We start from the raw sequence: 57,671 nt of genomic DNA on the forward strand, positions 1-57,671 counted from the left end.
TATGGTCTTGGCTGGTGGCCATCGGCAACACGTTTTTGCCGTCAACCATGACAATAAAACTGGCTTCTTCACCCTCTAAGAACTCTTCCACCACGATACGATGGCCAGCATCACCAAATGCATTGCCCGCCAACATGTCATGCACCGCAGTTTCCGCCTCTTCCAGTGTCATGGCGACAATCACGCCTTTACCGGCAGCCAAACCATCGGCCTTAATCACTATTGGCGCGCCAATCTTGCGAACATAGGCTAAAGCCGGTGCTACCTCGGTAAAGTTTTGGTAAAACGCGGTGGGAATATGGTGGCGAGCCAAGAAATCCTTGGTGAAAGCCTTGGACCCCTCTAATTGCGCTGCCGCTTGCGTCGGACCAAAGATGGTCAGGCCAGCCGCGCGAAAAGCATCAACCACACCGATAACCAGCGGTGCTTCTGGGCCAACGATGGTTAAGCCGATATCGTGGCTCTGCGCAAAAGCCAGCAAACCCGCGACATCGGTGGCGGCGATATCCACATTCTCGAGGGTTGGCTCCAGCGCCGTACCAGCATTACCTGGCGCGACATAAATTTTATCCGCTAAAGGTGACTGCGCAGCTTTCCAGCCCAGCGCATGCTCACGCCCGCCATTACCAATAATTAAAATATTCATTTGAATGACTCCGTTAAGCGGTTTAATTAATGACGGAAATGGCGCATGTCGGTGAAGATCATAGCAATACCGTGTTCATCCGCGGCAGCAATAACTTCATCATCACGAATTGAGCCGCCCGGCTGGATGACGCAAGTGATGCCCACGGCTGCCGCAGCATCAATACCATCGCGGAACGGGAAGAAAGCATCAGAGGCCATGGCGGAACCCGCCACCTGCAAACCTTCGTCGGCCGCTTTGATGCCCGCTATTTTAGCGGAATACACGCGGCTCATTTGGCCTGCGCCTATGCCGATAGTCATATTGTCGCGCGCATAAACAATGGCGTTGGATTTAACGAACTTAGCCACTTTCCAGCAGAACAGCGCATCGCGCAGTTCTTGCTCGGTGGGCTGGCGTTTGGATACCACGCGCAGGTCTGCGGCGATCACCATACCCAAATCGCGGTCTTGCACCAACAAACCGCCATTAACGCGCTTGAAGTCCAGACCGGCAGTGCGGGCTTGCCACTGGCCACAAGTCAGCACGCGGACATTCTGTTTGGCGGCTAGCAGCGCCAGGGCTTCAGCACTGACTGAGGGGGCAATAATCACTTCAACAAACTGGCGGCTGATAATGGCACTGGCGGTTGCGGCATCCAGCTCACGGTTAAAGGCGATAATGCCGCCGAAAGCTGATGTTGGGTCCGTTTTATAGGCTTTGTCATAAGCCGCCAGTAGGGAATCAGCAATCGCCACGCCGCATGGGTTGGCATGCTTGACAATCACACACGCGGGTTCGCTAAATTCTTTTACACACTCAAGTGCCGCATCGGTATCGGCAATGTTGTTATAGGACAGTGCCTTGCCCTGCAATTGTTGTGCAGTGGCCACGGAGGCTTCTTTCACATCTTCTTCTATATAGAAGGCGGCATGCTGGTGGCTGTTTTCACCGTAGCGCATATCTTGCTTCTTAATATAGTTAAGATTCAGAGTGCGGGGGAAGCGGCCTGAAGGTTGTTCAGTGTCACCATAATAAGGTGGCACCAGCGCGCCGAAGTAGTTGGCAATCATGCTGTCATAAGCGGCGGTGTGTTCGAAAGCTTTAATCGCCAGGTCGAAACGGGTGGGATAAGTCAGTGAGCCGTCATTCTCATCAAGCTCGGCAATAATGGCCGGATAATCACGGCTCTTAACCACAATGGCAACATCTTTATGGTTCTTGGCGGCGGAGCGCACCATGGTTGGGCCACCGATATCGATATTCTCAACCGCATCTTCCAGTGAACAATCAGGGCGGGCTACCGTCTGAGCGAATGGATATAAGTTCACGACCACAATATCAATTGGCTGAATGTCATGTTGGGCCATGATGCCGTCATCCTGACCGCGGCGGCCTAAAATGCCGCCATGCACTTTGGGATGCAAAGTCTTAACGCGGCCGTCCATCATTTCCGGAAAACCGGTGTAGTCTGAAACTTCCGTGACTGGCAAACCAGCATCAGCCAGCAGACGGGCAGTCCCACCCGTGGAAAGTAACTCGATACCACGTTGTGAAAGTGCAGTGGCGAATTCGATGATCCCGGCTTTATCAGAGACACTGAGTAGGGCGCGGCGGATTGGGCGGCGTTGTTGCATGGTTTTATCCCTTGGCTTTGGAGTCGCAGTTGTTCTTCACAATCAATTAATAGAGCGTTACGTGGATCTCTTCTATCTATATAGCGCTATAAAGAGAAGAACAGATTCAGATAACGTCCCAACTTTGCCAATGAGGTTACGTTTTTCAACGCGGGGAATTGTAGCGAAAACGATTGCGCGATGCTCGTCAATTTTGAGATCAGATTTAATCTGTGGATAAGTTTGTGTACAACCGGGTATAAGGCGGGGTTTTGCTGTGGAATGCAGCAAACAGTCATTTTTATTGAAATTAGCGGTTGCGGGCGGCGGAGAACTCCCTATAATGCGCATCCATCGAGACGGCACACAACGAATCAAGTAGTTAAGTGACCGGCAAAGAGAACAGAGAAATTCAACGAAATTAGTAGTTGACTCTGAATGAGGAAAGCGTAATATGCGCACCTCGCGTTACCAACCACGGGTTGCTAACGCACTGCTCTTTAACAATTTATCAGACAATCTGTGTGGGCACTCGCAAGACGATATCAAAGCCTGTTTCGGCAGGCAGAAATAATCAAAGTCTTGAAGAGTGACCAAAGCAGTACACATTTGAACTTCGGTTCGAATGCATATTTGCAGAAAGTAATCTTTGAGCATCGCCATTTCGATGGCAAATCAAACAAATCTTAAATTGAAGAGTTTGATCATGGCTCAGATTGAACGCTGGCGGCAGGCCTAACACATGCAAGTCGAGCGGCAGCGGGAAGTAGCTTGCTACTTTGCCGGCGAGCGGCGGACGGGTGAGTAATGTCTGGGAAACTGCCTGATGGAGGGGGATAACTACTGGAAACGGTAGCTAATACCGCATGACGTCTTCGGACCAAAGTGGGGGACCTTCGGGCCTCACGCCATCGGATGTGCCCAGATGGGATTAGCTAGTAGGTGGGGTAACGGCTCACCTAGGCGACGATCCCTAGCTGGTCTGAGAGGATGACCAGCCACACTGGAACTGAGACACGGTCCAGACTCCTACGGGAGGCAGCAGTGGGGAATATTGCACAATGGGCGCAAGCCTGATGCAGCCATGCCGCGTGTGTGAAGAAGGCCTTCGGGTTGTAAAGCACTTTCAGCGAGGAGGAAGGCATAAAGGTTAATAACCTTTGTGATTGACGTTACTCGCAGAAGAAGCACCGGCTAACTCCGTGCCAGCAGCCGCGGTAATACGGAGGGTGCAAGCGTTAATCGGAATTACTGGGCGTAAAGCGCACGCAGGCGGTTTGTTAAGTCAGATGTGAAATCCCCGCGCTTAACGTGGGAACTGCATTTGAAACTGGCAAGCTAGAGTCTTGTAGAGGGGGGTAGAATTCCAGGTGTAGCGGTGAAATGCGTAGAGATCTGGAGGAATACCGGTGGCGAAGGCGGCCCCCTGGACAAAGACTGACGCTCAGGTGCGAAAGCGTGGGGAGCAAACAGGATTAGATACCCTGGTAGTCCACGCTGTAAACGATGTCGACTTGGAGGTTGTGCCCTTGAGGCGTGGCTTCCGGAGCTAACGCGTTAAGTCGACCGCCTGGGGAGTACGGCCGCAAGGTTAAAACTCAAATGAATTGACGGGGGCCCGCACAAGCGGTGGAGCATGTGGTTTAATTCGATGCAACGCGAAGAACCTTACCTACTCTTGACATCCACAGAACTTAGCAGAGATGCTTCGGTGCCTTCGGGAACTGTGAGACAGGTGCTGCATGGCTGTCGTCAGCTCGTGTTGTGAAATGTTGGGTTAAGTCCCGCAACGAGCGCAACCCTTATCCTTTGTTGCCAGCACGTAATGGTGGGAACTCAAAGGAGACTGCCGGTGATAAACCGGAGGAAGGTGGGGATGACGTCAAGTCATCATGGCCCTTACGAGTAGGGCTACACACGTGCTACAATGGCAGATACAAAGTGAAGCGAACTCGCGAGAGCAAGCGGACCACATAAAGTCTGTCGTAGTCCGGATTGGAGTCTGCAACTCGACTCCATGAAGTCGGAATCGCTAGTAATCGTAGATCAGAATGCTACGGTGAATACGTTCCCGGGCCTTGTACACACCGCCCGTCACACCATGGGAGTGGGTTGCAAAAGAAGTAGGTAGCTTAACCTTCGGGAGGGCGCTTACCACTTTGTGATTCATGACTGGGGTGAAGTCGTAACAAGGTAACCGTAGGGGAACCTGCGGTTGGATCACCTCCTTACCTAAAGATACGCATTGCGCAGTGTCCACACAGATTGTCTGATAGAAAGTAAACGAGCAAGAGCACCTGTTGATGTTGTGAGTATTGACTCACAATGACACAAGAAACGATTAAGATTTTATCATTTAGTCGGAATTTCCTGTGTCCCCATCGTCTAGAGGCCTAGGACACTGCCCTTTCACGGCTGTAACAGGGGTTCGAATCCCCTTGGGGACGCCACTCCGATAATGTGTGAAAGACATTATCAACCGGTTCTTTATGAACTGAAAATAACTTAAAGATGACTTTAACAAGTCGTGTTTAAGATATTGCTCTTTAACAATCTGGAACAAGCTGAAAATTGAAACATGACAGCTGAAACTTATCTCTCCGTAGAAGTGCTGAGATAAGGATTAACCTGTCATAGAGTCTCTCAAATAATCGCAATGCGACGATGTCGAAAGACACCTTCGGGTTGTGAGGTTAAGCGACTAAGCGTACACGGTGGATGCCTAGGCAGTCAGAGGCGATGAAGGGCGTGCTAATCTGCGAAAAGCGTCGGTAAGGTGATATGAACCGTTACAACCGACGATACCCGAATGGGGAAACCCAGTGCAATTCGTTGCACTATTGCATGGTGAATACATAGCCATGCAAGGCGAACCGGGGGAACTGAAACATCTAAGTACCCCGAGGAAAAGAAATCAACCGAGATTCCCCCAGTAGCGGCGAGCGAACGGGGAGGAGCCCAGAGTCTGAATCAGTTTGTGTGTTAGTGGAAGCGTCTGGAAAGTCGCACGGTACAGGGTGATAGTCCCGTACACAAAAATACACTTGCTGTGAACTCGATGAGTAGGGCGGGACACGTGACATCCTGTCTGAATATGGGGGGACCATCCTCCAAGGCTAAATACTCCTGACTGACCGATAGTGAACCAGTACCGTGAGGGAAAGGCGAAAAGAACCCCGGCGAGGGGAGTGAAATAGAACCTGAAACCGTGTACGTACAAGCAGTGGGAGCACCTTCGTGGTGTGACTGCGTACCTTTTGTATAATGGGTCAGCGACTTATATTTTGTAGCAAGGTTAACCGAATAGGGGAGCCGTAGGGAAACCGAGTCTTAACTGGGCGTCTAGTTGCAAGGTATAGACCCGAAACCCGGTGATCTAGCCATGGGCAGGTTGAAGGTTGGGTAACACTAACTGGAGGACCGAACCGACTAATGTTGAAAAATTAGCGGATGACTTGTGGCTGGGGGTGAAAGGCCAATCAAACCGGGAGATAGCTGGTTCTCCCCGAAAGCTATTTAGGTAGCGCCTCGTGAACTCATCTTCGGGGGTAGAGCACTGTTTCGGCTAGGGGGCCATCCCGGCTTACCAAACCGATGCAAACTCCGAATACCGAAGAATGTTATCACGGGAGACACACGGCGGGTGCTAACGTCCGTCGTGAAGAGGGAAACAACCCAGACCGCCAGCTAAGGTCCCAAAGTCATGGTTAAGTGGGAAACGATGTGGGAAGGCATAGACAGCCAGGATGTTGGCTTAGAAGCAGCCATCATTTAAAGAAAGCGTAATAGCTCACTGGTCGAGTCGGCCTGCGCGGAAGATGTAACGGGGCTAAACCATGCACCGAAGCTGCGGCAGCGACGCTTAGGCGTTGTTGGGTAGGGGAGCGTTCTGTAAGCCGTTGAAGGTGAACTGTGAGGTTTGCTGGAGGTATCAGAAGTGCGAATGCTGACATAAGTAACGATAATGCGGGTGAAAAGCCCGCACGCCGGAAGACCAAGGGTTCCTGTCCAACGTTAATCGGGGCAGGGTGAGTCGACCCCTAAGGCGAGGCTGAAAAGCGTAGTCGATGGGAAACAGGTTAATATTCCTGTACTTGGTGTTACTGCGAAGGGGGGACGGAGAAGGCTAGGCTAGCCGGGCGACGGTTGTCCCGGTTTAAGCATGTAGGCGGAGTGACTTGGTAAATCCGGTTGCTTATCAACGCTGAGGTGTGATGACGAGCCACTACGGTGGTGAAGTAGTTGATGCCAAGCTTCCAGGAAAAGCCTCTAAGCATCAGGTAACATTAAATCGTACCCCAAACCGACACAGGTGGTCAGGTAGAGAATACTCAGGCGCTTGAGAGAACTCGGGTGAAGGAACTAGGCAAAATGGTGCCGTAACTTCGGGAGAAGGCACGCTGGCATTAGGTAAAGAGACTTGCTCTCGGCGCCGAAGCCAGTCGAAGATACCAGCTGGCTGCAACTGTTTAATAAAAACACAGCACTGTGCAAACACGAAAGTGGACGTATACGGTGTGACGCCTGCCCGGTGCTGGAAGGTTAATTGATGGGGTCAGCCGCAAGGCGAAGCTCTTGATCGAAGCCCCAGTAAACGGCGGCCGTAACTATAACGGTCCTAAGGTAGCGAAATTCCTTGTCGGGTAAGTTCCGACCTGCACGAATGGCGTAATGATGGCCAGGCTGTCTCCACCCGAGACTCAGTGAAATTGAACTCGCTGTGAAGATGCAGTGTACCCGCGGCAAGACGGAAAGACCCCGTGAACCTTTACTATAGCTTGACACTGAACATTGAGCCTTGATGTGTAGGATAGGTGGGAGGCATCGAAGCGTGGACGCCAGTCTGCGTGGAGCCAACCTTGAAATACCACCCTTTAATGTTTGATGTTCTAACTCGGCCCCATAATCTGGGGTGAGGACAGTGTCTGGTGGGTAGTTTGACTGGGGCGGTCTCCTCCCAAAGAGTAACGGAGGAGCACGAAGGTTAGCTAATCACGGTCGGACATCGTGAGGTTAGTGCAAAGGCATAAGCTAGCTTGACTGCGAGAGTGACGGCTCGAGCAGGTACGAAAGTAGGTCTTAGTGATCCGGTGGTTCTGAATGGAAGGGCCATCGCTCAACGGATAAAAGGTACTCCGGGGATAACAGGCTGATACCGCCCAAGAGTTCATATCGACGGCGGTGTTTGGCACCTCGATGTCGGCTCATCACATCCTGGGGCTGAAGTAGGTCCCAAGGGTATGGCTGTTCGCCATTTAAAGTGGTACGCGAGCTGGGTTTAGAACGTCGTGAGACAGTTCGGTCCCTATCTGCCGTGGGCGTTGGAAGATTGAGAGGGGCTGCTCCTAGTACGAGAGGACCGGAGTGGACGAATCACTGGTGTTCGGGTTGTCATGCCAATGGCATTGCCCGGTAGCTAAATTCGGAAGAGATAACCGCTGAAAGCATCTAAGCGGGAAACTTGCCTCGAGATGAGTCTTCCCTGGGGCTTTAAGCCCCCTGAAGGAACGTTAAAGACTATGACGTTGATAGGCTGGGTGTGTAAGTGCAGCGATGCATTGAGCTAACCAGTACTAATGATCCGTGAGGCTTAACCTTACAACACCGAAGGTGTTTTAGAGAGAATTTGATTTTCAGCGATGTTTACAGATTGGATTAACTGGCTGCGTGATGATTATCATGGAGCGGGTTGATTAAAACAGAATTTGCCTGGCGGCCATAGCGCGGTGGGACCACCTGAACCCATGCCGAACTCAGAAGTGAAACGCCGTAGCGCCGATGGTAGTGTGGGGTCTCCCCATGCGAGAGTAGGACACTGCCAGGCATCAAATCAAGTAAAGACCCCATGCCAAAAGCGTGGGGTTTTTGCTATGTGCGGGATATGAGAAAGAGAAGCCTTCTGCTGTGCAGAGGGCTTTTTTTATGTCTGCCGCGTTAAGTTTTCTGCCATTTTTATAACCTCGCCCACAGAAAAAAAGCTTTATTCCCTTAGAATCATTGAATCCAAAAAATTGAAACAATGTTTTGATTATTGAGGTTTAAATGAATGCTGGTCTTTTTGCATATACCGCCATATTGGTCGCGGCACTTAGCTGCACAACAGCTCAGTCAAGCCCTGTGACATACCAAAAAGTGGCTATTACTGAAAATAACTTGCCGGTGTTTTATCCTCAGCTTAAACAGCAAATGACCTACCAAAGCTCATGGTTGGCAGGAAAATATACTGACTTTGCTCTGTGGAAAAGTGATACCAAAAAAATCCTCAGACAAGCATTGCTCACTCCCGACTCAACAATCGGATTCTTTGCAGAAAAAATAGATCAGCAAGACCGTGGCAGCTATGTTGCTGAAAAAATTGTATTCAATATCACGGATGAAAGCCGGGTTCAGGGGTTGTTATTAACGCCAAAGAGTAAGGGGCTGCATCCGGCAATTGTCTTACTGCATGACCATGGCTCCAAGTTCGATATTGGCAAAGAGAAAATGATTCGTCCATGGGGGGATAGTGCGCAGCTCGCCTCCGCGCAGGCATGGTCGGATAAATTCTTCAGCGGTAAGTTTATTGGTGATGAATTAGCAAAGCGTGGCTATGTGGTGCTTGCCATTGATGCTATTGGCTGGGGTGATAGAGGCCCCATAAGTTATGAGCAGCAACAAGCTTTAGCCAGTAATTTCTTTAATCTTGGTCGCTCATTAGCGGGAACCATGGCTTATGAGGATATGCGAACTGTTGATTTTCTGGCGACAATGCCGTCGGTTAACCCGCAACGCATTGGTGCTCTTGGTTTTTCGATGGGGGCCTACCGTGCTTGGCAATTGGCGGCATTGTCAGATAAGGTGGCTGCGACGGCTGCTATATCCTGGTTTGGTAACTATCAAGGCCTGATGACACCGGGTAATAATGTGCTGCGTGGGCAATCTGCTTTTTACATGCTGCATCCTGGCATCGCCAATAAGTTAGATTTCCCAGATGTTGCCAGTTTAGCCGCCCCAAAGCCGATGCTACTTTTTAATGGCGGTAAAGATAAGTTATTTCCGCCGGATGCCGTGCAGCAGGCATATAACAAAGTGCATGCTATTTGGCGTTCGCAGCATGCTGAATCGCGATTAGTGACCCGCAATTGGCCCACATTGGGGCATGTCTTTTATCAAGAACAGCAAGATGTGGTTTTCCCATGGCTGGATCGTTGGTTAAAACCGTAAAAAAAGGCCCCTCGGGGCCTTTTATATAGTGAAGGCTATTAGTGCGAACTGCTTTGAGAAATGCCCAAGCCGGTTTGTGAACGTATAAACTGGGCTTTGAAGCGCAAGCGCTCTTGCTGACCTTCTGCTGAGTTATCAGTAATGGAGAAGAACCAGATCCCGACGAAGGCCACTATCATTGAGAATAATGCTGGATATTCATATGGATAGATTGGTTTTGCATGACCCAAAATTGTCACCCAGATAGTGGGGCCTAAAATCATCAGAATGACTGCGGTGAGTAGCCCCAGCCAGCCGCCAATCATTGCGCCGCGAGTGGTCAGTTTTTCCCAATACATCGAGATGAGAATAATGGGGAAGTTACAACTGGCTGCGATGGAGAATGCTAAGCCCACCATGAAGGCAATATTCTGTTTTTCAAACAAAATACCTAAGCCGATGGCAACAAATCCTAAAATGACGACGGTAATTTTTGAGACTCTTAGCTCATCGCGTTCGTGGGCTTTGCCTTTCTTAATCACACTCGCATAAAGGTCATGTGAAACCGCAGAAGCTCCGGCGAGGGTTAGGCCCGCGACCACTGCTAAGATAGTTGCAAAGGCCACCGCGGAGATAAAGCCTAAGAAGAAGCTGCCACCCACCGCATTTGACAGATGAACGGCTGCCATATTGTTGCCGCCGAGTAATGCGCCAGCCGCATCTTTAAAGGCCGGATTTGGCCCGACCAATAGGATTGCGCCAAAACCAATAATGAAGGTCAATATGTAGAAGTAGCCGATAAAGCCAGTTGCATAGAACACACTCTTACGGGCTTCTTTGGCATCACTGACAGTGAAGAAGCGCATCAGAATATGGGGTAAACCGGCGGTACCAAACATTAATGCCAGACCTAGAGACAAGGCGGATATTGGGTCAGATACCAATCCCCCCGGGCTCATGATTGAGAGGCCTTTAGGATGAACTTTGACGGCTTCGCTGAATAATGTGTTGAAGTTAAAATTAACTGACTTCATGACCATGATAGCCATGAAAGATGCACCGGCCAGCAATAAGACCGCTTTGATTATCTGTACCCATGTGGTGGCCAACATGCCACCAAACAGGACATATAGCACCATCAAGATACCGACCAGCACCACCGCCACGTGATAGTTCAAACCAAAGAGCAGTTCAATCAATTTACCTGCGCCGACCATTTGTGCAATCAGATACAAGGCCACAACAACTAATGAGCCACAGGCTGATAAAGTTCGAATAGGTCTTTGTTTTAACCGGTAAGATGCCACATCGGCAAAAGTATAGCGGCCCAAGTTACGCAGACGTTCAGCAATTAAGAATAGAATGATTGGCCAGCCAATTAAAAAGCCGATGGAGTAAATCAAACCATCATAACCAGAGGTATAGACCAATGCGGAAATACCGAGGAATGAGGCGGCAGACATAAAGTCACCGGCAATCGCCAAACCATTTTGAAAGCCAGTTATACGCCCGCCTGCGGTGTAATAATCGCCACGCGAACGGGTACGTTTAGAGGCCCAGTAAGTGATATAAAGTGTTGCGCCGACAAACAGCACGAACATCACAATCGCCTGAATGTTTAGCGGTTGGCGATGAACTTCACCGGTAATTGCTTCTGCCTGTGACAGCGCAGGCAGAGCCAATAAGGAAAGTGCGGACCAATGGCGAGTCTTCATTGCTTCACCTCACGAAGAATTTCTGCCGTCAGACGGTCAAACTCGCCATTAGCACGAATAACATAAATACCTGTAAGAACAAAAGAAATAACAATCAAGCCCACACCAACGGGAATGCCGCGAGTAATGCTGGAGCCTGGGTATAGCGGGGTGCCTAGCCATTGTGGTTCGAAAGCGATAAGGAAAATGAAACTGACATACAGCGCTAAGGTAATCAGCGACAGTAGCCAGGCAAAGCGACCACGCTTTTGCACCAACTCTTTGAAACGCGGGTTATTTTCAATCTCTTGATAAATGCTGTCATTCATCAGAGTCTCTCCTTTGAGGCATTAAATAAGGTGCCGCCGATCGGCGGCATAATTTACGACGGTGCTTGGATTGATTGTTTTTCTTCCAGTAATTTATCGACGACACCTGGATCGGCGAGCGTTGAGGTATCTCCTAAGTTACTGGTATCGCCAGCGGCAATTTTGCGCAGGATCCGGCGCATGATTTTGCCCGAACGCGTTTTGGGCAGTGAATCGGTCCAGTGCAGAATATCCGGTGTTGCGATTGGGCCAATTTCTTTACGCACCCAGTTGCGCACCTCGGTATACAGTTCTGGCGTTGGCTCTTCGCCATGATTTAATGTGATATAGGCATAAATAGCCTGCCCTTTGATATTGTGCGGCACCCCAACAACAGCGGCTTCGGCAATTTTCGGATGTGATACCAGCGCTGATTCTATTTCTGCGGTGCCCAAACGATGGCCTGAAACGTTCAACACATCATCAACTCGGCCAGTTATCCAGTAGTAGCCATCTTCGTCACGGCGTGCGCCATCACCACTGAAATACATGCCTTTAAACGTAGAGAAGTAAGTTTGTTCAAAGCGGTCATGGTCGCCAAACAGGGTTCTGGCCTGACCTGGCCACGAATCAGTGATGACCAGATTCCCCTCAGCAGCCCCTTCTTGCGGGTTACCTAGGTTATCTACCAGTGCGGGTTGCACACCAAAGAATGGGCGAGTCGCAGAACCTGCTTTTAACTCGGTCGCGCCGGGGAGTGGGGTTATCATGAAACCGCCGGTCTCGGTCTGCCACCAAGTATCGACAATCGGGCATTTACTATTACCGATTTTGTTGTAATACCATTCCCATGCTTCTGGGTTGATGGGCTCTCCGACCGATCCCATGATGCGCAGCGAAGTCCGTTTGGTGCCGGCGATGGCTTTATCACCCTCGGCCATTAAGGCTCGGATTGCTGTTGGGGCGGTGTATAAAATATTGACCTGATGTTTATCAATGACCTGGCCTAAACGATTGACTCCCGGATAGTTAGGCACACCTTCAAACATCAGTGTTATTGCACCGCAGGCCAGTGGGCCATACAGCAAATAGCTATGCCCAGTCACCCAGCCCACATCCGCAGTACACCAGTAGATATCACCTGGATGGTAATCAAATACGTATTTAAAGGTCAGTGCGGCATACACCAAATAACCGCCAGTGGTGTGTAACACGCCCTTTGGTTTACCGGTGGAGCCAGAGGTATAAAGGATGAATAGTGGATCTTCAGCATTCATTTCTTCGGGTGGGCAGTCGGCAGACGTATCTTTAACCAGGTCATGCCACCACAAATCTCGCCCGTCTTTCCAGTAACTGGCATTGCCGGTGCGTTGGAATACCACCACATTTTTGATGCTGGTAATGGCCGGATTCTTTAGTGCTTCATCGACATTTTTTTTCAGTGGAATTGCGCGACCAGCACGGATGCCTTCATCGGCAGTAATGACCAGTTTTGAGTTAGAGTCAATAATACGGCCGGCGACGGCATCAGGTGAGAAACCACCAAAAATCACGGAGTGAACAGCACCAATGCGTGCACAAGCCAGCATGGCAACCGCGGCTTCTGGCACCATCGGCATATAAATAGCGACCACATCACCTTTCTTGATGCCCAGCTTTTTCAAGACATTGGCAAACTGACATACATCATGATGAAGCTGTTTGTAGGTCACTTTTTTGGACTGATTAGGGTCATCACCTTCCCAGATAATCGCGGTTTGGTTACCACGCTCTGCCAGATGGCGGTCAAGGCAGTTGGCTGCCAGATTCAGTGTGCCATCCTCAAACCAGCGAATACTGACATGGCCGGGATCGAAAGACGTGTTCTTCACCGTTTTGTACGGCTTCATCCAATCAATAATCTTGCCATGTTCACCCCAGAATTCATCTGGGTTCTGCACCGATTGTTGATAGTATTGCTGGTATTGTTCTGGGTTTATCAGGGCATGTTCTGCAATTGCAGTTGGAATAGGGTGCTTATGTATTTGGCTCATAATCGTTCTCCTTGAGATTGTTAATAATATGTCAATCAAAAGTTAATTATAGTGTGAGAGGATGTTTTGTTTCTTTTTTGGGCGGCAGATCACGCATAAAAGATGTTGATTTATAGACTTACTTAATGGGCTGAGTGGTGAATCGATATCTTAAGGATAGAAGAGGTGCCATTTGACTACGCAATAAAGGAAAGGAAATGTGGTTGTCAGCTCATTTTCAGTATAAAAAGGGGATATTGGTAGCCTGGCGGGGCAGAGATATTAACGTAGCGTGATTAATTTTTTGAAGTATTAATTGTTAACCGAAAAGTAAATTATTAATTTACAACTACGAAGTAAATATTATTTTAATATCTCGCTGCAATTAAAAACTCCTATATATTCGAGCTTGAAATATGCACTTATAAATAAAAACCCTAAAGAATAAATATGCATTATAATATTTTTTATTTTGTCCTGCTCATGCTCTTTTTCAGAGTAAAAATAGTCTGTATATTAAGAATATTCTTGCAGCACGAGAGTTATCCTAAATCAAATTTAACAAAATATAAACATAATACATTAAGGAAGAGAACAAAATTACGGTTTATGCAGTAATTTAATTTAGCTCATTTTTTCTACAGTGTGGCCTAGTTATTATTTGGCATTGGTGAGTTTTACTTTTTTAATAACAAATATTTACAGATTATGCATGATTATTCTGGCTGATATCATGCGCTGCTACAATGTAGGCTTAGTGTAAACAAGGCTTGCAGAGGGGTGCCCAGAAATGATACTGATTTATACCGTGGACGGCTGGCGGGAGGCTGAACCATAAGTTCTATCAACTATAGCCCCGTATTTAATGATTAAGTATTCTATTTGAGATGCTTGGTAGCTTGCATTTTATGGGATGCTCTGAGGGATTTTTAGGGTATGAAAAGTGTAAAAATAAGTTTGGCCTGGCAAATACTCATTGCACTGGTATTGGGTATTTTGGTTGGTGCAATTCTGCATAACCAAATTGAATCAAGAGAGTGGTTGGTTAGTAATATTTTAAGTCCAGCGGGCGATATTTTTATCCGCTTAATTAAAATGATTGTGGTACCCATTGTTATTTCAACCTTGATTGTAGGTATTGCCGGTGTTGGTGATGCGAAAAAACTTGGGCGAATTGGTCTAAAAACCATCATCTATTTCGAAGTTATCACGACCATTGCCATTATTGTCGGGATCACCTTGGCGAATGTATTCCAGCCAGGGCAAGGTATTGATATGTCGGCGTTGACCGTGGTCGATATTTCTCAGTATGAAAAAACCACTGAACAAGTTCAAAGTGGTAGCCACAGTCTGGTCAGCACTATCTTATCGCTGATCCCTGCCAACGTCTTTGCCTCTATGGCAAAAGGCGATATGTTGCCCATTATTTTCTTCTCAGTGTTGTTTGGTTTAGGGCTGTCTTCATTGCCAAAAGAAACCAAAGAACCACTGTTGAATGTATTTAAAGCAGTATCTGAAAGCATGTTCAAAGTCACACACATGATTATGCGCTATGCGCCTATCGGGGTATTTGGCTTAATTTCAGTGACTGTTGCCAACTTTGGTTTCGCTTCACTGATTCCTCTTGCCAAGTTGGTTGTGCTAGTTTACGCCGCTATTTTCTTCTTTGCCTTGGTGATATTAGGTACCGTAGCCAGGTTGTGTAAGCTGCGTATTTGGATATTAATTCGAATTCTGAAGGATGAGTTAATTCTGGCCTATTCCACTGCCAGCTCAGAAACTGTCTTACCACGAATTATCGAAAAAATGGAAGCTTATGGCGCGCCAAAAGCCATTACCAGTTTTGTGGTACCGACCGGTTATTCATTTAACTTGGATGGCTCTACATTATATCAAAGTATTGCGGCTATATTTATTGCCCAACTCTACGGTATTGAACTGTCCATTGGGCAGGAAATCATTCTGGTTCTAACCTTGATGGTCACTTCGAAAGGTATTGCCGGCGTTCCGGGCGTCTCTTTTGTTGTTTTGCTGGCGACATTAGGCAGTGTCGGTATTCCATTAGAAGGGTTGGCCTTTATTGCGGGGGTTGACCGTATTCTGGATATGGCGCGTACCGCACTGAATGTCGTGGGAAATGCATTAGCTGTGCTGGTTATTGCCAAGTGGGAGCACCAGTTTGACCATAAGAAAGCCAAGGCTTATGAGAAAACGTTGTTTGCCCCGAAACAGACCCCGGTTCAAAGCTAGCCAGTAAGCTATTTATTAGTCAAAATAACCCTTGTTAACGTGATGCTAACAAGGGTTTTTTATTGTCCATTCAACAAAAATAAGCATACAGACCACTTGCTGGCATTAATCATTTAAACCTAAGCGATATGACCAACGAATCAGTTCTGCGACTTTGTGTACATCCAGCTTTTTCATCATATTGAGCCGGTGGGTCTCAACAGTTTTTTGGCTGATAGAGAGCTGAGTCGCGATAATGCGATTGCAGGAACCCTCGGTGATCAGTTTTAATATTTGCCGCTCGCGTGGTGTCAGCACGGGTTGATGAATCTCATTGCCTTGAGCCGGCTTACTCAATAAGGCGCTATTAAGCGCGGGATCAATATAGCGCTTACCTGCTGATACAGTTTGAATTGCGGCCATTAAAATCTGTTGTGGGCTTTTCTTCAGAACATACCCTAGCGCACCATTATTTAATGTCCTATTGGCGTAATGCTCCTCATGACGAGCTGTTAATGCCAATATCTTCATGGTTGGCCAGCGGCGAAGCAGTTGAATAATGACATCAAGGCCATCCATACCGGGTAATCCTAAATCAATAATGACGATGTCGGGCTCGGTTTGGCGACATAAGTTATACACTTCTAACCCATTCTCTGCTTGACCGACTATTTGATAGCGAGGGTAAGCCACAAGCATATTTTTAATACCGTTAATAATCAGCTCATGGTCGTCAACAATTAATAATTTTGTATTCATATAGTTATTTTCTTTACCTGATGATTTAAATGGCGTTGCGTGGGCTCCATGGCTGAAATAGCCAGTGGATCATCTCGTCGAGGCGAGTGATATCTTGTTGTGTGATGATTTTCTTAGCTTCTATGGCTATTTCCAGTTGGATAACAGCATCTTGTAATTCGATTAGCCCTGCCTGGCCAGCACAACCCTTTAGTGTATGAAGATGGTCTGATAATGTGGGGATGTGAGTCAGAGAGTCTCTTGCTTGTTGCAGTAGTTCTTGTAGTGATCTTGATAATGTCAGACGAAGTGAACTGTCGGTCAGGTTCAATAATGGTCTGGATGTGGTTATTTGAGGGATGAGATTAATCCCACGTTCGATCTGAAATTGAGCCGTTAAATCAAGCACGATGGCCAGTTGACTAAACGTTACAGGTTTAGAAATATAATGATTCATCCCTGCCTGATAAGCTCTTATTTTTTCGTCAGGGTTAGTATTCGCGCTAAGTGCCGTTATCATGCAGCGGTTATCTAAATTCATTACATCATTGCGCCAATATTGCGTTGTGGTAAGGCCATCCATGCCAGGCATGCGGATATCCATCAGCACCAGATCAAAACATTGGCTCTGCCCGATACGCAGCGCCATTTCTCCACTCTCTGCCAGCGTAACCTCATGCCCCAGTTGTTTAAGCATCATGCCAGTAATATCACGATTAGTTTCTGCATCGTCGACCAGCAATATACTCATATACCAAGGTTGTAGCGGAAGATTATGTTGTCTCTCCGAATAATCTGAGGCGGCGTACTCCTTATTGCCCAAATACTGTTTGACCTTGGTATATAAACGTCCCGGTAAATAGCATAATTCTTTATCAGCTAAGAATTCCTGTGGCGGATTTACCGATTTATTATTTATTGGTTGGCAGGTTATACCCCAAGCAGATAATTGTGCCTGTAATGATGGAGGTGATGAACAAAACTCACCCTTAAAAGGTATAACAGGAGTGACTCCATTAAACGGCAGAATTAATGAAAAACGGCTCCCCGAGTTTGGTTTACTGTAAAGTGTTATGTGTCCCCCCATCATCTTTGCCAGATTATCTGCAATAGTTAGCCCGAGCCCCGTTCCTTGCCCGTGGTCATAAGTCTGAATAAAGGGACGAAATATTTTCTGTTGGTGCTGTAAATCAATGCCACAGCCAGTATCCTCAACGGCAAAACAGAGTTGCTGACCTTTGCGTTCAACGGTCAGACTAATGTGACCTTGCTGCGTAAATTTAACCGCGTTACCCAATAAATTAACCAGAATTTGCTTTATGCGTTGGCTATCCAATTCAAGTTCTAGCGGCACGTCTGAACTAACGTAAGTAGAAAGAACAATTGATTTACTCAAAACCTGACTATGAATAGTTAACATCGCCTGATCGAGCAAAGGCAAAAGTGCAATTTTTTCTTGAGAGAGAGTTAATTGGCCGGATTCAATACGTGAGAAGTCCAAAAGATTGTTGATGATTGCCAGTAATGAATATGAGCATTGGCGAGCGGTCTCCGCTAACCGGTATTGCTCCGTTGTTAGGGGCGTATTTTGTAATAACTCCACCGCACCTAAAGCCCCATTTAAAGGGGTGCGGATTTCATGACTTATTGTGGTCAGATGGGTGCTTTTACGCTGGTTGGCTTGTTCTGCTGTTAATTTTGATTTCGCCAATGCCATCGTACGTTCTTGTACTTTCATTTCTAATGTATCGTATTGCTTATTCAAGGTATCCAGCAAACTATTGTAAGCACGAGCAATATGGCCTAATTCATCCATACGTTTAATCGGTAATCTTGGCTCCATTGCTTGTGGCCCGGTGGCCCCAATAATATTGACAAAATTCCATAAAGGGATAGCCAGGTAATATCGCAGTAATAAAGAAAGCGCCAGGGTAAGCAATAATAAAATAGCCAGTGCAAAGGGGAGTTGATGTAATGCGGGTTTTGCTGCCTCCCAGGCAAAACCTATTCGCGGGTAAATAACTAATTGTTGCCAACCTGGGCCTTTGAGTTGAGTTCTTAGTACTAAATAATCAGGAGTTTGCTGCCAACCATCGTGCAAGTGGATACCTTTTAGTTGGCGAATAATGTCATGTAACTGATTTGACGGTATATTCTGTTGAAAAAGAGGTAATAACTTACCATCCTTATCCAGCCATAAATTAATATCTCTCTTCTCAACCGATTGATTGTCATTCACTAATTCATTTAGTTTTAATGAAAATCCCGCTAATGACCCCATTTGGTCACAGGCGGCAACGGAGATATGCCAACCATTTTTTGCCGTATACGTCGGCATACCCCAAAAAATATTATCATGAGTGGGGAACACGGGAAGTAAAAGTAGCTCTTTGCGCCGCTGCTTCAAGTAATTGTTGGAGACTGCCTGCGGTTTGAATATGGTAATTCCATTGCTTCGTTTAATTGTAAAACTATCAAGATAATAGGTTTGGCCTGAAGAACTATAAGCCTGATTTACCTGAAAATCATGTTTAGATTGGGGCGAATTACATGTTATCGAGTTAACGAGAGTATTATTTTTTGCATCTTCATTTTTGAGCAGTATGGGAAGTTCCCAGTTCATTTGATAATGAGATTGGCGGTCTATCAGTGCAAGAGCATCCCGTTCTGCACCCTCGAATTGGTAATTGCTTAAGTCTGAACGTAATGATGCTATGTGCGTGAGTTCATTCACTAATCGTTGACGTGTATCTTCATATGAAAAGAATGCCGTCATGACAATTGAAATTAGCCAAATAGCCGTTAAGGTCATACCAAGTAATAGTGTCAATCGAGTGACGAGAGATGATGATTTTTTCATAAAGTCACCTGACTGTTTTTTTTAGTACGCCACAATAAAAATTTGATATCAAGAATTACACTGATTTCATTACGGCTCGTTATAGATTCATTTAATTATGAATAATGAGTAAATCAGGTTTTTACCTTATAACAAGAATTTAAGTTTTGGGGATAATTAAACCGGGGTATTGTTGGAGTGATAGTTAATGTTAGAAATATTGAAAATGCAGCCTTTAATCAAAGATATTCATTTATCAGATACTAATGTTATGTGCTTTACGTTAAGCCAGATTCCCGCTCAAGCGATTGATTATGGCCACTCTCTTTGTATTAGTGTTGTTTTTACTGACAAAAAAATGATATCTCACTCACTGATTCACTATATTTCTCTCATGCTGGTGGCTCTTGAGGATATGCAGGATTTTGCATTACAGCTTAGAGGAGACTATTGGTGGCTTTGGCATCAATATACTCTCGATGAAAGAAAGAACACCGATAATGAGTGGCAAGAATTATCCATAATATTTGAGAGGATTTATGCTGTTATCCAAATATTCAACTCATTGGTAGCCACGATGAATACATCTAAAACACACCTTTTAAGCCAGCATAAAATAGATGTCAGCAGGATTGTTCCATGAAAGAAATGGCTGGTTTAATATTATTGCTATTCGTATCCCAGGCGACGGGTAAAGCTATTCCTTGGCAAGGCGAACCTTTCTTCATTTATAGTCGCGGGATGACAGTCGCTAATTTATTGAATGATATTGGCGTGAACTATGGTATTCCCGTGACTGTTAGTCCAGAAATAAATGAAAAATTCAGTGGTAAGATCCAAGATAAAACACCAGATCAAATACTGTCTGAACTGGCGGGGCTATACAATATTACCTGGTACTATGACGGGGATATCCTTTATTTCTATAAAAATCAATCAATCAAAAGAGAGTTTATATCCCCTGAAGGACTGTCGACAGGAACCTTAATAAAATATCTAAAACAAAGTGGGGTGCCTGAGGGGAAAAATTGTGCAGTACAGGCGATTGCTCGCCTTAATGCAATTGAAGTGACGGGTGTGCCTATTTGTATTGAACGAGTGACTTCACTGACTAGAATGCTTGCTTCGCAGGCGCGTAAACAAAGCCAAAATAAAGAAATAGTGAAAGTTTTCCAGTTAAAGTATGCTTCTGCCGCCGACTCGACTTACCAGTATCGAGATCAAGAAGTTAAATTACCGGGCCTGGTCAGTGTTCTGCGTGAAATGAGTGCAGGTAACCATTTACCTTTGGCGGGAGAAAAAGATCAAGGGGATGCTCCTGCCAGTATGCCACTTTTTTCAGCAGACCCACGGCAAAATGCGGTTATTATCCGTGACCGCCAAGCTAATATGCCAATGTATCGTAGTTTGATTACCCAACTGGATTTGCGACCTGTTCAAATAGAAATTTCGGTGACGATTATTGATGTTGATGCTGGGGATATCAGTCAGCTTGGCATTGATTGGTCAGCATCTACATCCATTGGTGGCGCGGGGATTTCATTTAATAGTGGGACAACGCCAAATAATACCAGTGGATTATCTACAGTGATTGGTGATACCGGGAACTTTATGGTTCGCCTCAACGCGCTACAGAAGAACTCACGCGCTAGAGTTTTATCTCGCCCTTCCGTGGTTACCTTAAATAATATTCAAGCAGTATTGGATAAGAATGTGACATTTTATACTAAGTTACAAGGTGATAAGGTGGCGAAACTTGAATCAATAACATCAGGCTCATTATTGCGCGTAACACCAAGAATGATTGATTCTGATGGCACAAAAGAAGTTCTCCTGAACTTGAATATTCAAGATGGTCAGCAGCAGGCACCTATCAGTAGCAGTGAACCTTTGCCTGAAATACAGAATTCAGATATTTCTACCCAGGCGACATTACGAGTTGGGCAAAGCTTACTTTTGGGCGGATTCATTCAAGACAAACAAATTGAATCACAAAATAAAATCCCCTTATTGGGGGATATCCCCTTACTCGGTGGATTATTCCGCAGCACTAATAAGCAATCTCACAGTGTTGTCAGGCTATTTCTAATCAAAGCCGTGCCAGTTAATACGGGGGCATGACATGACAGTAAAATTCAAGCTTCGCCTATTAAGCGGTGAACTGAATGGCCGCGAACTGACTTTACCTGAGGGAAAGTTTACCCTGGGAGAGTTGGGGTGTGATGTGTTGTTGCCATTACCTCGGGGGCAAATATTGACCTTGGTCATCAGCAAAACACAAATAATGCTACAGACACCAGATGCTGTTTGGGTAAATGGATTGCGGCATGATGCACAGCACCCGGTTCCTTTACGGCAATTAATTGAAACCACAGGTTTAGTATTAGTCCTTGGCGAAGAAATTGATGTTTTAAGTGGGATGCAAATGATCCGCCGATCAGGACCACGTTTATTACTATGGCTCTCTGTGGTGACATTTATATTATTAGCGCTGCTATTGGGATTTATATTCTGGTTTACACAACAATCTAATCGATTATTTTCTAGCCTCCCGCCGACGGTTCCAATGCAATTATCAAAACAGCTGGACAGTCCCCCTTTAGAGGGAATAAATGCAGATTGGTTAGCGGATGGCAGTGTCGCATTGAGTGGTTACTGTGAATCATCTTCTGCAGTTATTCGGTTGCAAAATTTTTTGGTTTCGCACCATGTTGTATTCCGTAATCAACTCGTTTGCAATGACCGGCTCATTGCCAGTGTAAATGAGGTATTACATCAATATGGCTATCAAGATATTGAGGTTTATGCCGGTAAAGAAAAAGGAAATGTCATACTCCATGGTGCTATTGAGATGGGGGATAAATGGCGAAATGTTCAGGAAGTATTAGCAACCGTCGCGGGATTAAGAAGTTGGACGGTTATTAATTCCCATGATGGGCAAATTTCACACTTAGTGGAGAGTTTAAAAAAACTGGGGTTATTAGGTTATCTGAGCATGACACAAAGTCATAAAGAGATTGTTATTAGCGGTGTATTATCGCCCGAGCAACAACAACATCTTAGACAAATGCTGGCAATACGCGGCGAACAGCCTGATGCATTTCCAGTGAGATACCAGAATATCCCAGCCGCCGATCAAAGCACTCAACTTCTCCCCGCTGCGATTGTCAGCTATGGCGGAAATAATTATTCAAGGTTTGTGCAATTGGCTAATGGGGTTCGTTTACAGCAAGGGGCGGTGTTGGATAATGGGTATAAAGTTATTTTGATTGGGGAGCAGGGTATCTCCTTATTAAAGTCGAATAACTTAGTACAAATACCGCTGGACTTTTAAGTATAGGAAATAAATTAATGCGACATATCACTGAGTTAGAGGATCATATTAAATCCAACTCATCATTAGTTCAGCAAGGAAAAGCCTTACTGACAAAAGAAAAATCATTGGTTGCCCATCAATTGTCTCTCCAGCAAACACCTGAGAATTATAAATATCTGCATGACATAATGTTAGCATTTGACAGTGCTGAAAATATTATAGAAACACTGATTCTTCGCTATAAGAAATAATTTTGTTTGTGATGCTATTTTTTAAAAGCAATGATTAGAATGTAAAAGATCAACGGAAGTAAATAATACAAAATCAAATGAAGAGCTAATGAATAGATAAGGACTGTTATATGAGTGAAAATGATCCTATTCAATATATGCTAGGTGATCTTCAGGGTAGATATAGTCAGTTAAACTCTGGCCTTAATAAACTTAAGGATTATCAACAGTATATTGAGCTGCTGCAACAACGTGCAGTTCACGATAGTAAAGCCAGAGAAGCATTATCCCGTTTGGATGCGGCTTTTCCTAATGGTTTTCAACAAGAAAAAACCAAAATGTTGGATTGTATTTCACAGATGAATATACAGTTTAAACAGTTAGAGACACAACTTAAGAATATTAATGCCACTGAGAGCAAACTCCCGTAGTGACAATCTTCTTTAAATATTATTTCAACTGAAAGGTAGGAGTGTTTATATGTTAACGAATACGTATATCAGTATGCCAGAATACTCTTCAGCACCAGCGGCGAAACCCTTTGTAGGTGATGTTAAAAAAAATATCGCCCCTTATGCTGCCAATAATTCAGATGATATTTTTAGTATAGGATTAGAAGTCTTATATTCATTTCTTGATGTGCTTTCTAATATTGCCAGCACCAATTTTAAATCTATGCAGGCGCGCTCAAAATATGCCAGTGATACACAGGATATGTCTAATCAAGTCGATGAGGTTATTGCCAAAGCCGCAAAAGGTGATGATAAAACAAAAGAGCGCCTACCTGACTCAGTCATTGATTTTATGCGGAAAAATGGCATTACCGTTGATGGAATGAGTATTGATAAATATTTAAGCGAACATGGCCCTGAGTTGGATAAAGGACAACTTCAGGCGGTGAAAGCAGCATTGGATAATGAGAAAAATCGTGCCACAGACACGATGAGCCAAGATCAATTACAGCTACAGAAAATTATGCAGAGTTATAACGTTTGCGCCAATAACATCAGCACATTGCAAACAGGTTTAAAAGATTTACTGATGACGATTGCCCGCAGTTTTTGTTAATAATATTGCGTGCTGAGGATGGTGTGACATGAGTATTCAACCCAGTGACGAGATTATTAACTTTATGCGGCGAGGCGGCTCTCTGCACATGTTAGCCAAAATGAACCCACAAGATTTGGCATTGGTATATGAATACACTGTGCAATTGTGCCAAGGCGCGGAATATGACAGCGCCAAGCGATTATTAAATTTATTAGTGCGACTGGATCATTGGAATTTCTCTTATTGGCTGACCTTAGGTTTGTGTTATCAGCAAACGGCTGATTTTCATCAGGCCATTTACAGTTTTAGCCGTGCAGGACAGATTCAAGTCGATGACCCTAGGCCCTCCTATTTTGCTGCGCAATGTTATAGGGCTTGCGGTAACAGGGATTACGCTGAAAAAGCTTTCCGAATGTCATTAAATTGGTGCCATTCGCACCCTGAATGGGCTCAAGTGAAACAACAAGTCGAACACGGGTTAGCGGCTTTGCTACTGGAGGTGTGACATGTCTGATGCCATAGGTTTTAAAGCATCCGTTTTGAGTGATTTACCGGTGATGATGGTGGCTAACAGCCCCGCGTTATCGCCAATTAAAATGCCCGACTGGCGCGGTATTGCTGGGCTGCCCTCCCCACTGGATGCCAATACCCGCTCCCTCCGAGTGACACAACAAAATGCGCAAAGTGCGCTCGATCGTTTGCTGGGATCTTTGCCGCGCGCGGGCTTAGCTGAAGCGGGCGGAAACCGATTTTTGCTTGATCGCCCCGACAGTATGGATATGCAACTTATCATGTCGATGGCCGGTAATCTGAATATTGGGCTGTTCTCTGACTTGTGCAAATCAATAGGTAAGCAAATGGAGCGCGCCACGGATGTTCAGGCTTTTTTACGTGATAAGCGCGTATCTGAATATCAAAAACAGATTGATAAAGCTGTTGAGCAAGCCGATAAAGCCAAAAAAGCGGGGATTTTCAATGCGGTATTTGATTGGATTATTGGGGCTGCCGAGGTGGTTTATGGCGCGCTTAAGATTGCTGAGGGTGTTTTAACCGGTGATCCGGTCGCGATGACATCGGGGGTTGCCTATTTAGCCGCGGGCACGGCGGGATTGGTCAAAGCCGCTGCGGAAACCGCGATGTTATGTGGGGCACCAAAGGAGAAATGCCAGGAAGTTATTGATGTTGCAGGTAAAGTTCAACTGGGATTTGAGTGTTTTGCCATGGCAATTGATTTGTTTCAGGCGGGCCGCGCAATCAATGCTGCCCGTGCCGTGACCCAAGGAGCGGGTGATGTACTGGCAAAAGGAGGGGGGGAAGCATTGACGGATGCTATCAAACGCGGCGCAACTGAAGAAATTGAGCAACTCGCAGGGCAGTTTGGTAAGGATGTTTGTCAGCAGGTGAGTTGCGATATCTCTATGAAAGCAATGGAAATAGAGATGGTCGAGGCCACTGAGATGGCATCAACCGCAGCTAAACAGGCGGTAAAGGCGGAAATGACTTTGGTACGCAATATCACCAAATCATTTACTCACCAAGGGATCGAAAAACTGGTGAGTGGCGTCACCAAAAAGCTGGCTCAGGACGCAATAAAAAAAGGGGTCATTCTTACCACCGAGGAATTGAGCCAGCAGTGTACTCGAGCCATTATGAAAAAGTCAGTGACAACAATTTTAAAAGATATTGCCACTTCACCTTTACTGATTATTCAAAAATGCAGTAGTGCGGCAGTACAAATTAATAATGGCCAACTATCTGTTCAAAACGCCGGGTTACAAAAAGAGATTCAAAAGTTAATTCTTGACCAAGATTTTACTCAATTTATGGATGAATGGGTGGAGCGAAATAAACAGCATCAGCTGAAACAACTCAAGGAAACTTCTCAGAATGCACAAGATTCATTAACAAAATTAAATGACAATATCCGTCAGAACGGCATGTTACAGGTCGGCATTGCAAACTCATTGATATAGCGAGGTTATTATGAATATGTCAGTTAATCATCAAATAACACTACCTGAGCAAAGTAAAATCGCCACTGAAAAGGAGAGTGAAAGTGCGGGAAACTATACTGAGAATTTTATCTCCGACCTGTCAAATATTATTTTTAAAATGAATTTATTATTTAAAAAAATACGTGATTTGCTTAATAACTATAATCAGAAACAACAAAAACTCGGTTGGGATATTCAAGTCAGCTCAATGAGTAATAAACGTGAAGCCATCGATAAAACAGCATCTGGCGCTATTGCAAGTGGTGTCTGCTCTATTCTTTCAGGCCTTGTCAGCGGCGCGGGGGCGGCAGCTAGCTTTAAATTCGGTGATATTGCAACACATGGCGGCTCAGCACTCGGGCAGCTCGGGGCAGGCAGTGGTAAGTTGGTTGAAGGGGATATGGCGCGTAATGCAGATTTGCTACGTATGACCAGTGATCTGCAAAGCAGCAGCGCACAATCTTATAATAAGAATATAAGTGAATTACTGGATAAACTGAATGAATCGCGACAAAATATGAAGGATTTGGGTAATAGCATAAATAATATGATGGGCCAAATTTCCATGGCGGTGAAGTTATAAACCATGAAATATAGTTCACTCAATGCCGAACAATATTTAAGCCGTAAAGGTTGTCCAGTTAAAATAGCTTACTTTGAAGAAAGTGCACTGCAAATAGGTTATGAGTTTCAGCTTTATGATTACCGTGTTATTTACCGGGTGGAGAGTGGTGAGTTTATTGTTTGTTACTTGGAAAAAACGGATGACAATGTCTTGCCCGGTAATTTTTTTAAATTATTTAATTTATTACATCATTTAGGAAAAAGTATTAGTGAGTTGTCGATTATCAGAATGATGATTGTAGATAATGTGTCCAGTCCAACTCTACAATCAATGCGCCATCGGCTTATTAAAATACTTATCGCTAAAGGGGCATTGAATAAAAGTATTAATGGTGATGACTGGTTGTTATTTGATGTTAGCTAAGGGGTAACATGAGTGAGGATGGTTTTGATGAATTACAGGCGATTTGCGCTAACATAAATAGCGCATTAGCGGGCAAGGGTATTATTAACTTACCAGTTGTAAGTGATAATCAGGATATTCATTCTCAGGAGGTGCAAGAAAGATATTCACGGGGTTATCAGGCGTGGTTAGAAAGTAATTATAGTGCGGCTGTAGCCGATTTTTCTTGGCTAACATTACACTGCCCATTAGAGCCGCACTTTCATTTGGCCCTGGCGGGTGCTTTGCAAATGCAGCAAGAGTTTACACTGGCGATGAGTGCTTATGCTTGCGCACTACTGTTGGAAGCAAAAGACCCGCAACCCGTTTATCAGATGGCCGTTTGTTTACATGCTCTAGGAAAGGGAGTGGATGCTAGAGAGGCATTACAAACAGTGATAGAGATGAGTGACATGTGCCCCGAATATGCTCCGGTAGTAGCGAAAGCCAATCTATTATTGGGCAAGGTGTAAAGCAGAGATAGATATTAATAGGAAGTATTTAATGAGCTTAAATATATCAGAAGCCTTTTCTGTTAAAATCTCTCCAAAACATGAAGCTTACGTAGCGCATATTAATGACGGCCATGATATTGAAAAGCCCGAGTTACCTTATGTAACTATATTTAAAGAAAAGGCTAAAGATACTGAATTAGATGTCAATAAATTACTGGATACTCAGGAGGATATAAGTAGCACTTTGATGGATGTTCGCGTGAAATTAGCCAGGAAGCAATTTTTTATCAATGTGATTGAATTGGCAGTTTCTTTAGCATCCTTCGGCGTAAGTGTCGGGATTAGCATCTGTAGTGGTGGCCTGGCAACGCCTATTAGCGTAATAACAGGGTTAAATCTGATGTTATCAATATCAAACCTGGCCTGTGCTTACCATAACTGGGATTGCGCCAGTAAAAATAAAGATGAGCTGACCATGGGGAGTGATGCAATGCAGCAGGCTGTTTTTATGTTAGCCAAATATTGCGATGCCTCTCCTCATAGTGCGAAAAAAATTGCTCGTTTTACTTCCTATTTTGTCCGCGTGGGAATAGTGGTTTCATTAGGCGCAATAGGCGCGTTAATCCATCCGGTAGTGAGTAGTAGTTTATGTTTACTGGCCAAAAATTATATCCCAATATTCACTTCAATGTTGAGTGTTATTACTGCCGGTGCATTAGGTCTTTGGATGAATCATGACAGTGATAAAAGAGATGCAGTGACAGAAGCCTTAACGACAAATGAAAAAGAAGTCATTGAAAAACTATCCAAATTTGACGGGTATCTACAGATGTTAAATGAGATAGACAAAGCCACATTCCCTGCGGGAAAAATGGCATAGATACTTTAATTAAATCTAAGGTCTATACCGGATATCGATTTGCCAGGTTATTTGTCAATATTTTACAAGGACAATGGCACTCGAAGGGATATTATGAAATCAATAAAATTTATTCTATTTCGCCAAGAGGGAATATTACGAAGTGAAGGGGGTTGTTATACTGTTCCAGCTGGGAAGCTAGTTATTACCGATGAGCAGGCAAGTGTATCCTCTTTTTCACAAAGCACGTTTATCTCAATATTGTGTCATTCCATAGACCTGTTACCGTTATACCAGGATTTAGCCAGTAAAATGGTGCAATCGAATAAATTCCGATTACCTCAAAACGTATCTGAACGCTACAAAGTATTGCCTGCAAATAACGATATTATTGGTGCTGCGGAACAGTTGGTTGATATTGAGCGAAGTGCATCACTCCGGTTTCTTTATCTATATTGTTTGGGGTTGGAACCGATTTACTTCTCTCAATTATTAGAATCAATCGTGGGCACCAACAATGAATTACTGGAGTTCTTCGACAAGAATCGTCTCAACCCATGGACAGTTTCACGCTATGCCGATGAATTAGGTATTTCGACACGTAAATTGAATTTCTTGTTTTACGAAAAATTTGGCATGTCTGCCAAGCAATGGTTACTTGATCAACGTTTGAAAAAAGGTTGTGAGTTGCTGTTATCCACCAGATTACGCGTGGCAGATATTGCCATGGAGTGTGGATTTAGCAATCACGCTCATTTCTCTGATAGTTTTCGTCGCCGTTTTCAGCAGTGTCCGTCACATATGCGGTCACTTATGGAATAGGGGGTCTCATGGATATAAACGTATTAGTTGATGGGTTGGCGCAGAGCATTAATAAGATTGGACAGGATTTTCAAAGCCAGATGACATCCGGTAATCCCTCTGATCCTGAACACATGCTAAAAATGCAATTCGCTATGCAGCAATATTCATCTTATATCAATTTCAGCAGTGCTTTGATGAAAGGGATTAAGGATATGGTCAGTGGGATTATTGCCAAAATATGATCTTACTTTCAGCACCTTGCCGCCAGCTATTGGTAGAGGCCGCGCTAGCGGGAGTGAATCACAGTTTATTGGCAGAGGCTCGCGATATTCTTAATGTCTTACCTCAGTTAATTCCCGATCCTCAAGTGCGTTTAGTTTGTGAGGCCATGTTGTTATTTGGGCTTCACCGCCAGAATGAGGCATTGGCGCTATTGGCGTCCTCTACCTCAAAAGAGGCGCGTGGTATGTCGGTTTTGCTGCAACAAGGAATTTCTTGTTCCGCCAAAATATAATTCTGCGCGCTATCACACGATTTATTCTCCCGAGGTTATCTGATGGAAATTGATGCTATCAAAGCGGCTACCAGACCGAGTACGGCATTTCAGCAGCCAGCTGATGCGCAGCATATCGCCAAATTTGCGCAGTTAATGCAGCCGGTTGAGCCATCCACTCCCATGATGTCTCCGGATAATTTGCTACCTATCCAGTCTGAATGGATGCATGCCACATTGGCCGTTGATTTAACTGCAAAAGTTGTCGGTGTTGTCGGGCAGAACATCAACAAACTGGTCAATATGCAATGAGAAGGGGGGGGCGCGCGCTAGCACTATTCCTGATGGTGATGTCACTTTCCGGTTGCGGTATGGAGCTGTATAGCGGGCTGGCGGAAGGGGAAGCCAACCAGATGCTGGCGTTATTGATGTTGCATCAGATCAAAGCGGAAAAACAGCCCGAAAAAGGGGGCACCGTCGGGCTGAATGTCGATAAAAGTCAGTTTATTGATGCCGTGGAACTGCTACGCCAAAATGGTTTTCCACGCCAAAAATTTGCCACGGTAGATGAGTTGTTTCCATCGAATCAGTTGGTGACGTCTCCGGGGCAAGAGCAGGCCAAGATGGTTTATCTAAAAGAGCAGCAATTGGAAAGCATGCTGAGCCATATGGATGGGGTGATTCAAGCGGATGTGACCATTGCCATGCCTGCGCCAACAGATGGTAAAAGCAGTGTTCCGCATGCGGCCTCGGTGCTTATTAAGTATTCACCGGAAGTTAATTTATTGAGTTATCAACCGCAAATTAAGAACCTGATCCGCGATGCTATTCCGGGAATCGATCTTTCACAGATTAGTGTGGTGATGCAGCCGACTAATTATCGGTTCAGTGCTCCAGCCATAGCGCAGCAAAGTCATTCCGAAGCGGCGCTGCAATGGCTATTACGCCATGCTGCTACCTTGCAGATAGCCGTGGGTTTGCTGCTGGTGTTGCTGGTCGGGCTGTCAACGGCTTGCTTGTTGCGGTATCTGCGCCGCTAGGGGAGGGAGGAGTGATATTGCCATTAACCGCCGATATTCGGTATTTACATCAATTAGCTTGGCGGCCGGCACAATTTGCCCATCCATTATGGTTAGCGGCGGCGGGGCTTAAAACAGGAAATTACTGCTATGGCCGCAGCCATGAATTAGATGCCGCGCTGAATGTCGTACTAAATAGTTTGCGAAACTTTCCGCAGCAATCACTGCCCGCCCTATTGACCCAACAGCAGCAATATCAAATAGTGGAACCGCCGCGTTTATTGGCCCGCTGCCTGGCATTGGGATTGGTTTATTTGCAATGTGATGATTATCTACGCCTACGCCAGTATCGGCAGGCACTTGCGCCGTTATTTGACGAAAGTGACATCCAGCAGTTAATGGGAATGGGATATCGCGGCTATCTTCCTGCCCGATTAAGCCCGCAGCAATTGCCCATTGTTGCTTCGCGACTGGGGCAGAGCCTGGCTCATCATGTTCGTCGTGATTGCATTGTGTGGCGAGCAATGTGTATTTCATTACCCCCGTTACCGCGGTCACTATTTATATCGCGGTCGTTATCCCTTGCTGTTGATCATTGGCTAACCCGATTAGAGCGTTTGTTGTGAATCCCTTTCAGCTCCGCGTGGAGAAATTTGATTTTTCATTGCCTGTTGGCGCGGTTATCCCTGCGGCTCAGTTACACCAAATGGTACAACGCCGCGATATTTTGTCTGATGCCCAAGCGCAGGCCGCTGACATTATGCAAGCCGCGCAAGCGGAGTGCGAGTTACTACTGGCTCAAGCACAACAGCAGGCGGAGACGCTGATTGAGCAAACTCGGCACCAAATGGAATCTGATGTGTTAGCCCAGCATGTTGCTTGGTTAGTGGCGGGCGAACATGTGCAGTCATCACTGATTACGCAGTCCCGAGCAGCTATTTTGGCCGCGCTTACCGCGGTGATTACCGCTTGGGCGGGAGAGCAGGCGGCGAGCCAAATTCTGATTCATCGTCTGGCGGCACAGGTGGCAAAAATGGCCCAGCATAATCAGCTAGAGTTACGGGTTCACCCACAGCATTTTTCTGCCGTGGCCTCGGCACTAGGCGCGCGAGTGCAGTGTGTGGCAGATGACAATATGGCAGAGGATCAGGCGCAATTTGGCTCTCCGGTGCTCCAGCTCACTCTTTCTCTCCAGCGCCATTTATCGCAACTTCTTCTGTGGCTACAGGAATCACCGGAACCATTGATTCATCAGGATTTTATCTCATCAGGACCTGCGCATGATAACGGCCAATAATAATGTGTCAGATGCCGATGCCATTCACGGACTCTCGCGCCATAGTGGCGAGTTAGAGGGGGAAATAACGCCCGCGCGATCCGTGATGGAGTTAGCTGGCATTGAATTGTCTGAGGTCAGGCAAACGGCATTGGAAGAAACCATGGAGGAGATCGGGCTAAGTTTAGGCTCCCGATTAAAAGATCAAAAATCCGTTGAGGCGGAGGAGCGCAACCAGCGCCGCCAGCAATTACTGGTGACCTTAATCACCCAGTTATCCGCGGGCACGGATTCTTTGCTGCCCAAGCATATTCCGCTGGAGATGGATATTGCTGTGCTTACCAGTCAACTTCGCCAAGGGGGGCTGTCAGTCGGGCAGCAAATCTTGCTGCTGGCCGCGATGATGGCGTACAGCAAAAATAATCCATTACGTCGCCGCAGTTTAACGCAATTGCTAGAGCCATTACTGGAAAACAGCGGCTGGGAAATTGAGTTATTTGGTTTGCTTGAGTTGGGCGGCAAAGAAAATCGTGAACTGGGGGCGATTAAGCAACTGTTTGCACAAAGTATTGAACACAGTGAATTATCCGTCGCGGAATGGTTTACCCAAGTGAGCCGCTGGCCACAGCGCCAGCAACGGGTTCGAGTATTAATGCGCGCCGTTGCGTTTGACTTGGCTTCTCAGCCTGCGCCTAAACATGGCGAGCGGCTGGCCGCTACCCTGAATCAACTTCGCCGCTTGCTGATGTTTCTGGGGTTGGAAGACCATTGCCATCGCATGGGGAGAACCTGCGCTCTCGAGGGGGATACTATCCTGAGCGAAGTGCTGGCCGTGGTGGGCCAACCTTGGCTATTTAGTGGCTGGTTACAACCGCGGATTGAGCTGATGGCGGGTCAGGACATAAATACCCGCAGTCGATTTATTCGTCGATTCTATGAATTATTTAATCTTATGCCGCTTGATTGCTTCAATGATCAAGAACAGCAACAGCAAATTCTCGCGGTGTTACTGGAGATATAAACCGCCGAATCAGGCCAATACCTGATAGAGCTGAGGCCACGGGCTCCGTATTCTTGCTATGGATTGTTAATTCAGGCAATTATTTTGATGGGGTGTGGTTATGGAAATGGATTTAGTCGTGACCCGTAACCTCCAGTTGTTTACCCAGATGGCGGAGTTACCCTGCTCGGTATTGACCTCGCGTATGGAATGGCAGATAGAACAGCGGCTGGTTTTTCTTGAGTGGCGTAATGCGCGGTTATTACTGACCTGTGGCGTGCAACATCGGCATTATCACCATGATGACTTATTGCTGCTGCAGGAATGTTGGCAACTGGAACGTTTTAATGGTGTGCCTCAGCGTATCTACTTATTGAAAATGGGCCTGATGGTCAGTTGCTCGCCCCCTGCGCTATCTGGGGCGGAGTGTTGGTATCAGCTCTATCAGCAACAGCGCGCTTTACTCCGCCGGCTGCCGGGAGAATATCAATGAGGCAATCGGCATTTATGCGCGGTTTGATGCTGATAGTCGCGCGCCAGGATGTTTTTCTGGCGATCATGTTGTTGGTGGCGATCTTTATGATGATCTTGCCGCTGCCCACCGTGATGGTCGATGTACTGATTGCCGTCAACCTCGCATTTTCCGTCATCCTGCTGATGATCTCGATTTACCTGCGCGATCCACTTGAATTCTCGGTCTTCCCGTCGCTGTTACTCATCACCACACTTTATCGGTTGGCATTAACTATAAGTACCACACGGTTGGTGCTGCTACAGCACGATGCTGGCGATATTGTCGAAGCCTTCGGCCAGTTTGTCGTCGGGGGAAATTTGGCGGTAGGGCTTATCATTTTTACGATAATCACCGTGGTGCAGTTTATCGTGATCACCAAAGGTTCGGAGCGCGTTGCTGAAGTCAGCGCCCGCTTTTCACTGGATGGCATGCCTGGCAAGCAAATGAGTATTGATGGCGATATGCGTGCGGGCGTGATTGATTCTGTCGAAGCTGGGCGCTTGCGCGAGCGGGTGCAAAAAGAGAGTCGGCTGTTTGGTGCGATGGACGGGGCCATGAAGTTTGTTAAAGGGGATGCCATCGCGGGGATTATTGTCATTCTGGTGAATATTATTGGCGGCATCACTATCGGAGTGCTGCAACATAATATGTCTGCCGAGGAGGCGATGACCACCTATGCCGTGCTGTCGGTGGGTGATGGTTTATGCGCTCAAATCCCGTCATTACTTATCTCAATCACTGCTGGGATTATTGTGACCCGGGTTCCCGGCAATAATAAACAAAGCTTGGCGAAAGATCTGGCCGTGCAAGTAGGGCGTCAACCGGATGCCTTGTTGCTGGCGGCAGCTATTCTGGCTATTTTTGCGCTATTACCGGGTTTTCCTTTTGTGGTTTTTATCATTCTGGCCGCACTGGTCGCCACCCCTGCCCTTTTACTGTATCGGAAAAAAAAGTTCAGCGCCGGGGCGCGCGACAGTGGCGAAAACCAACCTTCGCCAGCCAATACGATGGATCCAGGAGCGGTGCCGCTGATGCTGTATTGTGCGCCCAACTTACGTTACCCCCATTTGGCGCGAGACCTCGATGGCTTGCGTTGGCGCTGGTTTGAACATCTTGGCGTGCCCTTGCCCGAAGTGATTGTCCGCAGTGATGCCAGCTTGGCGGAGAATGAATTATCGATTCGGGTCTATCAGGAGCAAGTGTTGACACTGACATTGCCCGCCGATGATTTGTTACTGCTGCAACCCAGTAGCTTGCTCGCGACTCGCCATCAAGCCCTTGGCATAAAAATGGGCACTTTTGAGTGGTTGGCAGCAGAACAAGGGAGCCAGGCCAGCACCCTTGGGATCCCCTATGCGCAAGGGCATCAGCGCATTATTCATTGCCTGACCCGGGTACTCGAACGGCATACCGCTGAGTTTATTGGTGTGCAGGAAACTCGCTATCTGATGGATGCCATGGAGGGGCGCTACGGCGAGTTAGTGAAAGAACTACAGCGCCAGATGCCCGTTGGGAAAGTGGCGGAAATATTGCAACGGCTGGTGGAAGAGGATGTTTCTATCCGCGATTTGCGCACTATTTTCGGGGCGCTGGTGGCATGGGCGCCCAAAGAGAAAGATATCGTCATGTTGACCGAATATGTGCGTATTGCATTACGCCGCCATGTGTGTGGCCGGTTTAGCAAAAATAAAGCTTGGTTGCCGGTACTGCGGCTGGGCGAAGGGGCTGAAAATCTGATCCGCGAATCAATTCGTCAGACATCGGCGGGAACCTATTCTGCGCTGGGAGATAAACATTCACGGCTGCTGCTCGACAAAATAAAAAATGCGGCGGCTGAAAATACCGATGCCGTGTTGCTGACCACCATCGATGTGCGCCGTTTTCTGCGCAAAATTGTTGAGCGGGATATTTTTGTGCTGCCGGTGCTCTCCTGGCAGGAGCTGGGTGATGAAATGAATATTAAGGTGGCCGGTACCATTGAGCTTATCGGAGATGAATTGGATGAAGTTGCCTGATATCGCGGCATTAAGCTCTCAATTACCGCAACCATTGCGCTGCTCGTCCCCGCCACCCAATGGCTGGATATTTTGTGGGCCGATTTTAGATGTCGGCCCGACACTGCTACGCGCCCATTTACCCGGCGTGGCACTGGGGGAGTTATGCCAAATTGCGGCACCGGATATGTTGGCTGAAGTGGTCGGCATTGAGCAGCAAACGGCCTGGTTGTCTCCATTTGCCTCCCCTGCTGGCTTACGCAGTGGTCAATGGGTTTCTCCACTTGGCCATGCGCACCGCATTAGAGTCGGTGCTGATTTGCTCGGGCGGGTATTGGATGGTCTGGGTATGCCAATTGATGATGGCCCGCCGCTGACGGGGCATTGGCATGAGCTGGATTATCCGCCCCCAGACTCCTTAACCCGCCAGCCAGTCCAGCAAGTATTGCCCACCGGAATTCGTGCCATTGATGGGGTATTGACCTGTGGTGAAGGGCAGCGAATCGGGTTTTTTGCGGCCGCCGGAGTGGGTAAAAGTAGCTTGCTGAGCATGCTATGTCGCGGTTGTTCTGCGGATATCACGGTGTTGGCGCTGATTGGTGAACGTGGGCGTGAAGTGCGGGAATTCCTTGAGCAAGTGCTCACTCCCGACACCCGCCGCCGTACGGTGGTGGTGGTGGCGACGTCCGACCGCCCGGCACTGGAACGGCTGAAAGGTATTTATACCGCCACCACGGTGGCTGAATATTTCCGTGAACGCGGGCTAAAAGTGTTGCTAATGGCCGACTCACTGACCCGCTATGCCCGAGCCGCTCGTGAAATTGGCTTGGCGGCCGGTGAGCGGCCGGTGATGGGCAGCTTTCCGGCCAGTGTTTTCGCCGCGTTACCCCGTTTACTTGAGCGGGCAGGGAACAGTGAGCGCGGCAGCATCACCGCTTTTTACACGGTGCTGGTTGAGGGGGATGACATGAACGAGCCGGTGGCCGACGAAGTGCGCTCTCTCTTGGATGGGCACATTGTTTTGTCTCGGCAACTGGCAGGTGCTGGGCACTATCCGGCCATTGATATTGCGGCCAGTGTTAGCCGGATCATGCCGCACATTGTCAGTGCTGAGCATCAAGCTCTGGCCCAGAAACTGCGCCATATACAGGCCTGCTATCAGGAGATAGAACTGCTGGTGCGAGTGGGTGAATATCAGAAAGGGCAAGATTTACAAGCTGACGAAGCGCTACAGCGATACCCGGCAATCTGCGCGTTCTTGCAACAGGAGAGTTTATTATCACCAGGCAAAACCGACACTCACGAGCTGGCTCACACCTTGGCGCAACTCGCACAGGTGCTGGGTTAGTCAATCCCGCCGTGGGTATTTTCCAGCGCTTATTGGCACTGCGCCAGCGCAAAGAGCGCCGGTTACGTCAGCAATTAATGTGTTTGCAGCAAGAGCAGCAACAACAAGCACAGCAATTGGCCAGTATCCATCAAGAACGCCAAGAATTATGCCAGAAATTACATGTATTTACCCAATGGCGCGGCCAACTGAGCCCGACGAAAGCACAGCAGCAAAAAGTGTTGCAGCACCAGCTGTATCAGGCGGAACGGCGGCTGCAAAAATCGCTCTGTGAGTTGGCGGCTCATAGACAGCAACAACAGGCCGCCATTGCATTACAGCAGGCGCAGTTGCGGGCGAATCAGTGTGAACAGGAAAAATTACGGATGCTAATAAAAGATGAGTCGAATTGATATTGAGGGGGCATTACCGCCACTGAGTGAGCAGTACCTCGGCGCGCGGCGGGCGCAAAGTTTAGCCAATGAGCGGCAAAAACAGCAATTTGCCCGCTATCTTCCCCCGCGGGCATCGCCAATGCAGGATATTGCCCAGTCAATGACGCCCTCAGAGGGCGCTAATCTGATGCAGACTGACTACCACATTATGAGTGGCCCATTGTCGGGCGTCCGGGTTCATGTCTGTCTGGCCGCGGATGGTTTGCATATTGTACTCAGCCATGCCAACGGTGAATGGGTTGAGCGCCTACAGCGGTTACAAACACGTTGGCAGCGGCAACTGCATCAATGGGGTTTTCCTTGCTTGTTGGAGGTGACCCATGCTGGGGATATTGTCGGCTGAATTACGCCATCTCAGCGGCGTGATTGGCCGGGGACGGCATGCCGCGGGGGTCTGCGCCATATTATCACCTACTGATGGTGTGGGTATTTATCTGCCGCTCCAATATGCGGGTAAGCCGTGCGGTTGCTGGCTATCTCAGTCTTGCTGGAATAGCTGGCTGCTATCGGCGCTGGCCACTGACAACCCCCAGTTGCTGGCGACAGAGTTGGTCAGTGCCATGGCCCAGTGGGCCATGAGTCCACTGGCGACGGTGCTGCCCGAGTTGGCTATCCACAGCGCGGTGCCGGTGGCCATGACACTGCTGCCCCAATGGGCCGTGGTGCTGACTTTCGAGCTGGAAGGCCAGCAACTGAGTGGCGTGTTGCTCGATTGGCCTTTGGCGGCACTAACCGCAATCTTGTCTGAATGGCAGTGTGAGCAGGTCACCGAGCCTGAGGTGCCCTGGCAAACGGGGTTAGTGTTGGGGTGGAGCCGATTATCACTGTATCAATTGCAGCACATCAAGCCGGGGGATGGGGTGCGAATCCACTGTGCCGCGGAATGGGAGCAAGGAAACTGTTGGTTATGGCCACTGGCGTCAGCACAGATTTATATCAAACTGGAAGATGGAAACAGAATGACTATTCAACAAATTAATGACGACATTGACCCGTCGCGTGATATCGCCGCACTACCGACTGCACCACAGGCGCTACAACTGGATCAACTGCCGCAAACACTGGTCATGGAAATTGGCCGTCTCACCTTGCCATTGGGCGACATCAAACAGTTGGATGTCGGGCAAACACTGCCATGCCAAACTCAGCTCTACGGAGAGGTGAATATTCGTCTGCACGGGCAATCTGTCGGAAGTGGCAGTTTATTGTGTTGTGAGGGGCAGTTTGTGGTGCTTATTAATCAGTGGCTTACCTTGCATCCTTGCGGCAGCGGCAATGGTGTTGGGTAACCGGCGGTGTGCTTGCAACTTTGAGTAAAAATAGGGCGATATGGGGTTATTCAGGTGATGACCCGATGTTGAGAAAAGCGGTCTGCGCAAATACTGTGGGTATTGTTTTTACCCAATAGGCTAGTTTTTGTGGAATAAACTATGGAGTTGTTGAATTCGTCCTCTCAATTGATTGTCCTGCTTTTTATCCTGTCATTGCTCCCCCTATTGATGGTCATGGGGACATCATTTCTCAAACTATCGATTGTGTTTTCATTGTTACGTAATGCGCTGGGGGTACAGCAGGTGCCACCCAATATTGCTATTTACGGTCTGGCGCTGGTGTTAACCATTTTCATCATGGCACCGGTGGGGTTGGATGTGCATGCCCGCCTGCAAGATGAGCCGCTGCCCAATGATATGGGGGATTTACTGCACCATATTGATGAACATGCGCTGGGGCCATACCGCGATTTTTTACAACGAAATACTGATACGGAACAGATCCATTTTTTCAACGACATCATCCAGACCAAGTGGCCAGAACGTTATCGCAACACCATCAAATCCAATTCACTACTGATATTAATGCCCGCCTTTACCCTCAGCCAACTGACGGAGGCATTTAAAATCGGATTGCTGCTCTACTTGCCCTTTGTGGCCATTGATTTGATTGTCTCCAATATTTTGTTGGCCATGGGCATGATGATGGTCTCCCCAATCACCATTTCACTACCATTCAAGTTATTGATTTTCATCTTAATTGATGGTTGGGACATGCTGCTGGGGCAGTTGGTGGGTTCTTACTTATGAATAGTCATCGAGGGAAGCGGCAATGAGTAATGCCATTGTGATTCATCTGGCGACCCAATTGTTATGGCTGGTTTTACTATTATCAATGCCGGTGGTGGTGGTGGCGTCCGTGGTCGGGTTAGTGGTGAGTTTATTGCAGGCACTGACCCAAATACAGGACCAAACATTACAGTTTTTGATTAAATTGCTCGCCGTCTCGGCCACGCTATTGATGACTTATCATTGGATGGGGGCGACATTGTTGAACTACACCCAGCAGACCTTTTTGCAGATTACCAGTATGCGGTCTTAATATGCAGGACTCTTTGTATTGGCTCGGGGCGTTGGGGCTGGCGATGGTGCGTCCTTATGGCATGTTATTGATATTGCCTCTGTTTACTGCTCGCAGTTTGGGCAGTAGCTTGCTGCGCAATGGGGTGATTCTTGCCATCGCCTTGCCGGTCACTCCGCTATTTTTCACCGCCTCATTCATGTATCACGATAGCCTCACCGGGTGGTTCTGGGTGTTATGCCTCGAGCTTGTTATCGGGGTGATGATTGGTTTTGTCGCGGCATTGCCTTTTTGGGCAATTGATATGGCGGGCTTTCTGATTGACACCTTGCGAGGTGCCACTATGTCGACACTGTTCAACCCGAGTATGGGCATGGAATCGTCCATTTTTGGTGTGCTGTTCACACAAATATTAACGGTCTTGTTTCTGACGTCAGGCGGCTTCAATTTGGTGCTGTCGGCACTTTATGGCTCTTATAATATCTTACCTGTGGGCAGTGGCATCCAGCCCACATCGGCAATGCTGCACTTTCTGCAAAGTGAGTGGCATTTGATGTATGAACTCTGTCTGAGTTTTGCTTTACCCGCGATCTTGGTGATGGTTTTAGCAGATTTATCTTTAGGGCTAATCAATCGCTCCTCTCAACAACTGAATGTGTTCTTTCTGGCGATGCCTATCAAAAGTGCATTAGCCTTGTTTCTGTTACTCATTAGTCTGCCTTATGCATTACATCACTATTTGGTGGGTATTAATCATACTGAGCAGAAAATAAGCACACTGATCCCTCTGATAAAAGGTGGTGATATTGAGCGGTGAGAGTAGCGAAAAAAATGAAAAACCCACAGCTAAACGGCTGAGAGAAGCCCGAGAGAAAGGGCAGGTGATTAAGAGTGTCGAGATAACCTCTGGGGTACAGTTGGTGGTGCTGGTGGCCTATTTTTTCCTGACGGGCACCACTTTGATGGCACAGATTAGCGCGCTGATAGGCAATTCAATCAATCAAGTGCAGCAACCTTTCACCTTGGCACTGGCGCATATCGGGTCAGAGTGCATGGCAGTGCTGGTTCATATTGTCGGAATATTGGGTGGCGCACTGATTTTAATGACGATTATCGCCGGTATTGCGCAGGTCGGGCCGCTATTGGCGAGCAAAGCTGTGGCGTTTAAAGGCGAACACATCAATCCCATCAATAATGCCAAACAACTTTTTTCATTACGCAGCCTGTTCGAGTTAAGCAAATCATTACTCAAAGTGGCCGTATTAACTCTGATCTTCGGCTATTTATTGGCGCGATACACCGCTTCTTTTGGTTATTTGGCTTATTGTGGTAGCCACTGTGCTCTCCCCGTATTTAGCACATTAATGGGTTGGTTGCTGGGCGCATTAATTATCTGTTACGTGGTTTTTTCCCTGCTGGATTATACTTTTCAGCGCTATAACACCATGAAACAACTCAAAATGTCTCATGAAGAGGTCAAGCGAGAATACAAAGACAGTGACGGAGACCCACATATTAAGCAAAAGCGGCGACAGTTACAGCAAGAGGTGCAAAGCGGCAGTTTTGCTAAAAATGTGCAGCGCTCCACCGCGGTCGTGCGCAACCCGACCCATTTTGCCGTGTGCTTGCTTTATCATCCCGATGATGCCCCACTGCCGGTGGTGATTGAAAAGGGCCAAGGTGAACAGGCCGCTTTGATTATCAAATTAGCCGAACAGCAGGGAATTCCTGTGGTCGAAAATAGGGCGCTGGCGCGGGCATTACATCGCGATGTAGTTTGTGGCGAGACCATCCCTGAGGCCTTATTTGAGCCGGTTGCTGCTATTTTGCGTCTGGCTTTATCACTGGATTATCAATCCGCTGATGACGATTACCCGCCTTGAACCCTACCGATACCCACCGGGCACTGATGCCTTTGATTGAGTTTGCTTGTAATTAACATCTAATTTTCACTACATCTCGCCGCCATTAACAAAATAATTAGCTTATTATATATAGGTCTATTTCTCCGTCGCGACCCATCACACTGACTTGGTCTGTGACAACACGTATTTTGGAGGTGTCAGTGTGAGCTGGCAGATGTTTAAATCTCAATATTTGGTGCGTTTTTGGGCACCACTGCCGGCGGTGATTGCGGCGGGTATTCTAGCGACTTATTACTTTGGTTTGACTGGCACTTTTTGGGCGGTGACCGGGGAGTTCACCCGTTGGGGGGGCCACCTGATGCAGCTATTGGGCGCCCATCCGCAGGAGTGGGGCTACTTTAAAGTTATCGGGCTAGAGGGGACACCGCTGGACCGTATCGACGGCATGATGATTATCGGGATGTTTGCCGGATGTATTGCTGCAGCGCTGTGGGCCAACAATGTGAAACTGCGTAAACCGCAGCATGGTATCCGCATTGCCCAAGCGCTGGTCGGTGGCATTATCGCCGGTTTTGGGGCGCGCCTGGCGATGGGCTGCAATCTGGCGGCGTTCTTTACCGGTATTCCACAGTTTTCACTGCATGCTTGGTTCTTTGCACTCGCGACAGCCGCGGGGTCATATTTTGGTGCTAAATTTACCTTATTGCCGCTGTTTCGCATCCCGGTGAAATTACAAAAAGTCACCGCCGCCTCGCCGCTGACCCAGCATCCGGCCAGAGCGGCACGCCGTTTTCGCCTGGGCATGGTCGTGTTTATTCTGGCATTAGGTTGGTCGTTAATTGAGTTGTTCCGCCACCCAAAGCTGGGCATTGCCATGTTATGTGGAATTGGCTTTGGGTTGCTGATTGAACGGGCGCAGATTTGCTTTACTTCCGCGTTTCGCGATTTGTGGATAACCGGCCGTACCCATATGGCGAAAGCGATTATTCTGGGGATGGCGGTCAGTGCGATTGGTATTTTCAGCTATGTGCAGCTGGGGGTAGCGCCCAAGATTTTGTGGGCCGGGCCAAATGCGGTGATCGGTGGTTTACTGTTCGGTTTTGGTATTGTATTGGCCGGCGGTTGTGAAACCGGCTGGATGTATCGCGCGGTAGAGGGGCAAATTCACTATTGGTGGGTGGGGCTGGGAAATATTATTGGCGCGACTATTCTGGCCTATTATTGGGATGATTTTGCTCCCGTTTTGGCCACCGATTATGACAAAGTCAACCTATTGGAAACCTTCGGGCCGATCGGCGGGTTACTGGTGACCTACCTGATGTTGGCCGCCGCCTTTGCCGCCATGCTGTGGTGGGAAAAGCGCTTCTTTCGCAAGCAGAACGCGGCCACATCCACTCTGATTAAGGAGCCATCATGAGCCATTCTTCGTCAGTTGATAAGCGAGCAACCCATCCTGCTATTGTGCCCGATTATCGTTTGGATATGGTGGGCGAACCTTGCCCGTATCCCGCCGTCGCCACACTCGAAGCTATGCCGCAACTGCAACCGGGCGAAATCCTGGAAGTTATCAGTGACTGCCCGCAATCTATTAATAATATTCCGTTAGATGCCCGAAATTACGGCTATACCGTGTTGGATATTCAGCAAGATGGCCCGACCATTCGCTACCTGATTCAGCGCTAACCTCGGGCAACAAGATGAGTGATTGGTGCAATCAATGCCCATCACTCCAGTGCGCAGCAGTTTGGCGAAATAAGTGATTGAGCGGCCATTAGCGCCATCATGCTGATGGCCGCCTCAACATCAGTTTGCCGCCGGTGTGGTTTTGGCCGGTACTGCGGTGGCCAGTGACACACCCGCCGCCCGCAGCCGTTTTAATATGCTGTATAACAAAGCACTTTTGGTGTTACTGACCATGCGCGGGCTGGGCACCAAGCCGGTGACACTGAGCACAATACCATCCGGGCTTAACTGACTGAATTTCACTGACGGCTCTGGCATTTCCAGTATTGATTCATGCTCTTTATAAGCCGCTATCAGCAGCGATTGTGCCAGTTCAATATCTAAATCCAGCGGGAAGGTCAGGGCAATGGTGACCACCCCTTGGGCATTGGCCATTGTGGCGTTGCGCACATTTTGTGAAATCAATTGAGAGTTTGGCACGATGACGGTAGAGCGGTCACTGAGTTGAATTTCAGTGGCGCGGACATTTATACGGCGAATATCCCCCTCCACCCCACTAATACTGATTAAATCCCCGACCTTGACGGGCCGCTCGGTGAGCAAAATAATGCCGGAAATAAAGTTTTTCACAATTTCCTGCAAGCCAAAGCCAATACCAACTGACAGCGCGCTGACAATCCAGGCCAATTTATTCCACTGAATCCCCAGCACTGATAGGGTCAACAAAATAACCAGCACATAGCCGATATTACTAAACAGTGTGACCGCCGAGGTTTTTATCCCGGAATCCATCTGGGTTTTGGGCAGGAATTCATGACTCAGCCACCGGCGCGCCGCTTTGAGCACATACAACCCGACCAGCAGACAAATCACTGAGTTCAGTAAATTAGCTGGGACAATATTTAAATCTTCCAGCCCCTCACCACTTAATAGCTCAACGGCCTTTTGTAGCAGTGAAATTGGCGTGGTCGAGCCAAAAGTACCGTCGAGTAGAGCAAGAGCGGCCAGCAATATCAGCAACACTTTGCTGGTGGCGGATAATAATGTAGCGGCTTGTGACAAATGGCGATCGTCAATATTCAGTGATTGCTTAATCGCCTTCCCGGCACGGCTAGTGGGTGAAAAAATACTCTCGGCTAAATCAACACAGAGGTGGGTCAGTAAATATAGACAGGCGAGGACTAAACAGCTCCAGACCAGTTTATAACTCAAAAATTTCGCCAGTGCGATATAGCCCACTAACAGTGACAGTAATATGGCCAATGCAGTTATGCCGATAGCGACATGAATTAACCCCGCCAGTGTGGAATAAGCCTCGGGTTTCTCACCATTGGCCACCAAATTACGCCGTATTCGGTTGGCTCGTAAGGGAATAATCGCTGCGGTGAGAGCCATTAACAGGGCTGATATACCGTTACCAAAAATTGTCCCCGACACGCTGATATTGATCATATTGTTCATCTGATCAATCGCACCAAAAATCATAATGCAGATGGCTAATAGCGGCGGAAATAACGTCAGTGAGGCGGCGACTTCATCCGCAATGGCGGGCAATCGCCATGAGGGGCGCTGATTAGATAAGAATGCTCGCCCAAGACCGGCCACCAGTGCGGAGAAAAACATTAGCTGAACAAAAACTTGCGAAAAATTCATCACAACCAATGATACATCTGGCGTGCGAGTGAATGTCTGGATGATGCATTGTGCCACCGTGACGGTAATCAACACGGTATAAAGTGTGGTGGCGGATGCCATAAAACTGCGGCGCAATGGGCCTTGTGGCAGGCATTTGGTACAGAACCAGGCGGTCAAATTGTCGAGGAATTTAAACCCAAAAACACTAATAGACAGCGCCAGCAGCAGGTATATCGTGGTGCCAACCCGCCATTCTGGCTCCCAAGCTGCACTCCAGGCATCCGCCAGTTCTTGGATAAAATCTTTCAGCCGTTGATCGTCATCTGCATTGGGATTAATGATAGGCGCCCAGAAATGCGCACCCAGAATACTGCCGGAGTTGAGGGCGATTTGGGTCTTCAATGCTGAATGCCGTAAGGCGATAATTTGCGTCGCCAGATTTTCTGCATTGGTCTTGATGGCTTGGGCCTGATCATTCTGGCCATCCAACTGGACTTTCCGGGTATTGAGAACCCGGCGCTGTTGGGCCACTACCGGGGTTTCAGCCAGTGCTCCAGCCGACGGCGGCGGGCCTAAAACATCCAATTGTGTTTGCAGTTGCTCTAGTTTGGGCTTCAGGTCTTCCAGCAGTATGTTGGCATCTCGCACCAGCGCGAGCGATGTTTCTTTTAGCGCATTCAACTCGCTATCAGATGTACTGACAGAAACATTCTGCTTTATTTTATCTAATTGTTTTTGCAGGCTAATTAACTGTACGGATATCGCGGGTTTGGCCGGCTCTTCACTGCTTGCGGCGGTGTTATCTGCGGTTGTTGCCGCCAAAACCGTGCCGGTTGTTGCCGTAAAAATAAGCGCAATCAGTAGAAATGTTAGCCGCAGATATGTTCGTACTGGGCATGTTCGTAGCAGAAATTGCAGGGAATCGCGCCGCGGTGAAACTAAATACCCATTCTTTTCCATAAAGCCTGTCAGCCCCAAAGTGAGTGCCACAATAAACCCGTTAATATGTAGAGCTATGCCGTTAAGCCTAGCAGAAAGCTATTGTGGCATAGACGACGGCTGACTGAATAATCTTACTCTGATAATTACTTTCACAATATTAAATAATAAAGATAATAATTATCATTGTAATTAACGCTCTCATTTAATAAATTGTGCGCTGCACTTATGGACCCACGATATGTGGCGCGCAGGTAAGAGAGTTTGCCCTGCGGAAATAGCATGGATGCTGATTAATCACCCTCTATTTTATATGCCTATACCCTTGTGACTTGCCGTCAACCAATAACGCCAAGTTTTTTGGGGATAATTATCTGGGGAAGATAACTATGTTCTCGGCTTTTTTAATAAAGCGTTCTGCCGCGTTGTGCTCACTGGCTATTTTTATGCCATGCACTGCCATGGCTGATGACACAATAGAAGTGACTGCTAAAGCAGGCCACGCAGCAGATTTACCCACCTTGGGTTACACCGCCAAAACCACCAAAGGGGCAACAAAAACTGACCAGCCGTTAATTCTGACTGCGCAGTCAGTGTCGGTCATTACCCGCCAGCAAATGGATGATCAAAATGTGGCGACGGTTAACCAGGCGCTGAATTACACGCCCGGTGTCTTCACCGGTTTTTCCGGCGGCGCGACTCGTTATGACACTATTGCTTTGCGCGGTTTTCATGGCGGTGATGTGAACAACACTTTCCTGGATGGGCTGCGGCTGCTCAGCGATGGCGGCAGTTATAATGTGTTGCAGGTCGATCCGTGGTTCCTCGAACGTATTGATGTTATCAAAGGCCCGTCCTCGGCATTGTATGGTCAAAGTATCCCCGGTGGCTTGGTGATGATGACGTCCAAACGCCCACAATTTACCTCTGAGGGCCATTTTCGCCTGACTGCCGGTAATCACAATACGCAAAATGTCGCCTTTGATTATACCGATGCGATTGCCGAACATTGGGCCTTTCGCTTAACGGGGATCACCCGTAATAGCAACACCATGTATGACCATCAACGCGAAGAGCGCTATGCAATTGCGCCGTCATTATTGTGGCAACCGGATGAAAACACGTCACTGTTATTGCGCGCTAATTTGCAAAAAGACCCCTCTGGCGGCTACCACAGTGCGGTTCCTGCCGATGGCAGTATTTATGGGCAGAAGTTAAGTCGCGGTTTCTTTGATGGTGAAACCAATCACAACGTATTTAAACGTTGGCAGCAAATCTACAGTTATGAATTTGCACATAAATTTGATGATGTTTGGTCTTTCCGACAAAATGCCAGCTATACCCATGCTAATAGTCAGTTAGAGCAGGTTTATCAGGGGGGCTGGAATAGCGACCGCACTCTCATGAATCGCTATTATTCTGGCGAAGACGCCTCTCTCAATGCATTTGCTGTTGATAATCAACTGGCTGCTGATTTCGCTACGGCGACGGTTGCACACAAAGTGTTACTCGGTTTTGATTTTCAAAAATTCAGCAACAATCTACGTAGCGACAGTGCGTTTGCTACCACATTGAATCCTTACACCGGTATTTCTGGTGGCAGCACACTGTACCGCGATTATTTGCTGACGACTCCTGGCATCAATTCATCCTATTTAAATCGCCGCTATGAGCAGAGTGGCATTTATCTGCAAGATGAAATAAAGCTGGATAATTGGCATCTGAATTTGTCTGGCCGTTATGATCGGATGAAAACGGAAAATATCAATAAGACCGCCAACAGTACGGATGAGCGCACCGATAAACACGCCAGTGGGCGCGCTTCATTGCTGTATGGTTTTGATAGTGGCATTTCACCGTATGTGAGTTATAGCCAAGCTATCACTCCAAGTTTATTCCCGGATGCTCAGCAAAAACTGCTCAAGCCGATGACCAGCGAGCAGTATGAAGTGGGGATTAAATATCAACCGCCGGGCAGTTCTTCACTCTATTCCGCCGCGTTATATGACCTGACCCAAAATGATGTGGCAAACCGTGCCGTGCCCGCCACTTATTATGTGCCAGCAGGTAAGGTGAATTCACAGGGGCTGGAGCTTGAAGCTCGAAGCCAGATTAATGAGCGGCTGAGTGTGATTGCGGGCTACACCTATAACCGTGTGAAATTCAAAGATGCTATTGATGGGAATGATGGCAACACACCGGTATTAGCACCATCCAATATGGCTTCGCTGTGGGCGCAATATGAAGCGGGTTATGGCATCAATGTTGGTGCCGGTATCCGCTACATTGGCAAGCAGTGGGCTGATGATGCCAATACCTTGCGAGTGCCTTCTTACACACTGGGTGATGCTTCTGTTCGCGCCGATTTGGGCACTTGGGCTGCTTCGCTGAAAGGCGCGTTTGTGCAATTGAATGTGAATAATATCGCCGACAAGAAGTACGTCGCGGCCTGCTACAACACCTCCTATTGCTACTGGGGGGCAGAGCGCTCTGTGCAAGCGACAGTAGGTTACGACTTCTGATTTACTGGTCAAGTATTCAATGTGTTGATCATGCGGTAGAATCACTCTTTTTGAAGTGTGCATCTGATGGCTAAAGTTGACGTAAAATGCCCGTTTTGTGAGCAAATCGAATCTGTTAAAAAGCATGGCCTGGGTAAGGCCATGCTTCAGCGCTATCGGTGCCAGTCGTGCTGCCGTACTTTCCAGCTCGATTATGCTTATCGCGCCTGCCAACCCGGCATGAAATCACAAATTGTCGACCTTGCAATGAACAATGCCGGTATTCGAGACACTGCCCGAGCTTTACATATCAGCATTAATGCCGTTGTGCGCACACTAAAAAACTCTCGCCGAGAGTTGTAACCACGCTTCCTCTGGATAACCTGCAAATTCAGCTTATCTGTGAAGTTGATGAAATGTGGTCGTTTGTTGGCAATAAAAAGCGTCAGCGTTGGCTGTGGTATGCATGGGAGCCTCGTCTCAAACGTATTGTTGCTCATGCTTTTGGGCGCAGGAGCAAAATGACGCAGTGCAAATTACTGGGTTTACTGTCGGGCTTCAGAGTCGCCTTCTGGTGTACAGACAACTTCAGTGCTTATGAGATGTTACCGGCTACAAAAGACATCACAGGTAAGCTTTACACCCAGCGGATTGAACGCAAAAACCTGAATCTTCGTAACCGGTTAAAACGACTGAATCGCAAAACGCTTGGGTACTCAAAATCGGCAGAAATGCATGACAAGATAATCGGCACGTTCATTGAGCGTGAGCATTACCTGCAATGACCCTATCTACACATTGAATACGTGACCCATTTTTCTACCTCGTTGGATAATCCATTAAGAGACCCTAACTGGTCTCAAATACTGGAAGAAATGCCTATGGTGTGTGGCAGTTCCGCAGTATCAGATCAATTTATTATGAGCCTTGAGGAGTTTAATGATCTTATTCATGCCTATACGGTTATCCATCTGATTGATGTTCGCGAATCACATGAGCGTGAGCAGGTCTCTATCGGCGGGGAACATATTCCACTTGCTGAGATAGAAAGTATCGATAATGAATGTCGCAATGATGTGCCTATTATTTTGTATTGTCAGTCCGGCGTTCGTAGCCAAAGGGCTGCCAGTCTGTTGGCAAATAAACTGCCGCACTCGCAAATATTCAGTTTGAAAGGCGGAATATCTGCATTTTTGGCTTCGGATTTATATCCTGAAATGATGGTTAATTTAGCGCAGTGTCAGTGTGGCGGAGTGAGAGAGTGTCATTAAGTGGTCAGGCTAAAATAACTCGTGGCCCACCTCTCGACGGGCCACTGCTCTAGATTTAACGCCAAAATGGGCGGCTATAATCGCGTTTAATATCCTCTCGGCTTAGGCCAATATCTTTCAATTGATCCGTGTTTAAGCGCTCCAGTGTATTGGCTGTTTTGCGCTGTTCATTCCATTGACATCCATATCTGTATGTTTTTAGCCACAAGCGAATAAAAATATTAGGGCGATTTTTTGTAGCTCGAGTAATTGACGAGCAGCATTCATCTATTTGATCTTCAATTATATTATTCATTATTGACTCCCCGTCAGTAGGTGAGCCATTAGCATGAAGCTTGGACGTAAAACATTACAGATGCAAATTAGGACTATTATTTCCATACAGATATGAGATATATCAACTGAATGGTGCAATTTCGTGCTGTCTGTACTGGTTCTGTTCGCCATACTTTATGTTGCATAGGTACTGCAACTGGAGTTAATGAGAAAAATTATTTATTTATCAGGTGAAATCAATGACTCGTTACCAACAACTGGCTGATATTTTGAGTCAGCGGATTAAAGAAGGGCTTTATATTGCAGGTGAGCGGCTGCCCTCGGTCAGAGTATTGAGTGACGAGCATGGGGTGAGCATTAGTACCGTACAACAAGCTTATCGGCAGTTGGAAGAGTGTCTGTTGATTGAGGCGCGTGCAAAGTCGGGTTATTTCGTGCGGTGTAGTTCAAATTTGCCCTCTTTGCCCGCCACGTGTACCCATGCACAGCGGCCGGTCGAGATATCGCAGTGGGAAAATACGCTGGCATTTCTGCAAAGAGGCAATCAGGAGAATGTTATTCATTTGGGCGTGGGTTCGCCGGATCTTTCTGGCCCTGGGCTGAAAATTCTCAGTCGTTTATTGAGCCGTATTAGCCTTCATCAGAGTGAAGAAGTGCTGGAGTATGACAATATTTATGGCACGCTGGTATTACGTGAGCAAATTGCTCGTCTGATGCTGGATAGCGGCAATCATCAATCGGCTGACAATATTATTATTACATCCGGCTGCCATGGCGCACTGGCGATTGCGTTAGGTGCGGTTTGCCAGCCCGGTGACATTGTGGCGGTGGATTCCCCCAGTTTCCACGGTGCGATGCAAACCCTGAAAGGGATGGGCATGAAAGTGATTGAAATCCCAACCGATCCTGTGGTGGGAATCAGTCTGGAGGCGCTTGAAATGGCGCTAGATCAATGGCCGATTAAAGCTATTCAACTCACACCAACGTGCAATAATCCACTGGGCTACAATATGCCCGATGAACGCAAAAAAGCGCTGCTGACACTCGCTCAGCGTTATGATGTCGCCATAATTGAAGATGATGTGTATGGTGCGCTGGCCTATCAATATCCCCGCCCACCAACGATTGCTTCATTTGATGATGACGGGCGAGTATTGCTGTGCAGTTCTTTCTCAAAAACGGTGGCCCCGGGGTTGCGTATCGGCTGGATTGCACCGGGGCGCTATTTAGATAAAGCGCTGCATATGAAATATATTTCTGCCGGGCGAGCTGCTTCATTACCCCAATTGGCGATGGCTGAATTTATCAAGCAGGGCCATTACATGCAGCATTTGCGCCGAATGCGCCGCCAATATCAACGCAATCGCGACATTATGACCGCTTGGGTGATGAAATATTTCCCGCCCAATACCTGCTTAAGTCGGCCACAGGGCAGTTTTATGTTATGGGTCGAATTGCCGCACGGGTTTGATAGTCTGCGTCTTAATCGCTGCTTATTACCATTGGGGATACAGGTGGCGGCTGGGTTTATTAGCTCCGCCTCAGGGAAATACCGCAATTGTCTGCGCTTGAGTTACAGCAAGCCGATGACGGCTGAAATTGAACGTGCAGTGCAAAAAGTGGGTAAGACAATTTACGAGTTGTTGGCTGATGCTGAGCCGAAAGTCGCTTTAGCACAGCAAAACCAGCCATAAGTGAGTTTTGAGTTTCTTACTGACGCAAATAAATCTGTGGCAGGGCGCTTTCCGGGTGACGCGAAACTCCCAAATCAGCCTGATACCAGCGGGTCAGCGTTTCAGCATTGAGCACTTGCTCTGGTGTGCCACTGGCCACCAGCTCACCTTGCGCTAACAGTAAAATACGATCGGCATACAGTGCCGCCAGATTCAAATCATGCAGAACACAGCATACAGCCAAGGGTTCTTGGTTAGTGAGTTGACGCAGTAACCGCAGGGTATGTTGTTGATGATACAAATCTAATGCCGAAGTCGGCTCGTCAAGGAACAGCCAGCGCGGGGCCGGTTCCGGTTGCCACAATTGCGCTAATACCCGCGCGAGTTGCACCCGCTGTTGCTCGCCGCCCGAGAGTGCACGGTAATCGCGTTGTGCCAAAGCTAGGCAGTCTGTTTGCGCCATAACTTCTTGCAATGCTTGATGATTTTGTGCCGCACCATAAGGTGCCCGGCCCATTTGAATCACTTCACTAACACTGAATGGAAAGGCCAAGTCACTGTATTGGCGCATCACTGCTCGGGTGCGCGCCAATGCTTGGGGCTGCCAGCTATTGAGATCTTTGCCCAGCAACTGGCACTGGCCTTCAGAGGGAGAAAGGTAGCCCGTTAATAAACGCAGTAGGGTGGATTTGCCCGCGCCGTTTGGCCCGATAATCGCCACCATTTCCCCGCTGGCGATGTGTAATGAAACATGATTAATCAGCCTTTGCCCCTGAACATGGTAAGAAAGCTGATTCGCTGTTAATAACGCGCTATTAACCACTGCGTTGCTCCCGCTGACGTAAAATCAGCCACAGAAAATAAGGGCCGCCCAGTAAACTGGTTATCAACCCGACGGGCATTTCAGCCGGTGCTACCAAGGTTCGGGCCAGCGTGTCGGCGGTCAGTAATAAGCAAGCCCCGCCCAGCGCAGCACCAGGCAGTAACCAGCGGTGGTCGGCTCCAATACGCATACGGATCAGATGCGGTACGACCAACCCAATAAAACCAATCACTCCACTGACCGCAACGGCGGCACCAATTAAAATCGCGCTGAGCAGCAGCAGGCGCAATTTGGCTTGCCGTACATTGACCCCGAGGTAATGCGCTTCTTCATCCCCCAGTTGCAACAGGTTTAATTGACGAGCTTGCAACAAACCGAGTACACACGCGGGCAAAATCAATGAGGTGGCTACCATAAGTGTTGACCACTGTGCCTGACCTAAGCTGCCCATGCTCCATAAGGAAAATTGGCGTAACTGTTGGTCATCACTGATATAGGTCAATACCCCAACTGCGGCACCACACAGCGCATTAATGGCGATACCGGCCAGCAGCAAGCGCGATAAGTTGCCATGCCCCCAGCGGCTGAGGGTGAAAATGACGACTGAAATCGCCAGACTGCCAATAAACGCGCCAACCATATGACTGTAAAGTGCCAACAGGGGCGGCAGGCTGAACGGCATAACAATAATCAGGCCGACACACAGAGCCGCACCGCTGCTGATACCCAGCAAACCGGGGTCTGCCAGCGGGTTGCGGAATAACCCTTGCATGATAGCGCCGGAAACGGCCAGTGCGCAGCCAACCACCACCGCCAACAGCACGCGAGGCAGGCGGATATTGAGCCAAATATGCCACATAGCATCATCTAGTGAGGCGTGCCACAACGTGCGGAACGAGAGCGTCAATGCACCCATATTGGCTGAGCCGAGCGCTAAGATGATCAGAATCATCAACAAGATACTCAGCATCAGGCGCGGGTGGATACGGCAATTCATTGCGCTTGTTCCATACTTTTGCGCAGCTGCGCCAGCACGTGTGGGGTTTCCAGACCAAAGCCCAGCAGCGCCATGTCATCCACGACTAATAGGCGCTTATTTTTACCCGCGGGTGTTAATGCCATCCCGGGTAATTTCCAGATGCCCTCACTGCCCCCTAGCGCTCTTACGCCGTCACTGCTAATCAGTAATAAATCCGGGGCGCTGGCAATCACACCCTCCTGTGACAGGGGACGATAGCGGCTGAACCCCTGCATCGCGTTGCTACCCCCAGCGGCGCGGATCATGGCGTCCGCGGCGGTGTTTTGACCTGCGGCCATCGGCGTTAACCCGCCGTGGCTCATGACAAACAGCACTTTGACCGGCAGCGGCGTGTTATTCACGCCACTCAAACGCTGCTGATAGTCTTTGATAAGTTCTTGCCCTTTCTCCTGCTGATGCAGTGCTGTGGCGACCGCGCTTATTTTTACTGCCACACTTTCCGGTGTGGTTTGGCCGGGGATGGTGACGACATTCACACCGCTGTCAGCGACCTGTTTAAGCACCAGTGAAGGTTGCGCCAGCTCACTGACCAGCAGCATGGTCGGCTTCATCGCCAAAATCCCTTCAGCATTGAGCATGCGCATGTAACCAACATCAGGCAGCTTCTGCACTGCCTGAGGCTGTAGACTGGTACTGTCACGGGCCACAATCTCGCCCCCCGCACCCAGTGCGTAGGCAATTTCTGTGACATCACCACCAATGGTGACGATACGTTCTGCGGCTAAAGCATTTAGCGGCAGAATGCAGGCGCTCAGTAACAGAATGAAAGGGAGTGACAGTAACCTTAGTCTCATGCGGCGATATCCTTATTATTTAGGCGAGCAATCTGCTCACGCCATTGAGTTTGTTCTGGTTGCCCTTCAGTGCGCTGGCCGTAAAGTTGAGCCAACTGAGTACCATCCGCAGCAAACAGTTCCAAGCTAGTGACAAACCCGTCTTTAGTGGGTTTGCGGGTAATCCAGCTTTCCGCAATAGCGGTTTCAATCAGATGCAGAGTGAAGCGCTTGTTGAAAACATTAATCCAATCTTGATGCGGTGTGACCTTTTCAATCATGCCGGTAAAGATTTGCACACAACCGCGGTTACCGACGAAAATCATAATTTCGTTCTGTTCTTGCTGGGCAATATGCAAAAGTTGGGTCAGTGAACTGTTATCAACCTGATAAGCTAGGTCATTACCCACTGCGCGGAATGCTTGCTGGCGCGTCAGATTATTGCGCTTGAGCAACTGGAAAAACTGGTGTACGTCAGTCATGGCGCGCCATTCGGTATCGACTGTTTCATCCGTGGCGGTCGGTTTTGCTACTTCAGGTGCGCTTAGTGGCTCTAGCTGCAATTGTGGGTTTTCTGTGGTGATGAACTGCGCCAGCAGTGCTTCCCAGGCGGGCATGTCAGTTTGTTCAGTGACATACACTTTATGCAAAGCATCGCCCTGATGGTCGAAGAACTGGATGCTATGACGCACACCGTGGCGAGTTTCTTCTGTCAATGTGAATGCGCTGGCCCATTGATTGAGAAACAGACGCAAATCTAAATCGCGCGGATTGAGGATTAAACCCGCATGGCCGTTCAGATGTTGATTCTCATAGCGCCCCATTTGCTCATGCACCGCATAAGTATTGCGGGTGATAGCTTTGACTTCACCGACCGCCTCTAATGCGGCCAACAATGTGCGGGCATCAGCTTTCAGGCGTTTGGCATCATGACCGACGCGGCTGTGGGTCAGTTCCGCTTCTGATATGCCCATCAGTGTGGCTAAATCGCGAGCATATTTGCCTGGGTTATCGGCTTTTGCTTGCTGATACTGTTCATATATTGACTTGCTCATAATAACTTCCTCATTCTATTGATTTTTTATATGCAGGTGACAGGTAGACATGATAATCCGGTCATTCGAGGATTGAATTACCGGATGTGTTATTTCAGACTAACTTTTTCGATCAATTACCACTGATAGCTCACGAAGAATTTCGCATTACGGCCATCTTGCGGCACACCTTGTGGCGCGTAATATTCTTTGTCGAATGCGTTACCCAACACCACGGTGGTGGTCACACCTTTAAATTGCTCCTGACCTTTATAGCTGACATAGAAGTCATTGAGGCCATAACCGGCCTGGCGTTTGCCGGTGCTTAATGGCTGAGAGCGGTCAGCAAAGGTGGCAATCCAGCCGACGGCAAAACCACTGTTGGCGACGGGCACATCCAAGGTGCTGGTCACGGTATCTGGGTTAATGGATTCGAGCCAAGTATTGGTATTCTGGTTTTTACCCCGGGTGCGGTTATAGGCCAGATCCCAGTTAAACAGGGCGGTTTTGTAACTCATGGTGGCATCCCAGCCCCAAATTTTGGCGCGATCGATATTCACCGACGTGGTGGTCATGGCGGTCATGTTGACCTTGGTTTCGATATAGTCTTTCGCGTTGGTATCGAAGTAACTGGCTTTGAATTGCAGGTCATCTTCGGCCATCAGCAAGTCACTAAAGCGCAGACCAAAACCGTATTCCTGAGTTTCGTTGGTTTCCGGTTTTAGGTTTGGATTCGGCACCCAGTTGTTTGTGATGAATCTGCCGCCACCAATAGGAATGGAGAAGTGTTTGGAATCGTTGTACATCTCACCCATGGTCGGTGCGCGGAAAGCCTGCGCATAGGAACCGAACAGCATCAGCCAGTCTGTGGGGGTGACTGTCAGCGCGCCGCGTGATGACCATTTATCGGCATCGACGTCGGCATAACCTTCACTGCTACCGCGATAATTGTCATAGCGGGTACCGGCTAAAATGGAAACCGGCAGGTCGCGCAAGGTGATTTCGTCTTGCAGCCAACCCGAGCCAAAACGAATATCGGCTTGGGGGAAACTTTCGGTGGCGCCGCCCGGCGTTTGCTCTTGTTTATATGCTTCAGTGCCGTAAGTCAGCAGGTGTGAGGCAATGCTATCTGTCCACAGGCGGGTGCGGTTTTCCAGCTTGCCCCCTTCGGTGGTTTGCTTGCGCCCCTCTTCTGGTGTGCCCTGCGGCCGCGCATTGATTTCTACTTCGGAGTAGTAAACCTGGGCGGTGGCATTCAACCATTCTTGATCCAGCGGTTTAATGTGGTATTTAAGCTGAGCATCACGTTGAATTGTCGAGCGATTGGTCATGATATTGCTGCTGGATGCTGCGCTGGTTTGCGGGTTCTTTGGCTCTATCGCGTTATTATTGTAATAACGCAAATTGGCACTCAAAGATTGGATTTGGTCAATACGCCAAGTCCCTTTTGCCATGACGTTACTGATGGTTTCATCATTCGGTGCCTTAAATCCATCACTCTGACGGATATTGCCGATATCGCGGGTGCCGAAGGAGAGAATGCCATCGACATCATCAGTGCGGCCATAAGCTGTGGCCCCTAGGCCGAAGCTGTTATCACCGGTTGCGGCGGAGCTGTAAACCCGGTAGCCGGTGTTTTGGCCCGGTAACAACAGGTCAGCGGCATTGACTGTTTCGTAAGAAATCACCCCACCCAATGCGCCGCTACCATACAGCAGTGCTGAGGGGCCGCGCACCACTTCAACCCGTTTGACCAGTGCTGGGTCGAGGAAAGTGGCATTCAGGTGGCCGGTATCGGTGCCTTGACGAATACCATCAACCAAGGTGAGTACGCCAGTTTTGCCGTAGCCCCGCAATGTGACATCTTGCCCGTTAACTCGCCCGCTGCCTGTGACTGTCAGCCCCGGAATTTTGCGCAACATATCTGCAGCAGAGGTCGCGGTTTCACTGGTGGGGGTGTTGGCTTCAATCACTGTCACCATCATCGGCGCTTCAAAGCTACTGCGCTCATTACCGGTTGCCGTGACCACCATGGTGTCGGTGGTGTGTTTTTTGCTGCTTGTGGCGGTGGTGGATGTGGTATCAGCAGCTTGAGCCGCCAGAGGCAGGCTACAAACGATGGCCAAACTGAGAGGGGACCAGCGGAAACGGTCGGGAGTGAAACGAGGCATGTCGGCAATTCTCCATATTTTCTATGCAAAAAAAATCATATGCAAAACAAATAAATAGGTTGCTGGCTGCCTTGATTATTCAATCTGGGTGGCTTGCATTAATATCTTTCACACTCAGAGTGACAACCGTGAGGGCTTTAGATTTTTCGGTATATTATTTAGTCAGTATTAATTTCCCAGCTTTGGTTTGGCGCAATTGATAGCATTCGCCCTGATGGACGATAAAAGCGACACCATACTCTCCCAGCAGTTGTTCGCTGGTGATAGACAGGGGCTTACTGTCCGCCGGATACTCAGTAGCAGACTCATCGTTCATTATTGGTGCTTTGTTCAACTGTTTATCCATATAGCCAGCAAGGTAATGATAACGACTATCAATGTGATAAGCATTATCAATCATAGTCCAATGTTACATCAAGACATATTTATTGTTAATTAGCTTTTAATTAGCGTGCTAATCCAGGATTGACCAGTGCATAAATTTGGTGATAACTGGCGGGATCTTCGACCATCTGGCTCAGGTGCAATGCAACATCCGCGCGGCTGACCAAGCCGTGCGCCTCAGTTTGTAAACGGACGGCTTTTCCTGTCGCGGGTGTAT

Annotated in this window: 54 protein-coding genes, 1 tRNA gene and 3 rRNA genes (2 of these 58 cut by a window edge); 42 read left to right on the forward strand and 16 right to left on the reverse strand. The window is 47.7% G+C overall.

Annotated elements, in window-relative coordinates:
* On the reverse strand, window positions 1–646 hold the 5' portion of the coding sequence (purD, locus tag D5F51_RS01625) for a phosphoribosylamine--glycine ligase (RefSeq protein WP_129195419.1). The gene continues 641 nt to the left of window position 1, outside the view; only the first 646 of its 1,287 coding nucleotides appear in the window; the start codon lies at window positions 644–646; the stop codon falls past the left edge of the window.
* A gap of 26 nt (window positions 647–672) precedes the next feature.
* Window positions 673–2,262 (reverse strand): bifunctional phosphoribosylaminoimidazolecarboxamide formyltransferase/IMP cyclohydrolase, encoded by a 1,590-nt coding sequence (purH, locus tag D5F51_RS01630; RefSeq protein ID WP_129195420.1) that lies wholly within the window; start codon window positions 2,260–2,262, stop codon window positions 673–675.
* Window positions 2,263–2,929: 667 nt separating this feature from the next.
* On the opposite strand from purH, the gene D5F51_RS01645 reads away from it, so the two are divergent.
* From D5F51_RS01645 to D5F51_RS01665, 5 genes are all read left to right on the forward strand, one after another.
* Window positions 2,930–4,472 (forward strand): 16S ribosomal RNA (locus D5F51_RS01645).
* A 143-nt stretch (window positions 4,473–4,615) separates the two neighbouring features.
* Window positions 4,616–4,691 (forward strand) — tRNA-Glu (locus D5F51_RS01650).
* Window positions 4,692–4,932: 241 nt separating this feature from the next.
* Window positions 4,933–7,839 (forward strand): 23S ribosomal RNA (locus D5F51_RS01655).
* Between the two features lie 110 nt (window positions 7,840–7,949).
* Window positions 7,950–8,065: ribosomal RNA gene (rrf, locus tag D5F51_RS01660) — 5S ribosomal RNA — on the forward strand.
* Together the 16S, 23S and 5S rRNA genes with 1 tRNA gene alongside form the textbook arrangement of a ribosomal RNA operon.
* A 218-nt stretch (window positions 8,066–8,283) precedes the next feature.
* Window positions 8,284–9,444, forward strand: coding sequence for a dienelactone hydrolase family protein (locus D5F51_RS01665; RefSeq protein WP_087769218.1), 1,161 nt, complete (start codon window positions 8,284–8,286; stop codon window positions 9,442–9,444).
* 38 nt (window positions 9,445–9,482) lie between these two features.
* Here the strand turns inward: D5F51_RS01665 and actP are convergent, their stop codons facing one another.
* Genes actP through acs form a run of 3 tightly spaced genes read right to left on the reverse strand, consistent with a single transcriptional unit; the run spans window position 9,483 to window position 13,458 of the window.
* Entirely contained in the window at window positions 9,483–11,138 is a 1,656-nt protein-coding gene (gene actP, locus D5F51_RS01670) for a cation/acetate symporter ActP (RefSeq protein WP_129195421.1), read from the reverse strand.
* Entirely contained in the window at window positions 11,135–11,446 is a 312-nt protein-coding gene (locus tag D5F51_RS01675) for a DUF485 domain-containing protein (protein ID WP_129195422.1), read from the reverse strand. Before D5F51_RS01675 ends, actP begins: the two co-directional genes overlap by 4 nt.
* A gap of 53 nt (window positions 11,447–11,499) precedes the next feature.
* Complete coding sequence (gene acs, locus D5F51_RS01680) at window positions 11,500–13,458, reverse strand: acetate--CoA ligase (protein WP_129195423.1); 1,959 nt, start codon at window positions 13,456–13,458, stop codon at window positions 11,500–11,502.
* 915 nt (window positions 13,459–14,373) lie between these two features.
* Here acs and gltP point away from each other — a divergent pair.
* A complete protein-coding gene (gltP, locus tag D5F51_RS01685) occupies window positions 14,374–15,687 on the forward strand; it encodes a glutamate/aspartate:proton symporter GltP (protein WP_025379810.1) in 1,314 nt (437 codons plus the stop codon).
* Between the two features lie 105 nt (window positions 15,688–15,792).
* On the opposite strand, the gene D5F51_RS01690 is transcribed toward gltP, so the two are convergent.
* Together D5F51_RS01690 and D5F51_RS01695 are read right to left on the reverse strand one after the other, a co-directional pair.
* Window positions 15,793–16,425: a two component system response regulator gene (locus tag D5F51_RS01690; protein ID WP_129195424.1), complete on the reverse strand. Its 633-nt coding sequence runs from the start codon at window positions 16,423–16,425 to the stop codon at window positions 15,793–15,795.
* A 25-nt stretch (window positions 16,426–16,450) separates the two neighbouring features.
* A complete protein-coding gene (locus tag D5F51_RS01695; RefSeq protein ID WP_129195425.1) occupies window positions 16,451–19,264 on the reverse strand; it encodes a two component system sensor kinase in 2,814 nt (937 codons plus the stop codon).
* A gap of 187 nt (window positions 19,265–19,451) precedes the next feature.
* Here D5F51_RS01695 and D5F51_RS01700 point away from each other — a divergent pair, with 187 nt between their 5' ends.
* The 32 genes from D5F51_RS01700 (at window position 19,452) to yedF (ending at window position 42,935) form a co-directional block, all read left to right on the forward strand.
* Window positions 19,452–19,886, forward strand: coding sequence for a hypothetical protein (locus D5F51_RS01700; protein ID WP_129195426.1), 435 nt, complete (start codon window positions 19,452–19,454; stop codon window positions 19,884–19,886).
* Window positions 19,883–21,364, forward strand: coding sequence for an EscC/YscC/HrcC family type III secretion system outer membrane ring protein (locus D5F51_RS01705; RefSeq protein WP_129195427.1), 1,482 nt, complete (start codon window positions 19,883–19,885; stop codon window positions 21,362–21,364). Before D5F51_RS01700 ends, D5F51_RS01705 begins: the two co-directional genes overlap by 4 nt.
* A 1-nt stretch (window position 21,365) precedes the next feature.
* Window positions 21,366–22,577: a type III secretion system inner membrane ring subunit SctD gene (gene sctD, locus D5F51_RS01710; RefSeq protein WP_129195428.1), complete on the forward strand. Its 1,212-nt coding sequence runs from the start codon at window positions 21,366–21,368 to the stop codon at window positions 22,575–22,577.
* 17 nt (window positions 22,578–22,594) lie between these two features.
* Window positions 22,595–22,810, forward strand: coding sequence for an EscE/YscE/SsaE family type III secretion system needle protein co-chaperone (locus tag D5F51_RS01715; protein WP_129195429.1), 216 nt, complete (start codon window positions 22,595–22,597; stop codon window positions 22,808–22,810).
* A gap of 110 nt (window positions 22,811–22,920) precedes the next feature.
* Window positions 22,921–23,220, forward strand: coding sequence for a chromosome partitioning protein ParA (locus D5F51_RS01720; RefSeq protein WP_129195430.1), 300 nt, complete (start codon window positions 22,921–22,923; stop codon window positions 23,218–23,220).
* Between the two features lie 49 nt (window positions 23,221–23,269).
* Window positions 23,270–23,857: a type III secretion system translocon protein SseB gene (sseB, locus tag D5F51_RS01725; RefSeq protein WP_129195431.1), complete on the forward strand. Its 588-nt coding sequence runs from the start codon at window positions 23,270–23,272 to the stop codon at window positions 23,855–23,857.
* Between the two features lie 28 nt (window positions 23,858–23,885).
* The gene (locus D5F51_RS01730) at window positions 23,886–24,344 is read left to right on the forward strand and encodes a SycD/LcrH family type III secretion system chaperone (protein ID WP_129195432.1); all 459 of its coding nucleotides are present in this window, start codon (window positions 23,886–23,888) and stop codon (window positions 24,342–24,344) included.
* A 1-nt stretch (window position 24,345) separates the two neighbouring features.
* Window positions 24,346–25,812 (forward strand): type III secretion system translocon subunit SseC family protein, encoded by a 1,467-nt coding sequence (gene sctE, locus D5F51_RS01735; RefSeq protein WP_129195433.1) that lies wholly within the window; start codon window positions 24,346–24,348, stop codon window positions 25,810–25,812.
* Window positions 25,813–25,822: 10 nt separating this feature from the next.
* Window positions 25,823–26,416: a type III secretion system translocon protein SseD gene (gene sseD / locus D5F51_RS01740; RefSeq protein ID WP_129195434.1), complete on the forward strand. Its 594-nt coding sequence runs from the start codon at window positions 25,823–25,825 to the stop codon at window positions 26,414–26,416.
* A 3-nt stretch (window positions 26,417–26,419) separates the two neighbouring features.
* Window positions 26,420–26,821: a type III secretion system effector protein SseE gene (sseE, locus tag D5F51_RS01745; RefSeq protein WP_129195435.1), complete on the forward strand. Its 402-nt coding sequence runs from the start codon at window positions 26,420–26,422 to the stop codon at window positions 26,819–26,821.
* Window positions 26,822–26,829: 8 nt separating this feature from the next.
* Entirely contained in the window at window positions 26,830–27,312 is a 483-nt protein-coding gene (locus D5F51_RS01750) for a tetratricopeptide repeat protein (RefSeq protein WP_129195436.1), read from the forward strand.
* 31 nt (window positions 27,313–27,343) lie between these two features.
* A complete protein-coding gene (locus D5F51_RS01755; RefSeq protein WP_245994865.1) occupies window positions 27,344–28,174 on the forward strand; it encodes a hypothetical protein in 831 nt (276 codons plus the stop codon).
* Window positions 28,175–28,267: 93 nt separating this feature from the next.
* On the forward strand, window positions 28,268–28,975 hold the full coding sequence (locus tag D5F51_RS01760; RefSeq protein WP_025379797.1) for a helix-turn-helix transcriptional regulator: 708 nt from the start codon (window positions 28,268–28,270) through the stop codon (window positions 28,973–28,975).
* An 8-nt stretch (window positions 28,976–28,983) separates the two neighbouring features.
* On the forward strand, window positions 28,984–29,199 hold the full coding sequence (gene sctF / locus D5F51_RS01765; RefSeq protein ID WP_025379796.1) for a type III secretion system needle filament subunit SctF: 216 nt from the start codon (window positions 28,984–28,986) through the stop codon (window positions 29,197–29,199).
* Window positions 29,196–29,471 (forward strand): EscG/YscG/SsaH family type III secretion system needle protein co-chaperone, encoded by a 276-nt coding sequence (locus tag D5F51_RS01770; RefSeq protein WP_025379795.1) that lies wholly within the window; start codon window positions 29,196–29,198, stop codon window positions 29,469–29,471. The genes sctF and D5F51_RS01770 overlap by 4 nt, the downstream gene beginning before the upstream one ends.
* Window positions 29,472–29,513: 42 nt before the next feature.
* Window positions 29,514–29,762: a type III secretion system inner rod subunit SctI gene (sctI, locus tag D5F51_RS01775; protein ID WP_025379794.1), complete on the forward strand. Its 249-nt coding sequence runs from the start codon at window positions 29,514–29,516 to the stop codon at window positions 29,760–29,762.
* Window positions 29,759–30,490, forward strand: a complete 732-nt coding sequence (gene sctJ / locus D5F51_RS01780) for a type III secretion system inner membrane ring lipoprotein SctJ (RefSeq protein WP_129195437.1) — start codon at window positions 29,759–29,761, stop codon at window positions 30,488–30,490. Before sctI ends, sctJ begins: the two co-directional genes overlap by 4 nt.
* 11 nt (window positions 30,491–30,501) lie before the next feature.
* The gene (locus tag D5F51_RS01785) at window positions 30,502–31,095 is read left to right on the forward strand and encodes a type III secretion system domain-containing protein (RefSeq protein WP_129195438.1); all 594 of its coding nucleotides are present in this window, start codon (window positions 30,502–30,504) and stop codon (window positions 31,093–31,095) included.
* Window positions 31,092–31,766 (forward strand): type III secretion system stator protein SctL, encoded by a 675-nt coding sequence (sctL, locus tag D5F51_RS01790; RefSeq protein ID WP_129195439.1) that lies wholly within the window; start codon window positions 31,092–31,094, stop codon window positions 31,764–31,766. The genes D5F51_RS01785 and sctL overlap by 4 nt, the downstream gene beginning before the upstream one ends.
* Window positions 31,750–32,766 (forward strand): TyeA family type III secretion system gatekeeper subunit, encoded by a 1,017-nt coding sequence (locus D5F51_RS01795; protein ID WP_129195440.1) that lies wholly within the window; start codon window positions 31,750–31,752, stop codon window positions 32,764–32,766. Before sctL ends, D5F51_RS01795 begins: the two co-directional genes overlap by 17 nt.
* A gap of 100 nt (window positions 32,767–32,866) precedes the next feature.
* The gene (locus tag D5F51_RS01800) at window positions 32,867–33,238 is read left to right on the forward strand and encodes a type III secretion system protein (RefSeq protein WP_025379789.1); all 372 of its coding nucleotides are present in this window, start codon (window positions 32,867–32,869) and stop codon (window positions 33,236–33,238) included.
* The gene (locus D5F51_RS01805) at window positions 33,235–35,274 is read left to right on the forward strand and encodes an EscV/YscV/HrcV family type III secretion system export apparatus protein (RefSeq protein ID WP_129195441.1); all 2,040 of its coding nucleotides are present in this window, start codon (window positions 33,235–33,237) and stop codon (window positions 35,272–35,274) included. Before D5F51_RS01800 ends, D5F51_RS01805 begins: the two co-directional genes overlap by 4 nt.
* Entirely contained in the window at window positions 35,261–36,601 is a 1,341-nt protein-coding gene (locus D5F51_RS01810; protein WP_129195442.1) for an EscN/YscN/HrcN family type III secretion system ATPase, read from the forward strand. The genes D5F51_RS01805 and D5F51_RS01810 overlap by 14 nt, the downstream gene beginning before the upstream one ends.
* Before the next feature lie 77 nt (window positions 36,602–36,678).
* Complete coding sequence (locus D5F51_RS01815) at window positions 36,679–36,993, forward strand: type III secretion protein (RefSeq protein ID WP_129199127.1); 315 nt, start codon at window positions 36,679–36,681, stop codon at window positions 36,991–36,993.
* Entirely contained in the window at window positions 36,980–37,378 is a 399-nt protein-coding gene (locus D5F51_RS01820) for a hypothetical protein (RefSeq protein ID WP_129195443.1), read from the forward strand. Before D5F51_RS01815 ends, D5F51_RS01820 begins: the two co-directional genes overlap by 14 nt.
* Window positions 37,356–38,324, forward strand: a complete 969-nt coding sequence (locus D5F51_RS01825) for a YscQ/HrcQ family type III secretion apparatus protein (RefSeq protein WP_129195444.1) — start codon at window positions 37,356–37,358, stop codon at window positions 38,322–38,324. The genes D5F51_RS01820 and D5F51_RS01825 overlap by 23 nt, the downstream gene beginning before the upstream one ends.
* A gap of 141 nt (window positions 38,325–38,465) precedes the next feature.
* The gene (gene sctR, locus D5F51_RS01830) at window positions 38,466–39,116 is read left to right on the forward strand and encodes a type III secretion system export apparatus subunit SctR (RefSeq protein WP_129195445.1); all 651 of its coding nucleotides are present in this window, start codon (window positions 38,466–38,468) and stop codon (window positions 39,114–39,116) included.
* 22 nt (window positions 39,117–39,138) lie between these two features.
* Window positions 39,139–39,408, forward strand: a complete 270-nt coding sequence (locus D5F51_RS01835; RefSeq protein ID WP_025379784.1) for an EscS/YscS/HrcS family type III secretion system export apparatus protein — start codon at window positions 39,139–39,141, stop codon at window positions 39,406–39,408.
* 1 nt (window position 39,409) lies between these two features.
* Window positions 39,410–40,204, forward strand: a complete 795-nt coding sequence (sctT, locus tag D5F51_RS01840; protein ID WP_025379783.1) for a type III secretion system export apparatus subunit SctT — start codon at window positions 39,410–39,412, stop codon at window positions 40,202–40,204.
* On the forward strand, window positions 40,194–41,270 hold the full coding sequence (locus D5F51_RS01845; protein WP_129195446.1) for an EscU/YscU/HrcU family type III secretion system export apparatus switch protein: 1,077 nt from the start codon (window positions 40,194–40,196) through the stop codon (window positions 41,268–41,270). Before sctT ends, D5F51_RS01845 begins: the two co-directional genes overlap by 11 nt.
* Window positions 41,271–41,454: 184 nt before the next feature.
* Entirely contained in the window at window positions 41,455–42,669 is a 1,215-nt protein-coding gene (gene yedE / locus D5F51_RS01850) for a selenium metabolism membrane protein YedE/FdhT (protein ID WP_087769225.1), read from the forward strand.
* The gene (gene yedF / locus D5F51_RS01855; RefSeq protein ID WP_025379781.1) at window positions 42,666–42,935 is read left to right on the forward strand and encodes a sulfurtransferase-like selenium metabolism protein YedF; all 270 of its coding nucleotides are present in this window, start codon (window positions 42,666–42,668) and stop codon (window positions 42,933–42,935) included. Before yedE ends, yedF begins: the two co-directional genes overlap by 4 nt.
* Before the next feature lie 120 nt (window positions 42,936–43,055).
* On the opposite strand, the gene D5F51_RS01860 is transcribed toward yedF, so the two are convergent.
* Entirely contained in the window at window positions 43,056–45,530 is a 2,475-nt protein-coding gene (locus D5F51_RS01860; RefSeq protein ID WP_425471846.1) for a DUF3772 domain-containing protein, read from the reverse strand.
* 368 nt (window positions 45,531–45,898) lie between these two features.
* Between D5F51_RS01860 and D5F51_RS01865 the strand changes: the two genes are divergently transcribed.
* From D5F51_RS01865 to D5F51_RS01875, 3 genes are all read left to right on the forward strand, one after another.
* Window positions 45,899–48,031, forward strand: coding sequence for a TonB-dependent siderophore receptor (locus D5F51_RS01865; RefSeq protein ID WP_129195448.1), 2,133 nt, complete (start codon window positions 45,899–45,901; stop codon window positions 48,029–48,031).
* Window positions 48,032–48,097: 66 nt separating this feature from the next.
* Window positions 48,098–48,795, forward strand: a protein-coding gene (locus D5F51_RS01870) for an IS1 family transposase (protein ID WP_129195449.1) whose coding sequence is annotated in 2 segments (ribosomal slippage) — window positions 48,098–48,347 and window positions 48,347–48,795 — 699 coding nt in all. Because the reading frame shifts where the segments join, the coding sequence is not laid out codon by codon here.
* Between the two features lie 90 nt (window positions 48,796–48,885).
* Entirely contained in the window at window positions 48,886–49,281 is a 396-nt protein-coding gene (locus D5F51_RS01875) for a rhodanese-like domain-containing protein (protein WP_129195450.1), read from the forward strand.
* Window positions 49,282–49,336: 55 nt separating this feature from the next.
* On the opposite strand, the gene D5F51_RS01880 is transcribed toward D5F51_RS01875, so the two are convergent.
* A complete protein-coding gene (locus D5F51_RS01880; protein ID WP_025379775.1) occupies window positions 49,337–49,576 on the reverse strand; it encodes a DUF1127 domain-containing protein in 240 nt (79 codons plus the stop codon).
* Window positions 49,577–49,796: 220 nt separating this feature from the next.
* On the opposite strand from D5F51_RS01880, the gene D5F51_RS01885 reads away from it, so the two are divergent.
* Complete coding sequence (locus D5F51_RS01885; RefSeq protein WP_129195451.1) at window positions 49,797–51,251, forward strand: aminotransferase-like domain-containing protein; 1,455 nt, start codon at window positions 49,797–49,799, stop codon at window positions 51,249–51,251.
* Between the two features lie 16 nt (window positions 51,252–51,267).
* Here D5F51_RS01885 and D5F51_RS01890 read toward each other — a convergent pair whose 3' ends face one another.
* The 7 genes from D5F51_RS01890 to D5F51_RS01920 all read right to left on the reverse strand — a co-directional run.
* Window positions 51,268–52,053 carry a heme ABC transporter ATP-binding protein gene (locus D5F51_RS01890; RefSeq protein WP_129195452.1) on the reverse strand — a complete coding sequence of 262 codons (786 nt, stop codon included), beginning with the start codon at window positions 52,051–52,053 and terminating at the stop codon, window positions 51,268–51,270.
* Window positions 52,046–53,050, reverse strand: coding sequence for a FecCD family ABC transporter permease (locus tag D5F51_RS01895; protein ID WP_025379772.1), 1,005 nt, complete (start codon window positions 53,048–53,050; stop codon window positions 52,046–52,048). The genes D5F51_RS01890 and D5F51_RS01895 overlap by 8 nt, the downstream gene beginning before the upstream one ends.
* Window positions 53,047–53,886: a heme/hemin ABC transporter substrate-binding protein gene (locus tag D5F51_RS01900; protein WP_129195453.1), complete on the reverse strand. Its 840-nt coding sequence runs from the start codon at window positions 53,884–53,886 to the stop codon at window positions 53,047–53,049. The genes D5F51_RS01895 and D5F51_RS01900 overlap by 4 nt, the downstream gene beginning before the upstream one ends.
* Entirely contained in the window at window positions 53,883–54,920 is a 1,038-nt protein-coding gene (locus D5F51_RS01905) for a hemin-degrading factor (protein ID WP_129195454.1), read from the reverse strand. Before D5F51_RS01905 ends, D5F51_RS01900 begins: the two co-directional genes overlap by 4 nt.
* A 116-nt stretch (window positions 54,921–55,036) precedes the next feature.
* Window positions 55,037–57,070, reverse strand: coding sequence for a TonB-dependent hemoglobin/transferrin/lactoferrin family receptor (locus tag D5F51_RS01910; protein WP_129195455.1), 2,034 nt, complete (start codon window positions 57,068–57,070; stop codon window positions 55,037–55,039).
* A gap of 154 nt (window positions 57,071–57,224) precedes the next feature.
* Window positions 57,225–57,470: a hemin uptake protein HemP gene (hemP, locus tag D5F51_RS01915; RefSeq protein ID WP_129195456.1), complete on the reverse strand. Its 246-nt coding sequence runs from the start codon at window positions 57,468–57,470 to the stop codon at window positions 57,225–57,227.
* 46 nt (window positions 57,471–57,516) lie between these two features.
* Window positions 57,517–57,671, reverse strand: the final stretch of a protein-coding gene (locus tag D5F51_RS01920) for an SDR family oxidoreductase (RefSeq protein ID WP_129195457.1). 481 nt of this gene lie beyond the right edge of the window; the window shows 155 of its 636 coding nt (coding positions 482–636); its start codon lies beyond the right edge, outside the window; it ends in the stop codon at window positions 57,517–57,519.

It is taken from the genome of Yersinia hibernica (assembly GCF_004124235.1).
Taxonomy (GTDB): domain Bacteria; phylum Pseudomonadota; class Gammaproteobacteria; order Enterobacterales; family Enterobacteriaceae; genus Yersinia; species Yersinia hibernica.

What these genes read in the sequence shown, in the direction of transcription:
- D5F51_RS01695 (WP_129195425.1), bottom strand. Translation starts at nt 19,264, where the DNA reads ATGAAAAAATCATCATCTCTCGTCACTCGATTGACACTATTACTTGGT.
- gltP (WP_025379810.1), top strand. Translation starts at nt 14,374, where the DNA reads ATGAAAAGTGTAAAAATAAGTTTGGCCTGGCAAATACTCATTGCACTG.
- D5F51_RS01815 (WP_129199127.1), top strand. Translation starts at nt 36,679, where the DNA reads ATGTGTTTGCAGCAAGAGCAGCAACAACAAGCACAGCAATTGGCCAGT.
- D5F51_RS01860 (WP_425471846.1), bottom strand. Translation starts at nt 45,530, where the DNA reads ATGGAAAAGAATGGGTATTTAGTTTCACCGCGGCGCGATTCCCTGCAA.
- D5F51_RS01880 (WP_025379775.1), bottom strand. Translation starts at nt 49,576, where the DNA reads ATGAATAATATAATTGAAGATCAAATAGATGAATGCTGCTCGTCAATT.
- D5F51_RS01810 (WP_129195442.1), top strand. Translation starts at nt 35,261, where the DNA reads ATGAAGTTGCCTGATATCGCGGCATTAAGCTCTCAATTACCGCAACCA.
- acs (WP_129195423.1), bottom strand. Translation starts at nt 13,458, where the DNA reads ATGAGCCAAATACATAAGCACCCTATTCCAACTGCAATTGCAGAACAT.
- sctD (WP_129195428.1), top strand. Translation starts at nt 21,366, where the DNA reads ATGACAGTAAAATTCAAGCTTCGCCTATTAAGCGGTGAACTGAATGGC.
- D5F51_RS01905 (WP_129195454.1), bottom strand. Translation starts at nt 54,920, where the DNA reads ATGAGCAAGTCAATATATGAACAGTATCAGCAAGCAAAAGCCGATAAC.
- D5F51_RS01755 (WP_245994865.1), top strand. Translation starts at nt 27,344, where the DNA reads ATGAGCTTAAATATATCAGAAGCCTTTTCTGTTAAAATCTCTCCAAAA.
- D5F51_RS01720 (WP_129195430.1), top strand. Translation starts at nt 22,921, where the DNA reads ATGAGTGAAAATGATCCTATTCAATATATGCTAGGTGATCTTCAGGGT.
- D5F51_RS01730 (WP_129195432.1), top strand. Translation starts at nt 23,886, where the DNA reads ATGAGTATTCAACCCAGTGACGAGATTATTAACTTTATGCGGCGAGGC.
- D5F51_RS01820 (WP_129195443.1), top strand. Translation starts at nt 36,980, where the DNA reads ATGAGTCGAATTGATATTGAGGGGGCATTACCGCCACTGAGTGAGCAG.
- purH (WP_129195420.1), bottom strand. Translation starts at nt 2,262, where the DNA reads ATGCAACAACGCCGCCCAATCCGCCGCGCCCTACTCAGTGTCTCTGAT.
- D5F51_RS01900 (WP_129195453.1), bottom strand. Translation starts at nt 53,886, where the DNA reads ATGAGACTAAGGTTACTGTCACTCCCTTTCATTCTGTTACTGAGCGCC.
- hemP (WP_129195456.1), bottom strand. Translation starts at nt 57,470, where the DNA reads ATGATTGATAATGCTTATCACATTGATAGTCGTTATCATTACCTTGCT.
- sctT (WP_025379783.1), top strand. Translation starts at nt 39,410, where the DNA reads ATGCAGGACTCTTTGTATTGGCTCGGGGCGTTGGGGCTGGCGATGGTG.
- D5F51_RS01875 (WP_129195450.1), top strand. Translation starts at nt 48,886, where the DNA reads ATGCCTATGGTGTGTGGCAGTTCCGCAGTATCAGATCAATTTATTATG.
- D5F51_RS01885 (WP_129195451.1), top strand. Translation starts at nt 49,797, where the DNA reads ATGACTCGTTACCAACAACTGGCTGATATTTTGAGTCAGCGGATTAAA.
- D5F51_RS01760 (WP_025379797.1), top strand. Translation starts at nt 28,268, where the DNA reads ATGAAATCAATAAAATTTATTCTATTTCGCCAAGAGGGAATATTACGA.
- D5F51_RS01895 (WP_025379772.1), bottom strand. Translation starts at nt 53,050, where the DNA reads ATGAATTGCCGTATCCACCCGCGCCTGATGCTGAGTATCTTGTTGATG.
- D5F51_RS01910 (WP_129195455.1), bottom strand. Translation starts at nt 57,070, where the DNA reads ATGCCTCGTTTCACTCCCGACCGTTTCCGCTGGTCCCCTCTCAGTTTG.
- sseD (WP_129195434.1), top strand. Translation starts at nt 25,823, where the DNA reads ATGAATATGTCAGTTAATCATCAAATAACACTACCTGAGCAAAGTAAA.
- sctE (WP_129195433.1), top strand. Translation starts at nt 24,346, where the DNA reads ATGTCTGATGCCATAGGTTTTAAAGCATCCGTTTTGAGTGATTTACCG.
- D5F51_RS01835 (WP_025379784.1), top strand. Translation starts at nt 39,139, where the DNA reads ATGAGTAATGCCATTGTGATTCATCTGGCGACCCAATTGTTATGGCTG.
- sctF (WP_025379796.1), top strand. Translation starts at nt 28,984, where the DNA reads ATGGATATAAACGTATTAGTTGATGGGTTGGCGCAGAGCATTAATAAG.
- D5F51_RS01805 (WP_129195441.1), top strand. Translation starts at nt 33,235, where the DNA reads ATGAGGCAATCGGCATTTATGCGCGGTTTGATGCTGATAGTCGCGCGC.
- yedF (WP_025379781.1), top strand. Translation starts at nt 42,666, where the DNA reads ATGAGCCATTCTTCGTCAGTTGATAAGCGAGCAACCCATCCTGCTATT.
- D5F51_RS01705 (WP_129195427.1), top strand. Translation starts at nt 19,883, where the DNA reads ATGAAAGAAATGGCTGGTTTAATATTATTGCTATTCGTATCCCAGGCG.
- sctI (WP_025379794.1), top strand. Translation starts at nt 29,514, where the DNA reads ATGGAAATTGATGCTATCAAAGCGGCTACCAGACCGAGTACGGCATTT.
- D5F51_RS01665 (WP_087769218.1), top strand. Translation starts at nt 8,284, where the DNA reads ATGAATGCTGGTCTTTTTGCATATACCGCCATATTGGTCGCGGCACTT.
- sseE (WP_129195435.1), top strand. Translation starts at nt 26,420, where the DNA reads ATGAAATATAGTTCACTCAATGCCGAACAATATTTAAGCCGTAAAGGT.
- sctJ (WP_129195437.1), top strand. Translation starts at nt 29,759, where the DNA reads ATGAGAAGGGGGGGGCGCGCGCTAGCACTATTCCTGATGGTGATGTCA.
- sseB (WP_129195431.1), top strand. Translation starts at nt 23,270, where the DNA reads ATGTTAACGAATACGTATATCAGTATGCCAGAATACTCTTCAGCACCA.
- D5F51_RS01715 (WP_129195429.1), top strand. Translation starts at nt 22,595, where the DNA reads ATGCGACATATCACTGAGTTAGAGGATCATATTAAATCCAACTCATCA.
- D5F51_RS01825 (WP_129195444.1), top strand. Translation starts at nt 37,356, where the DNA reads ATGCTGGGGATATTGTCGGCTGAATTACGCCATCTCAGCGGCGTGATT.
- D5F51_RS01800 (WP_025379789.1), top strand. Translation starts at nt 32,867, where the DNA reads ATGGAAATGGATTTAGTCGTGACCCGTAACCTCCAGTTGTTTACCCAG.
- sctR (WP_129195445.1), top strand. Translation starts at nt 38,466, where the DNA reads ATGGAGTTGTTGAATTCGTCCTCTCAATTGATTGTCCTGCTTTTTATC.
- D5F51_RS01675 (WP_129195422.1), bottom strand. Translation starts at nt 11,446, where the DNA reads ATGAATGACAGCATTTATCAAGAGATTGAAAATAACCCGCGTTTCAAA.
- actP (WP_129195421.1), bottom strand. Translation starts at nt 11,138, where the DNA reads ATGAAGACTCGCCATTGGTCCGCACTTTCCTTATTGGCTCTGCCTGCG.
- D5F51_RS01795 (WP_129195440.1), top strand. Translation starts at nt 31,750, where the DNA reads ATGATAACGGCCAATAATAATGTGTCAGATGCCGATGCCATTCACGGA.
- D5F51_RS01750 (WP_129195436.1), top strand. Translation starts at nt 26,830, where the DNA reads ATGAGTGAGGATGGTTTTGATGAATTACAGGCGATTTGCGCTAACATA.
- D5F51_RS01700 (WP_129195426.1), top strand. Translation starts at nt 19,452, where the DNA reads ATGTTAGAAATATTGAAAATGCAGCCTTTAATCAAAGATATTCATTTA.
- D5F51_RS01865 (WP_129195448.1), top strand. Translation starts at nt 45,899, where the DNA reads ATGTTCTCGGCTTTTTTAATAAAGCGTTCTGCCGCGTTGTGCTCACTG.
- D5F51_RS01770 (WP_025379795.1), top strand. Translation starts at nt 29,196, where the DNA reads ATGATCTTACTTTCAGCACCTTGCCGCCAGCTATTGGTAGAGGCCGCG.
- D5F51_RS01690 (WP_129195424.1), bottom strand. Translation starts at nt 16,425, where the DNA reads ATGAATACAAAATTATTAATTGTTGACGACCATGAGCTGATTATTAAC.